This is a genomic window from Dactylosporangium sp. NPDC051485, assembly GCF_040682015.1.
Lineage (GTDB): Bacteria > Actinomycetota > Actinomycetes > Mycobacteriales > Micromonosporaceae > Dactylosporangium.
Genome location: NZ_JBFAZW010000020.1, coordinates 1 through 57,671, shown reverse-complemented (window position 1 = coordinate 57,671; position 57,671 = coordinate 1). Strand labels below are relative to the sequence as shown.

Sequence of the window (57,671 nt, the reverse complement as noted above, 5' to 3'; positions counted from 1 at the left end):
CGATCACCGAGGCCTACCAGCCCGACCTGTGGCTCCATCGGGATGGCACCTTCGAGACCGCAACGCCGAACAGTGCCACCGATGAACCGCGGCACCTCCTGCATCCGGATCTGGCGCTGCTGCTCAGCACGTCGGGCAGCACCGGCTCACCCAAGCTGGTTCGGCTCAGCCACAGCAACGTGCTCAGCAATGCCGAGGCGATCGCGGCCACGCTGGCCATCACACCGGCCGACCGTGCGGTCACCTCGCTACCCCTGCATTACTGCTTCGGGCTGTCGGTGCTGCATGCCCAACTCCGAGCCGGTGCCACCACAGTGCTGCGGCCCGGGTCGGTGACCGATCCCGGCTTCGCCGATGACCTGCGCCGCGACCGGGTGACCGTGGTTGCCGCCACCCCGCACGTGGTGGATCTGCTCGACGTACAAGGTGTGCTGGATCATCTGCCTTCGCTCCGGTTGCTCGCCCAGGCCGGCGGCGCGCTGCCGCCCGCGCGGGTGCGGGAACTCGCCGCTCGGGGCCGCGCGGCCGGCTGGGGAATGGCGGTGATGTACGGCCAGACCGAGGCCACCGCGCGGATGGCCGTGCTGCCACCCGAACTGTCGGAGCGATACCCCGATGCGGTGGGATGGCCGATCGCCGGGTCGGCGTTCCGGCTCGACCCGGCCGGAATCGACGAAGCGGCGGGTTCACCCGATGGCCCGGTTGGCGAGCTCGTGTTCACGGGTCCGGGCGTCATGCTCGGGTACGCCGAGCAGCCAGACGATTTGGCCCTGGGTCGGACGCACACTGAGCTTCGAACCGGCGACCTGGCGCGGATCGACGCGGACGGACTGGTCCGGATTGTCGGCCGGCGGTCCGACTTCGTGAAGATCATGGGAATCCGGATCGACCTCGGCCAGGTCGAGCGTTCCCTGCGCGGCCAGGGGCTGCAGGCCTGCGTCACCGGCCGCGACGACCAGCTTCAGGTCACCTACCGGCGCTGTGCGCAATCCCCCGACCAGGTTCGCGACCAGGCCGCCCAGGTCTGCGGTCTCGGCCGGTCGGTAATCTCGGTCCGCGCGGTCGACGACCTCCCGATGCTGCCCAACGGCAAACTCGACCGCCAGCGCAGCACCGACCTGCACGTCACGGAGGCCCCCGGCCAGAAGGCAGAGGCCGCCGCAGCGGTGCTCGCCGTACTGGAGCCGCTTGTCGGCCGCGGTGGCATCGACCCTGATCTGTCCTTCGTCGAGCTCGGCGGCGACTCCTTCAGCCACGTCGCGGCGTCCGTCGCCCTGACGCGGTTGCTCGGTGATCTGCCGTCCGACTGGCACCACCGCCCGGTGCGCGACCTGGTCGCACTCGCCGACCGGCGGCCACGTTCCCGGCGGTGGGGTCCGCTGGTGCGGCGGGTCGAGACGAGCGTCGTCCTGCGCGGCGTGGCCGTGGTGACGATCTGTGGCAGTCATGTCGGGTTGTTCCGGCTGCCCGGCGGAGCGCACCTCCTCCTTGCGGTCGCCGGCTTCCTGTTCGCCAGGTACGTACTCGCCTCGCCGACGACAGCCGAGCGCGTACTGCGGACCGCCCGGATCGCGGTCGGGGTCGTCGTCCCGGCGGTGACCGTCGCGGCGGTGATGCTGTTCGGGTTCGGAACGGTCCACTGGTCGAACGTTGCGCTCGTGCATTGGCTCGCCCGGCCGCAGGACGGCAACAACTTCTGGTTCGTCGAGGCCTACCTGGTGATCATGATCGCCATCGTCGCCGTGCTGGCTGTTCCGTGGCTGCGGGCCGCATACGCCGCCGACGCCTGGCGCACCGCGATGCTCGCCCTGGCGGTGCTGCTGGTGCCTCGCTATCTGGTGCTCGCGCTGTACGACGGTCCGCTGCGTGGCCTGCCGGGCACGGTGGCGTGGCTGTTCGTGGCGGGAGCCGCGATGGCGGCGGCCGACAGTCGCCGGCGCCGGCTGGTCACGACGGCGGTCGCCGTGGGCGCCACCTTCGGCTTCTTCGCCGGGGACGCCGCACGCAACCTGGCGATCATGGGCGGGCTCACGTTGCTGGCGCTCGTGCCCGCGCTACCGGTACCGCAGCTGCTCGTCCGTCCGCTTGGCGCACTGGCGGCCGCCTCGCTGCACATCTACCTCGTGCAGTTCCAGGTGTTCGCGTTCTTCGGCTCGCCGATCATCAAGTTCGCGGCCGCGATCGCCGCCGGCTTGGGGTTCTGCGCGGTCGGCAACTACGTCCTGCGCCGGTGGCTGCCGCCTCTGCCGGCGGTCGCAGTCATCCGTCGTCGCGTGGCGGCGAAGCAACTCGTGAGAGAGGACATGACATGCGTCGACGCACGTTCCTGACCGGCCTGGGGGCCTTCGGGGCGATGGGCCTGGTGGGGTGCGGGTCGAAATCCGAGAACGGGTACGTCGCCGACCCCGGTTCGCTGCAGGTCTACTCCGCTCAGCACGAGAACCTCACCAAAGCGTGGGTCGAGGCGTTCACCGCGGCGACCGGCATCAAGGTGCAGGTCCGCAAGGGCTCCGACGCCTCGATGGGTCATCAGATCGTGGCCGAGGGCTCCGCGTCGCCCGCCGACGTGTTCCTCACCGAGAACAGTCCGGCGATGACGCTGGTCGAGCGGAACAAGTTGCTCGCCCCGCTGGACGAGGAGACCCGGCGGCAGGTGCCGGCCAATCTGGCTCCGTCGTCGAACGCGTGGACCTCGATCGCCGCCCGGTCCACGGTGCTGGTCTACAACACCGCCAAACTCGACAAGGCTGACCTGCCGAAGTCGCTGATGGATCTCGCCGGGCCGCACTGGAAGGGCCGCTGGGGCTGTGCCCCCGGTGGTGCGGACTTCCAGGCCATCGTGGCGGGCATGCTCGCCGGTCAGGGCGAGCAGAAGACCAGTGATTGGCTTGACGGCCTGAAATCCAACGCCCGGGTACTGCAGAACAACATCGCCACGATGAAGTCGGTCAACGCCGGTGAGATCGCGTGCGGCGTGATCTACCACTACTACTGGTACCGGGACCAGGCTGGCACCAAGGAAGGCAGCGCCAATACGGCCCTGCACTACTTCCGCAACCAGGACCCGGGCGCGTTCGTGTCGCTGTCCGGAGGTGCCGTGCTGGCCCGGACGAAGAAGCCGGCCGAGGCCCAGAAGTTCCTGACCTTCATCACCAGCAAGGCCGGGCAGCAGGTGCTGGTCGACTCCCAGTCGATGGAGTACGCCGTGGGCAGCGGTGTCGCCTCGGCGCCCGCGCTGCCGCCGTTGGACAGCCTGCAGGCGCCGCCGGTCGACCCCTTCACGCTGAACTCCGACAAGGTGAATGAGCTGATGACCGATGCCGGCATCATCTGACCTTCGCGCGTCGCCCGCCACCGCGTACGACGAACCGGTGACGCCCCGGCCAGCCGTACGCGGCCGCCGGTACACCCGGAGGCCGTGGGTTGTTGTGACGGCCGCGGTCCTGGTCGCGGCCGTGATGGTCCTGCCGGTCCTGGTCGTCGTCGGTCAGGCTTCCGCCGCTGGCGACGAGGCGTCGAGGCTGCTGCTGCGGCCGAGGACGGCCGAACTGCTCGGCAACACGATGCTCCTGGTACTGCTGACCGTTCCGATCACCGTACTGCTGGGCTGTGGCGCAGCCTGGCTGGTGGAGCGAACGACGCTGCCGGGCGCCGGCATGTGGCGCACGCTGCTCCTGGCGCCGCTCGCCATCCCGGCGTTCGTCAGCAGCTACGCCTGGACGTCGGTGCTGCCGGCGGTGCAGGGGCTGGGTGGCGCGGTGTTCATCACGGCCCTGGCCTACTATCCGTTCGTCTTCCTGCCGGCCGCGGCGCTGCTGCGAGCGCTCGACCAGGGGCACCTGGACGCGGCACGGTCGCTCGGCACGTCCGGCCTGGGAGCGGTACTGCGGGTGGCGATGCCGCAGTTGCGTCCGGCCATCACCGGTGGCGCGTTGCTGGTGGCCCTGCACCTGCTGGCCGAGTTCGGCGTCCTGCAGATGATGCGGTTCCCCACATTCACCACGGCGATCCTGCAGCAGTTCGCGGTCGGGTTCAGCAATGCCGCCGGCAGTCTGCTGGCCGCGGTACTGGTGCTGCTCTGCATTGGTCTGCTGGCCCTCGAGGTGCCGCTGCGCGGCCGCGCACGGATCGCCCGGATGGGTGCCGGCGCCCGGCAGCGTCCGGTCGCGTACCGCCTGGGCGCGTGGACCATCCCGGCGTCCGCCGCACTCGTCGCGCTGGTCGGCGTGGCGCTGCTGGTTCCGCTGGTACTGGTGCTGCGTTGGCTGGTGCGGGCGATGACGTCCGGCGCGGTGGTCGTTGGCCCGCTGCTCGCGGCGACGGGTTCGACCGTCGGCCTGGCGGTGCTGGCGGGCCTGGCGGCATCGGTCGCCGCGCTGCCCGCTGCGTGGCTGCTGCATCGGTACCCGTCCCGGCTGGCGACCGCGCTGGAGCGGGTGACCTACCTCGCGAGCGCGCTTCCCGGGGTTGTGATCGGGCTGGCGCTGGTGACGCTGGCGGTGCAGTGGGCCCGCCCGGTCTACCAGACCGCCGCACTCGCGGTGCTGGCCTACACGGTGCTCTTCATGCCCCGCGCCATGGTCGCCTGGCGGTCCGGCTTGGCCGCGGCTCCGCCCGAGCTCCTCGAGGCATCGCGTTCGCTGGGGCTGTCCGGTCTCAGTACCCTCATCCGGGTGGTCCTCCCGCTGGTGTTGCCATCGGCGCTCACCGGATTCGTTCTGGTCTTCCTCGCGACGTCGACCGAACTCACCGCCACCCTGCTCCTCGCCCCGACCGGCACCGAAACGCTGGCCACCGCGTTCTGGTCGGCCAGCGACGAGTTGGACTACGTGGCGAGCGCCCCATACGCTGCGGCGATGATCGCCCTGTCCGCCCCGCTCACCATCCTGCTGCGCCGGCAGATCCTGGACCAGCGATGAGCGGCGCCGGCATTTCCATCACCGGGCTCACCGTCGGGTACGGCGGCCCGCCGGTGCTGGACCACGTCGATCTGCAGGTGCGCGCGGGCGGCATGACCGCGGTGCTCGGTCCCTCCGGCAGCGGCAAGACCACGCTGCTGCGGGCGATCGCCGGGTTCATCCGGCCCGACCACGGGCGAATCGAGGTACGCGGCGAGGTGCTGACCGACGGACCGGCATTGGTCGCTCCGGAGCGGCGCGGCATCGGTTACGTCCGACAGGACGGCGCACTCTTTCCGCACCTCGACGTGACCGGCAACATCACCTTCGGGCTGCCGCGGGCCGAACGGCGCCGAGCGGCGCAAGTCGAGCCGTTGCTCGAGCTCGTCGGCCTGTCACCGAGCCTGGCCCGCCGCCGGCCGGATGAGCTGTCCGGCGGGCAGCAGCAGCGCGTCGCACTCGCCCGGGCCCTGGCCCGCGAGCCTTCAGTGGTACTGCTCGACGAGCCGTTCTCATCGCTCGATACCGCGCTGCGCGCCGCAACCCGCGAGGCCACACGTGCCGCTCTCGCCGCGCGGGGCGCAACCACCGTGCTCGTGACACACGACCAGGCCGAGGCGCTGTCGTTCGCCGACCAGGTGGCCGTCATGTTCGACGGCCGGTTCGCCCAGATCGACAGCCCGGCCGGCGTGTACGGCGCACCGGCCACGCCCGAGGTCGGCCGGTTCCTGGGCGACGCGATGCTCCTGCGCGGACAGGCCGCCGGCCGGACCGTCCACTGCTGTCTGGGCCAGCTCGACCTGGCCGAACCGGCCACCGGCGACGTGCTCGTGATGGTTCGACCCGAGCAACTCGTCCTGCGCGAGCCGTCCGGTACCACGGCATCGGTCTTGTCGGTGACCTACCAAGGCGCCGACGCGATGGTCCGCCTGGACCTGGCCGACCAGACCCGCGTCGTGGCGCGTGTCCCCGGCGATCGGGTACCTCGCCCAGGCGACGAGGTAGGTATCGCAGTGCCCGCACCCGTCCGCTCATTCCCCCAACACTGACTCGTCCGACGACGATGACCAGCCTGGTCCCAACCGGGGCTCCACGTGTTCACCAGGGCCAGTGCAGGGCGAGGCCGGCGGCGGCGCTGAGCCCGACCAGGATCGGTTCCTTGATCTTCCAGGTGAGCAGCAGCCCGAGGCTCACCACGGCGATACTGACGGCGGGCCAGTCGGTGATGGTCTGCCGGGACAGCACCACCACGGCACCGGCGATCGCGCCGGCCGCGGCGGCGGTGGCGCCTTTGACGAAGGCTTGGATCTGCGGGTTGTCGCGGTGGCGGATGAACCACCGGCCAGGGAGCACCACGCCGAGGAAGATCGGGATGAAGATCGCCACGGTGGCCACGATGGCGCCCTGCCAGCCGGCGACGAGGTAGCCGATGAACGTGGCGGTGATGACCACCGGGCCGGGGGTGATCAGGCCCATCGCGACGGCGTCGAGGAACTGCCCGTCGGTCAGCCAGTGGTGCTGGTGGACCACGCCTTCGCGCAGGAACGGCACGATGGCCAGGCCGCTGCCGAAGATGAACGCGCCAGCCTTGAGGAAGAACCAGCCCAACGCCAGCAGCGTGCCGCCGCCGGCCGCTGCGGCCAGGGCCTTGGCCGCCAATCCCCCGCCGGCCAGCGGCCCGAGGCCGGGAACCGCGGCGTTGCGGGTGGGGTGGCGCAGCCAGTTGGGCCGGGCGTCGAGGACGATCATGAGCAGCCCGGCGGCGATGAACAGCAGCGCGATCTCCGTGCCGGTCAGCGCGGTGACCACCGCGAGGACGGCGCTGATCGCCCACAGCCGCAGGTCGCGGTGGTTGGTCAGCCGGGCCAGCTTGTAGGCGGCCACCGCGATGATGGCCATCACGGCGGGGGCGATGCCGTGGAACAGCGCCTGGACCACGGGCAGGCCCTGGTAGTGGGCGTAGACGACGGCCACGCTCAGCACGAGCGCGAACGACGGGGCGATGAACGCCGCCGCGGTCGCGAGGGCGCCGATGGTGCCCGCGCGCAGGTACCCCAGCCACATCACCACCTGCGCGGCGAGGGGGCCGGGCATGGTCTGGCCGAGGGCGACGCCGTCGAGGAAGTCCTGCCGTGACAGCCAGGCCCGGCGCTCGACCAGGTCGCGTTGCATGTAGCCGACGCTGGCGATCGGCCCGCCGAACCCCCACGTACCCAGGCCGAGGAAGTAGCCCAGGAACGTCCGCAGCCGCACGGTCCGCACGTCAGGACCAGCGGCCCGGGTGCCGGCCACCGTCTCAGGTTCCGGCGTCGGGACGCGCTCGGACGGTCCGGCATGGTTCGGTGGGTCGCGGTTGCTCATGCCGGCTCCCGGCCCAGCAGCAGGGCGCGGCGCTGGTACTCGTGCAGGCCGTCGAAGATCGGCCCGGTCAGCTCCAGCATCCGCTCGTCGTCGCAGACCATGGACAGGCCGCGCAGCACCACGTCCAACCCGGGGGCTTCGGGGGCGTCGTAGCGCTCGTCGTCCAGGTCGGCCTCGTGCACGATCTGCCCGATGCGCCACAGCACCGGGTCGGTCAGGTCGTGTCGGCGCAGGATCGTCTCGAAGCTGCACTCGGTCGACCCGTCCGGGCCGGCGTGGTGGGACAGGTCCACCCCGCGCATGTCGAACGCGGTCGCGTCCGCCGGCACGTCGGCGGGATCGGTGACGAAGACGAACTCGGCGTCTGGGTCGAGGAACCGGCGGATCAGCCAGGCGCAGGCGGCCCGGTCGATGTGGATCCCGGCGCGGGTGGCCCACCTCATGACGGTACCTCCTGCACATCTGTGTCTGTGTCTGTGTCCGGTGCCGTGGCGGCGGCCAGCAGCGCCTGGACCGCGGCGTGCGCGGCGTCCCGCTGCGGTGGCGGGAAGTAGTCGCGGCGGCCGATGCGGCGCAGTTCGCCGCGCAGCCGCTCGCCGGTCCGGCGGGCCTCGCGGGCCCCCGCGGCCGACGCAGTGCCAGCCTCGGCGATCACCGCCTCGTACTCGGCGGCGCGGGCAGCGGCCATCCGCGCCGCCAGGTCGCGCTCCTGCGCGGCGGAGGCGGGCTGCGCCAGCCAGATCGACGCCTCACCCCCGGCCTCGACGATCTCGTCGGCGATCCACTCCAGCTGCTCGCGGGTGCGGGCGTCGGCGGGCAGCGCGACGAGCCCGTCCGTCAGTTGCGCCACCCCGAGCCGTTTGACCTTGCGCCACACGGTGATCCGCGGCGTGGACGGCTCCCGGGGCAGCCGATAGCACAACATCACCCACGACCCAACCGCCCGATCACCGGCCACAGATCAAGTGTAACCGTGGTTGCAACCGCCTTGCCGAGCTTCGACTCGACGGGGACACTCCCCCCTTCCTGGAGGGCAGCCGGGCAGTTCGGGTGACGCAACCCACTCTCGCGGGCGAAGGTGGGTGGCTATACTGGGTGAGCTTTGAAGGGGAGTAGTCCTTCGCCGGTTGTCGACATGCTGGAACCTTGGTGGGTTCCCGGTAGCCGGGCCTCCGAATGGAGGTGGACGAGACCTTCGACCCATGGTGACGTGTGCGTTGCCGCGGGGTCGAGGTCTCCGGATCCCCTGGGAGTTCGATTCCCGCGTGTGACGCGGAGAGGAACACCGGCTCCCCGTGATCCATTTCGTATTGCTCATCGCCTGCGCCGCGGTGATCTACCTGGCCTGCGAGTGGTTCGTCAATGCCGTCGAGTGGCTCGGCCAGCGGCTGAAGGTCGGACCCCTCGCCGTCGGCACGATCCTGGCCGCATTCGGTACGGCGCTGCCCGAAAGCGTCGTCACGTTCGTGGCCGTCGTGTTCGGCACCAGCGGTGCGCAGCAGGACATCGGTGTCGGCGCCGCGATGGGCGGCCCCCTCGCACTGGCCACTGTCGCGTACGGCGTGACCGGCTGGATGATGCTTGCCCGTCGCCGCCGCCTGCGTGCCAGTACCGCCGTCCGGGCGACCATCGGCGGGCCCGGGGCGGCCACCGCGCAGCCGGAGGATGAGGTCGGTGACCTCGGCAAGCTCGCCCGCGACCAGCGCTGGTTCCTGGCGATCTTCGTGGTCAAGGTGGCGCTCGGCCTGGTGGCGTTCGCGGTCAAGCCGTGGCTCGGCCTGCTGTTCTTCGCCGCGTACGCCGTGTATTTCTGGCGCGAGATCCGCGGGGGCGGTGAGCACGGTGACGGCGAGGAGCTGGCACCACTGTTGCTGCAGCGCCGCCGGCCCGTCCCGGCGACCTGGGCCGTGATCACCCAGACCCTGGTGACCCTCGCGGTCATCTTCGTCGCGTCGCAGCTGTTCGTGCACCAGCTCGACGCCATCGGACCGATGCTCGGGCTGCCGGCCGCCGTGACCGCGCTGCTGCTGTCCCCGATCGCCACCGAGCTGCCCGAGATCATGAACGCCATCATCTGGGTCCGGCAGGGCAAGACGTCCCTGGCCCTGGCGAACATCTCCGGCGCGATGATGATCCAGGCCACCGTACCCAGCGGCCTCGGTCTGCTGTTCACCCCGTGGCGGTTCGACACCGCGCTGCTGATCTCCGGGATCGCCACCATGGCCGCGATCGTCTACCTGCTGCTGCTCCTGCGGGCCGGAAAATTCAACGCCAAGACCCTCACCGTCGCGGCCGTGTTCTATCTCGCCTTCGCGGCCTGCCTCATCCCGGTACTGGCCTGACAACGCCCCCGGGCCGGCCGCCTGACCGACGACGTTGTCCGTGACGGCGGCCGTACCGGGCCGTGACACCTTGGTCACCGGTGCGGCGTCCGGCGGATTGACTGGAGCAAAGGAGCGGCCTCGCCCTCTTTGTTCCAGTCAGCTTGCGCCGATGATCAGCGGCATGCCGGTTGGGGACGGCCGCTTCCCGCTGGCTGTGAGGCGTGGCAACCGGATCGTTACGTTACGATGTGCCGGTTCTGTCGACTGCTGTCACGTGGGGGCGGGTTGTCGGATACGCAGATTGACGCCGAGCTGTCCGCCGAGGCATATACGGTGCTCGGCCGGGACGACGTCAGTTTCACCCCGCTCGCGCACGGCCAGCGCATCGGCGTGACCTCCGGGGTCTTCCGGGCCCAGGCCGGAGACACGCGGGCGGTCGTCAAGGTCGTCGCGCCCGCCGCCGATGTCGAGGGCAAAGTCTGGCGCGGCTCGCACGACCCGGCCAACTATCGGTTCTGGGAGCGCGAGGCGCTGTTCTACGAGGCGGGCCAGCCGCAGGCGTACACCGACGCGGGGATCGCCCTGCCCGGCCTGCTCGGCGCGTTCCGGCGCGAGGGCGGCGAGATCAGCCTCTGGATGCAGGACGTGTCCGGCAACGGCGGCGCCTCCTGGACCGTACAGCGCACCGAGGAGCGCGCCCGGCAGCTCGGCCGCGCGCAGGGCACGTGCCGGCTCGACGACGGCTGGCGCAAGTCGTCCGTGCCGTTCAGCCGCAATGTCTTGCGCGACTACCTCGACAGCCCGGACGCAACGTCGCCGGACATCAACTGGGAGATGCTCGAGAACGCCGACGCCTGGGACACCCGCCTCATGCGGACCCACTTCGGCGGGCAGCTGCGCGAGGACGTGCTGCGGCTGTGCCGGGAGCGGTACGAGTTCGTGAGCTGGGGCGAGGCGCTGCCGCACACGCTGTGCCACCACGACCTGTGGCCCAACAACGTCTTCGAGCACGACGGGCGGCTGGTCCTGGTCGACTGGGCCTTCGCGGGCGAGGGGTGGATCGGGGGCGACATCGGCAACTTCGTGTCGGACACGGCCCTGGACCTGCTGCGCCCGTCCGAGGAGCTGCCCGCGCTCGACGAGGGTGTCTTCCGGGGTTACCTGCAGGGGCTGCGCGACGCCGGGTATGACGCCAACGAGAAGGCGGTCCGGCTCGGCATGTGCGTGATGGCGGCCAAGTGGACCTGGCTGATCCCGGTGATGCTGACCCGCGCCACCCGCGACAACCACGAGGTCTACGGCAGCCAGGCGGTCGACGCGGACCGTCTCTACGCCGAGCGGGCCAACGTGTTCCGCATGCTGGTGGCGTGGGCCGCGCAGGCCCGTGCGCTGGCCGCCGAGCTCTTCCCGGCCACGGCCCAGCCGTAGGCCCGTGCCTGCCGTCATCCACCGGTCCTGGGCGGCAGCAGGGCCGTCGTACCCGTGCAGCCGTTGAGCGGCAGCAACCACATCCAATCTCGCTCACGCGGGGAGCGGCGGGCGCGAAACGGCTGGCGGGCATAAGGTCGGCTCGACACGGCGACCTTCGCGAGACTAGGACGGGGCAGGACATGGACCAAGGCACCCGCGACGAGGTGCTCGGCCGCCTGGCTGAGGCAGTCGGGTCCGTCACCGTCCCACACCCGACGCGGGTTGCCATCGACGGACCGCCCGCCGCAGGCAAGACCACGCTCGCCGACGAGCTGGCCGTCGTCTTGCGCACCCAGGGCCGCGACGTCATCCGGGCGACGATCGACGATTTCCTCTTCCCCCGGGCACAGCGCTATCCGCGCGGCGAGTACTCCGCCGAAGGCTGCTACTTCGACACCCACGACTACGACGCGCTGAACCGGGTCCTGCTCGATCCGCTCGGCCCGGGCGGAGACCGACGCTTCCAACACGCGGTCTACGACCACACAGCGGATACCGCGCTGTCCCCGCCGGTCACGACCGCCCCTGCCGACGCCGTGCTGATCTTCGACGGCGTCTTCCTCATGCGCCCGGAACTGATTGACCGGTGGGACCTGCGCATCTTCGTGTCGACCGCGCTCGAGAAGACCGTGGATCGTGCCGTGATCCGAGAGCGCCGGGTGTCATCTCGGGCCGACATCGAACGACGCTGGCGCGAGCGGTACATCCCCTCCCAACAGCTCTACTTCGCTACGGTCCGCCCGACCGATCACGTCGACATCATTGTGCACAACGACGAGCCCCGGCAGCCCGTCTGGGAGACCCGAACACACTGACCGAGCCCAATGGGGACGAGCTACGAAACAGTGACGGCGCTCCGATGGGCGCCCCGCACGACCTGTCGAGGGCAAACCGGCCGTACACCTCGGTAGATGGTCACCCGACCAGCTGCCGCCGAACGACGACTGAGGTAACGGTAGACCGCACACCTGCGGTCAGCGCACTCAATGCTGCTTCACCGATCTCAGGTCCCTGGGGTGAGGCGGAACACCGGCCAGCCGATTTCGGTGCACCAGTCGGCGGGGGTCGGGGTGTCTCGGGGGCCGACCACGTAGGTCTCCTCGACCGGGCCGTCGACGGCCAAGGCGTGTTCCACCACCCATGATCCTAAGCGGCCGTAGGTCACGTCGATGTCGTCGTGCCTGCCGGAATGGACAGCGATGGCGAGGTCGACCGGTGGCAGCTCGATGATCTCGATGCGGCCGGTCGCGCGGGGTTCGCGGACCGGGCGGTACACCGTCATGGCCCCGGCGCCGGCGGTGAACAGCTCGTTGGCGTAGCGGCCGCCGGGTGGGCCGGTGCGCCCGGTCGGACCGAAGGCGGCGTCGAGCTCGGCCATGGCGGCGGCGTACCACTTGGTTGAGTCCTCCAGCGTGACGTGGCCGCGGACGGCGACGACGGTGCGCGCGGGCACGGAGCGCAGCTCGACGTGGAGGTCCTCCGGGTCCGGGCGCAGCAGCCGGCGCAGCGACACGACGGCGGCCCGGGTGCGGTCGAGCTCGTCCTCTAGCCGGTGCAGGTGCCCGGCGATGAGGTCCGCGCGCCGCTGCGGGTCGTCGGCGGTGAGGATGGACTTTACTTCGGCCAGCGGTACATCGAGCTCGCGCAACCGGTGGATGACCTGCGCGGACGGGATCTGCTCGGCGGAGTAGTAGCGGTAGCCGGTGAACGGGTCGACGGTGGCGGGCTCGAGCAGGCTGGCCTCGTGGTAGCGACGCAGCGTACGCACGCTCAGGTGGGTCAGCGTGGCGAACTCTCCGATGGTCAGTCCTTGGCGCATACCCCCAAGTCTTGACTCTCTCCCTGCGCGAGACTCCACATTGGCTTTATGAACATTCCACCAGCAATCGCAACATATCTGACCGCACACAACGCCCGAGACGTCGACAGCGCGATCGCGTCGTACGCGACCGACGCGGTCGTGCACGACGAAGGCCGCAGCTATCACGGTAGGGATGCGATCCGCGCCTGGCTGACCGGGGCGGCGGCCGAGTACACGTACACCACCGAACTCATCTCCGCCACGCGGCTCGACGAGGAGCGGTACGACCTAGTGCAGCATCTGGAGGGCGACTTTCCGGGTGGGGTGGTCGACCTGCACTTCCGGTTCACCCTGCGCGGCTCCTCCATCGTCCTGCTAGCGATCGAGCCATGAGGACGTGGTTCATCACCGGCGGGACGCCGGGCGGCTTCGGGAAGGCGTTCGCCGACGCCGCGCTCGAAACGGGTGACCGGGTGGTGCTGACCGCGCGGCGCCCCGAGCAGCTGCGGGAATGGGCGCGGCCGCACGGCGACCGCGTGCTGGTCCTGCCGCTGGACGTCACCGACGCGGAGCAGGTCCGCACCGCGGTGGCCGCGGCCGAGCAGCGCTTCGACGGGATCGATGTGCTGGTCAACAATGCCGGGCGCGGATGGTACGGCTCGATCGAAGGCATGGCCGATGATGCGGTACGCCGGACGTTCGAACTGAACTTCTTCGCGCTGCTCTCGGTGACCCGTGCGGTGCTGCCCGGCATGCGCGAGCGGCGCCGCGGCTGGATCGTCAACATGTCCTCGGCCGCCGGCCTGCACGGCGTGACCGGGTTCGGCTACTACAGCGCCGCGAAGCACGCGGTCGAGGCGGCGACGGTGGTACTGCGCGAGGAGGTCGCCCCGCTGGGCATCCGCGTCCTGGCGGTCGAACCGGGAGCGTTCCGCACACGCGCGTACGCCGGGTTCGCCGACGAGCCGCTCACCGAGACCATTCCGGCGTACCACCGGATGCTGGAAGGCGTGCGGGCCGCGATGATCGAGCAGGACGGCAAGCAGCCCGGCGACCCGCTGCGCGGCGCCCGCGCGGTCATCGCCGCGATGGCCGAGAACCCGCCGCCGCAGCGGCTGGTGCTGGGCAGCGACGCATACGACGCGGTGATGTCGACGCTGCGCGAGACGATGACCGACATCACCCGGTCCGAGTCCGCCTCCCGCGCCGCCGACTTCCCGCCGGGCGAGTGAGGCGGGGCCCGGCACCACGTCTTCGGTAGCGAAGTCGATCGCGGTCGGTGAGCGGTGGCCGGTGCGGTCGCATAGTGTCACCGTGGCGAGTCGTGCCGGCGAAGGAGTTGATGATGACCACTGATCCGACCATGGTTCGTATCGGCGAGGGGGTGGCGTGGGCGCGCTCGGCGATGACGAGTACGGACAGCTGATCAAGAGCGGCCTGGAACAGCTGACGCAGCGGCTGGCTCCCCAGTAGCCGCGCCCGGCGACGGGGTCAGGGGGTGGCCGGCCAGGAAATGTCGGTCTCGACCGGCAGGCTGTAGTCGACGTCGGGCACGTCGAAGCCGTACAGGCGGCGCACCTCACCGGCGAACCAGTCCAGGTCGGCCAGGTCGGCGATGGTGTCGGAGGTGGCGTCGCGCCAGCGTTCGCCGACGGCGGCCTGCACCGCGGGCTCCAGCTCCCACGTGTCCAGCCGGACGCGGCCGGCGTCGTCGGTGGCCAGCTCGGCCGCGCCGACCAGCTGGTCCCACAGCTGCACCAGCTGCGCGGTCGGGGACACCATGGCCTCGCCGAGCACGGCGCGCAGCATTCCGACGTACAGGGCGATGCCGGGGATGGCGGTCGATGACTGGGTGACCGCGGCACCGTTGACGCTGGTGACCGCCCGACCGCCTCGCCCGGCGAGCTGCGTGTGCAGTTCGCGGGCGGTGGCCTCCAGGTCGGCCTTGGCCGCGCCGATGGTGCCGGCCCGGTAGATCCCGGAGGTCAGCGGCGAGCCGATGTAGCTCAGCGCCACGGTGGTGACCCCGTCGGCGAGCAGGTCGGCAGCGCTCAAGTGACGGATCCACCGGCGCCAGTCGGCTCCGCCCATGACCGCGACGGTCTGCGCGGTCTCCTGCTCGGTGGCCGGCTCGGTGGTGACGGTCTTGACCACCGGGTTTCCGTCGTCGAACACGAGGGTCTTCGTGGTGTGCGCCGCGCCGAGTGGCTTGAGGACCGAGGCGTACGTCTGGCCGGTGTCCGGGTCGGTCCGCCGCGGGGCGGCCACCGAGTAGATCAGGTGGTCGACGGGGCCGAACCGTTCGGCCAGCAGCTTGGCCACCTGATCCTTGGTCTGGTCGCTGAACGCGTCGCCGTTGACGAACACGAAGTCGTCTCCGGCCAGCTTGGCGGTGGTGGCGATGCGGTACCAGCCGGCGCTGCCGGTCCGCCGCGATGTGGGCGGCTTCTCCAGGCACACCCCGACGCCGCGGATGCCGTGGCGGGCCAGGCCGGCGATGGTGGCGGCCAGGCCGTACCCGGCTGAGCAGCCCACGATCAGGGCGGTCGGCCGGCGCGCGGCCGGCACCTGGGTGGCGGGAACGTCGCGCCACATCCGTTCCACCGTGGCCTCGCAGCCGCCCGGGTGGGCGTCCAGGAACACGAACCCCTTGCCGGTGGGGGTGACGACACGTGCGTTCATCAGGCGCGACCCATTTCGACTCGTCGATCGGTGGACAGTACCCAGCTCGGCCCGGACCAGCCCGCTCGCGCAGGCGCCGAGCACCGCGGTGGCGCACCGGGCCAGGCCCAGCGACGCCGACAGCGCGCCCGTTGACCCTACCGCGCCGCCGTCCAGCCACAGGGCGCTCGCCGCCGACTGCCGCGGATCAGCCGATGACCAGCCTGCCGATGACTCCGGTGGCGGAGAGCAGGCCGACGACCGTCAGCGCGCCGGTTGCCGCCAGGGCACTGCCGATCCAGACTCGCCGCGCTCGCCCCGGCCCCAGCCCGATCCAGGCGAGCGCGGCGACACGATTCGTGGCGTGACATACGGAAGGCACGCCGCGCGATGAGTGCGCAGGCAGGTCCTTGACACCCACTATTCATCGGGTGAATAGTGGCCTACGTGTCCATGAGCTATACGGCAAGACCCACGCCCTGCGCGGCGCCACCGTCAATGCCGCCGCCGGGGAGATCGTCGCGGTGACCGGACCAGGCTTGGTGACCAACAAGCCGGCCGAGGCGGGGGCGGCGACGTGACGCCGGCGACGCTGCTGCGGTTGGCGGTCGCGGGTACCCGCGCCGACACCTTGCGCATCGCGCTGACCGCGTGCGGCGCGCTGCTCGGCACGCTCGCGCTGCTCGCGGCGGCCACAGTGCTGGCCATCCCGACCTTGCACGACCCCGCGAACCCCTACGGCGTCGGGATGGCGCCGTACACCAACGGCCTGCTACGCGAGCCAGGACTGCGCCCAGGACTGGCGTTCGCACTGGTCATGCTGAGCATCCCGGTGCTGCTGTTCGTCGGGCAGTGCGCCCGGCTCGGCGCACCGGCCCGGGACCGGCGGCTGGCCGCCATCCGGCTGGCCGGAGCCACACCCCGGCAGGGTTTGGCGGTCGCCGCAGCCGAGTCCGGGGTGGCCACGTTGGTGGGTACCGCGTTGGGCCTGCTCGTCTACCTCGTGGGCCGGCGACTGCTCGACGCGCCGGACGCGCAGAATCTGCGACCATTGCCCACCGACGTGTTGCCGCACTGGGCGGCGCTCGCCGGCGTCGTACTGGGCCTGCCGATGATCGCAACACTGGCCACCACGCTGCTGCTGCGCCGGGTCACCGTCACTCCGCTCGGGGTGGTGCGCCGGGTACGGACCGGATCACCTCGCCCCTGGCCCGGCATGCTGATTGTCCTCGGTATCGCGGCGTATGCCCTGCTCGCTCCGGCCCAGCTCGATGCCGAGCGGCATGGCAGCCCACTGCCGGCCCCCGTCGTGGCCATGGTCCTGTTCCTCGGTGGACTCGGTGCCGCCATCGGCGTGGTCGGCGGCACGGGTTGGATCTCATATGCGGTCGGCGGGCTCCTGTCCCGGTACGCCCGCCGCCCGGCTGCGCTCATCGCCGGCCGACGGCTGCAGGCCGATCCCTGGTCGGGCAGCCGGGCGCTGGCCGCGCTCCTGGCCGCCGTACTCTTCGCCGGCGGCGCGGCCTGGGTCAGCTCATGGTTCCGCACCCGGCAGCGGGTCGAGGCGAAGTCTCAGCACCTGGTCGACCTGGCCGCCGGGCAGCAGGACATCGTGCACCCGCCCAACGACTTCTACCTGCGCACGATGCAGCTGGTCGGGTATGCCGTACTGGTCGCCGGGCTGATCGCGGCGGCCGGCCTCGCGGTGACCGTGGCCAGCTCGGTCGTCGAGCGCCGCCGGACACTGGCCAGCCTGACCGCGAGCGGCGTACCCCGCTCCGTGCTCGGCCGGGCGATCCTGTGGCAGACCCTCTCGGTGGCCGCACCCGCGCTCGTCTTGGCAGTCGGCACCGGCGTAGCGCTGGGCCGCGGCTTACTACAACCCACCGTGGTCAACGACAGCAGTTCGATCACGACGTGTGCGCCGCCGCCGGACAAGGCGGACGTGTGCGACTCGACGGATCCGGCGGAGCGCGACCCGTACACGCGCATCGTCACGGCACCGAAGGTCTCCGAGCAGGTCCGGATTCCCTGGGCCGATCTGGTTGTCATCGGCGGCTGGGCGACGGGCGCGACAACGCTTGTCGCCGGCCTCGGCCTGGTGTTCCTGCGGGCCAGTACAGCACCGGAGGAACTGCGAACAACCTGAAACAGCCGCCGCCCGATGCTATTCAGCCCACGGGACCGGGACGCGGCAGGGCAGCGCCGCCGGCCGTGACGCCCGCTACCCGAGCCGGCCGACGCCGGCCAGGCAGGAGCTCGTCGGTGGCGCGGCGGTGAAGTCCGTCGGGTCCTCGGGGATCGGCCGCCACTGCGGCAGCCACACCAGGCCCGGCTCGACGATGTCCAGGCCGGTGAAGAATCGCTCGACCTGGGCGCGGGTGCGGGGCCGGAACGGCGTGGTGGTCTTCTGCCGGTAGGTGTTCTGCACGAAGTTGAGGTCGTTGTGGTCGACCTCCTGGCCGTCGACCGAGACGTGAGACACCACCAGGTGACTGCCCGGCGCCAGCGCCGCGAGCAGCCGGCTGACGGCGCCGTCGGCCTCGGCGTCGTCGGGGACGAAGTGCAGCACCGCGTTGAGCAGCAGGCCGATCGGGCGGCCGAAGTCGAGCAGGCCACGCACCTTGGGGTGGGCCAGGATCTGCTCCGGGTCGCGCAGGTCGCCGAGGACCGCGGTCGTCCGGGGGCTGTTGTCGAGGATCTCCAGGCTCTCGGCCACGGCGACCGGGTCGATGTCGACGTACACCACCCGGGCCTGCGCGGCGACGCCGGCGACGACCTCGTGGACGTTGCCCTCGGTGGGGATGCCGGAGCCGATGTCCAGGAACTGGGTCACCCCGACGCTGGCGAGGTATCGCACGGCACGGCGCACGAACGCCCGGTTGTTGCGGGCCAGCGCCGCGGTGAGCGGGAACCGGAGGGCCATCGCCTGGGCGGCCTCCCGGTCGGCCGGGAAGTTGTGGGTGCCGCCCAGGTAGTAGTCATAGATCCTGGCCGAGGTCGCGGGCTTCGCCGACCCACCGTTCGCCACACCTGCCACCGACACCATCCTTGGGGGAGAGCGCCAATCGTACAGGTCGCATCCCACCGCGACGAGACGGCTCCGACAGCTCCCCGAGCCCGCCGCCGCCGACCGGCTATCCAAGACCGCCGTTGCTCTGCAGAAGCTGGGCGTTGACCCACCCGCCCTGCGCCGAGCAGAGGAACGTGACCAGATTCGCGCAGTCCTGTGGCGCACCGAGCCGTCCCAGCGGCGTGACGCGGGTCAGGTCCGTCTTCTGGTCCTCGGTCATCCACCCGGTGTCGGTCGGCCCGGGGTTGATCGCGTTACAGGTCACGCCCAGATGGGCCAGCTCGCGGGCGGCGGCCAGCGTGATCCGGTCCATCGCCCCCTTACTCGCGCCATACGGAAGGTTCCCGGCGGTGTGGTCACTGGTCAGGCTCACGATCCGCCCGCTCCCGTGCCGGCCGCGGAACCGCAGCCCGTACTCCCGAATCAACAGCCACGTCGCCCGCGCATTGACCGCGAAGTGCCGGTCGAAGCTTTCCACCGTCGTGTCCAACAGGCCGGAGCCGACCGACTCGCAGTGGCACAGCACCAACGCAGTGACGTTTCCCAGCTCGCGCTCGACGTCGTCGAACAGCTGCGCCGGCACCGCCGGGTCGCTCAGGTCCGCCTCGGCCGCAAATGTTCTCGCCCCGAACGACGCCACCATCTTCCGCAACGCTCCGGGCGCCCCCGGCTCCACGCCCCACCGCATCCGCTCGTCATACGCGGTCCAGTACGTGAAGGCCACGTCCCAGCCGGCCCGGGCCAGGCTCAGCACCACGGACGCCGCGATGCCCGCCGAACGTCCCGCCCCCGTGACCAAGGCGAGCGGACGCTCCGGCTCTGCCGCGTCCTGCCGACTCCCCGCCCGCGTCTCTGCATTCATGACAGTCATCCTGGCGGGCCGCCGATGAGGATGCAGACCGGGAGCCTGCATCCAGCGCGTGGAAGGGTTATGCCGAGTGCCGCCGGCCGTCCGAAGACCAATCGCCATGAAGGGAACTCGCCGTGCCCGCAGAGTACGAGGCCAAAGTGCTCGACATCGCCCCCGCCGCGATGGCCGAGCTGATCCGTTCGAAAGGCGGCGAAGCGGTCGGTGGGCCAACGCTCCAGCGACGCTACGTGTACGACATCAGCCCTGACGATCAGCGTAAGTGGATCCGCCTGCGCGACAACGGCACCAAGACGACCCTGGCGGTCAAGCAGATCATCCACGATGGCATCGACGGGACCCATGAGGTTGAGGTGACCGTCGATGGCCTCGACGCGACGAACGAACTGCTCGGCTTCCTGGGCTTCCACCCGAAGTCATACCAGGAGAACCGCCGAACGAGCTTCGTCCTCCAGGGCGCGCGACTGGAGATCGACGAGTGGCCGATGATTCCGCCGTACTTGGAGATCGAGGCCGACTCACCCGAAGAAGTCCGGCGGATCGCGACCGTGCTCGGCTACGACGAGCAGCACCTCACCAGCGAGAACACCACGAAGGTGTACCAGCGGTACGGCATCGAGCTCAGCGAACATCAGCTCGTGAGCTTCACCTGACCGCTCCGCGAGCGTCTGGAGGACTGAGCCGCGCTACCCCGCCGCGGGGGCGTGCAGCAGCGGCAGCAGGACCTCGTCGACGACGGCGCCGACCGTCGCCTGGTCGGGGACCGTGCCGTCGATGGCCCGGCCGCGCAGCAGGGCCGGGCCGATGTCGGCGACGAGGTCCGTGGCGCGCTGCGGGCGGATCTCGCCGCGCTCGGCGGCGGCGTGCAGGGTCGCCAGGATCGCGCGGTGGGCCGGGGCGAAGAGGCGCTCGTCGGCGAGGCGGCGGCAGTCCTGACCGGCCTCGGCGGCGATGACGTGGAAGGCGGTGCCCTTGGTGACGGCGAAGGCGGCGCGCAGGGCGTGCAGGATGGCCAGGAGGTCCTCGCGCAGGCCGCGGCCGGGAGGGGTGTCCGCGATCACGGGCAGGCTCTCCCGCAGCGCGTCGAGGACGAGGGCCTCCTTGCTGTCCCACCGCCGGTAGAGCACGGGCTTGCTGGTGCCGGCCGCGGTGGCGACCCGGTCCATGGTCAGCCGGGCGTAGCCGACGGCGCCGATCTGCTCGAACACCGCGTCGAAGATCGCCTGTTGCAGTTCGCTGCCGTGGCGTCGGGTCACCCGGCCATCCTCCCATTCGGCCGGAGCCGGGAATTGAGAAACGGATTGGTTTCTTATCGGACGCTCCGGTGGTACCGTCAGCCAAGATACCAATCCGTTTCCTATCCGTGCCAGCATCCGCCGGAGGCCAGGTGTCCACGTCCACAACCACGCCGGCCCGGGACCGCCCCGGGCTCGTCCTCACCGCGATCGCGGTGAGTCAGCTCATGGTGGTCCTCGACGCCAGCGTGGTGAACATCGCGCTGCCGGCCATCCGCGACGAGCTCGGCTTCTCCCCCACCGGGCTGTCCTGGGTCCTCAACGCCTACACGCTGACGTTCGGCGGCCTGCTACTGCTCGGCGGGCGGGCCGGCGACATCCTCGGCCGGCGCGGGGTCTTCCTCGCCGGGATCTGGATCTTCACCCTGTCCTCACTGCTGGCCGGGCTCGCCCCCAACGCCTGGACGCTGGTCGCGACCCGGGCGCTGCAGGGGGTCGGCGCCGCCATCGCCTCACCGACCGCGCTCGCGCTCATCGCCACCAACTTCACCGGCCCGGCCCGGGTCAAGGCGATCGGCGTCTACGGATCGGTCTCCGGCGCCGGCGGCGTGGCGGGCATGATCCTCGGCGGCGTGCTCACCCAGTGGACGTCGTGGCGCTGGACGATGTTCGTCAACGTGCCCATCGGGGTGTTCGTCGCGATCCTCGCCGCCCGCCACATCACACCGTCGGACCGGGCCACCGGCCGGTTCGACATCGCCGGCGCGCTGCTGTCCACCGTTGGCGTCACCGCGCTCACGTACGGCCTGATCCGCACGCCCACGAACGGCTGGGACGACCCGCAGGCCCTCATCACGCTCGCCGCGGGCGTCGCCCTGCTGGCCGTCTTCGTGCTCGTCGAGGCCCGCCACAGCGCCCCGCTGATGCCGCTGCGGCTCTTCGCACACCGCAACCGGGTCAGCGCCAACCTGCTGCTGTTGCTGCTCGGCGGCACCATCTTCGGCGTCTTCTTCTTCGTCACCCAGTTCCTGCAGAACATCCTGCACCTGGACGCGTTCACGGCCGGGCTCGCGTTCGTGCCGTGGGGGGTCGGCATCTTCGCGTTCTCCCAGCTGATCAAGCCGCTGTCGCAGCGCTTCGGGGTGAAGCCGGTGCTCATCGCCGGCGCACTGTGCACCGCGGCGGCGACCATCTGGCTGAGCCGGATCACCGAGCACAGCGGCTACTGGACAGCGGTGTTCGGGCCGATGACCCTGTTCGGTATCGGCATCGGCCTGCAGTTCGCCTTGATCACCCGCGTCGCGCTGAGCGACGTGCCACCGCAGATCGCCGGGGCCGCATCCGGCGTGCTGAACGTGTCGCAGCGGCTCGGCGGCTCCTTCGGACTCGCGGTACTGGTGGCCGTCTTCGGCAGCGTCGTCGCGAACGCGGATCACCACCCGGCCGACATCACGCACGGCTACCGGGTGGCGTTCCTCGTCGGCATCGGCTACACGGTGGCCGCGCTGCTCCTGGCCGTCTTCGGCCTCACCACCGCACCGAAGCCGGCCGGCCAGCCGGCACCGAGCCCCGCCAAGGCCCCCGCGTAGCCAACCCGAAACGGCGCGTCGGATCACGCCAGCGTCAGGGCCAGGGCCAAGGCACCGACGAGCGGGGCGTCGTCGACGAAGGTGGCGGTGGTCAGCTGCGGGGGGAAGGGCACCGAGCGGGTGAGGGCCGCCGCCACCCGCGGGAGGATGTGCGCGGCGGCACCCATCAAGCCGCCACCGATGACGACGCGTTGCGGGTCGAGGGTGATGCAGAGGTTGGCGATCGTCCGGGACAGGGTGTCCAGTGCCTCGTCCAGCAGTTCGCCGACGCCGGGTTCGGCGTGCAGGTCGAACAGTTCGGCGGCGGTCACCTCCCGGCCGAGCAGGGCTGAGCCGCGGCGGGCCAGGGCGCTGCCGGAGACCGCCTCCTCCAGTGGGGCGTGGCCGTCGGCGAAGGCCGGGGCGGAGGCGGAGTCGCGCAGGTAGCCGATCTCGCCCGCGGCGCCGTGGGCGCCGGGCAGGACCCTGCCGCCGGCCACCAGTGCGGCGGCCAAGCCGGTGCCCAGATTGACGTACAGGCCGATGTCGACGCCGCGGAGGGCTCCCCAGCGCAGTTCGGCGGCGGCACCGGCGTTGACGTCGTTGTCGATCGCGACCGGGGTGTCGCCGAACTCGGCACGCAGGAGCCGGGGAAGGGCCATGCCGTCCCATCCGGGCACGTTCGGGGCCAGGCGGATCACGTCGTCGCGGACCACGCCGAAGGTCGACACCCCCACCGCCGCCGGGGAGCTGAGCAGTCCCCGCGCGGCCGTCAGGGTGCGCTCGACGACCTGCAGCGCTCCCCCGGCGCCCTGGGTGCGCAGGCGCATCGTGGTGTGCGGGCGGCCGTCGGGCGCGTCGACGGCCGCCGTTCCCAGCGCGACCTTGGTGCCGCCGAAGTCGATCGCCAGTACGTGCCGCGTCACCTGGGCTGTCCCCGTCGGGCGAGCGAGTCGATCGCCACGGCGATGGCGAGTACCGCGGCGGTGACCATGTACCGCACCGAGGAGTCGACGCTGAGCAGCAGCATGCCGTTGGTGATCGACTGGATCACCAGGATCCCCAGCAGCGCGGCGTAGGCCCGGCCCCGGCCGCCGAACAGCGACGTGCCGCCGATGACCGCCGCGGCGATCGCCATGAGCAGGGTGTCGCTGCCGCCGGAGCTCTGGTTGACCGCGGCGAGCCGGCTGGCCGCGAGGATCCCGCCGAACGCGGCCAGGGTGGACCCGGCAACGAACGCGAGGACACGGATCCGGGTGATGTTGATACCGGCCCGGCGCGCCGCCTCGGCGTTGCCGCCGACCGCGTACATGTGGCGGCCGAAGACGGTGTGCCGCAGCATCAGGTCGAGGCACACGACCAGGGTGCCGAAGATGACGAGCAGCAGCGGCACCCCGCGGTCGGCCGACAGCACCAGTACCACCACCGCGAGGACGCCGGCCAGGCCGGCCAGACGCAGGGTCAGCCAGAGGCCGGAGGTGACCGGCAGGTCGGCGCCGCGCCGTAGCCGCCGGTTGACCAGTGAGCCGGCGCTCCAGCCGGCGACGATGAGCGCGGCCACCAGCCAGCCGGCCCACAAGGGCAGCCAGGTGTCGCTCAGCCCGGCGAGGAGCCCCTCGAACGGCAGGTTGATCGTCCCGCCGCGGCCCAGCAGGTACAGCATCAGGCCCTGCCAGCCGATCAGCCCGGCGAGCGTGACGACGAACGAGGGCATCCGCAGCTTGGTGAACATCCAGCCGTGCAGCAGGCCGACCAGCACGGCGCAGCCGAGCGCCGCCGCGACCGCGACCAGCGGGTTCCAGCCGTGGTGGACGTACAGGATCGTCATGACCACCGCGCACAGGCCGCTGACCGAGCCGGCCGACAGGTCGATCTCGCCCAGCAGGATCACCATGATGATGCCGAGTGAGATGGTGCCGGTGGCCGCCATCTGCAGGGCCAGGTTGGTGAGGTTCTCCGCCGACAGGAAGTGCTCGTTGAGGGACCCGAACACCACCGCGATGAGGATCAGGCCGCCGATGACCGGCCACGCGCCGGCGTCGGTGCGGCCCGCCGCGCGCAGCGGTTCGAGGGGCTTGTGCAGCAGGCCGGTGATGCGCTGGTTCACGGTGGTCATACGGTGCCTCCGGTGATGGCGGCGACGACGGCCTCCGGGGAGGATTGCGCGGTATCGAACTCGCCGGCGTTACGGCCCAGCCGGAGCACCACGATCCGGTCGCTCACCGCTCGGACGTCGGCCAGGTTGTGGGAGATGACGAGCACCGCCAGCCCCCGATCGCGCAGGCGGCGGATCAGATCGAGTACCTGTGCGGTCTGTTCGACGCCGAGCGCGGCGGTCGGCTCGTCGAGGATCACGACCCGCGGCTCGCCGATGAGCGCCCGGGCGATGGCGACGGACTGCCGCTGGCCGCCGGAGAGCATCGCGACGGGCACCCGGATGTCACGGATCCGCACGTCCAGCGAGGACAGCAGGTCCCGTGCCGAGCGCTCCATCCGGATGTGGTTGAGCACCGTCCAGCGACGGCGTTCGGCGCCGAGGAACAGGTTGCCGACGACGTCGAGGTTCTCGCAGAGCGCGAGGTCCTGGTGGACGGTCGACACGCCGAGATGCTGTGCCTCGTGCGGGCTCGCGATCCGGACCGGGCGGCCGTCCTGCTCGATCACCCCGTCGTCCGCGGTGACGACGCCGGACAGGACCTTGACGAGGGTCGACTTGCCGGCGCCGTTGTCGCCCACCAGGGCGACCACCTCGCCGTCCGGCAGGTCCAGGCTCACCCCGTCGAGAGCCTGGACCGCGCCGTAGCGTTTGCTGATGTTCGAGGCGGCGAGCATTACTGGAGTCCCGCCTTGGTGCACGCCGGGACGACCGGGCCGGTGCAGATCTCGGACGCCTTGTAGAAGCCGTCCTTGACGATGGTGTCCTTGATCCGGTCGGCGGTGACGGCGATCGGGTCGAGCAGGAACGCGGGGATGTCCGCGGTGCCGTTGGCGACCTTCGTCGGCGCGGCCGGCTTCTCGCCCTTGGCCAGTGCGACGGCCAGTTCCGCGGATTTCTCCGCCTCCTGACGGATGTCGAGGTAGATGGTCATGTACTGCTCTCCGGTCAGGATCCGTTGTACCGCCGCAAGTTCCGCGTCCTGGCCGGTGATCGGGGGCAGGGTCGGGTAGCCGGCGCGCTTCATCGCCGCGATCGCACCGCCGGCCATGCCGTCGTTGGCGGACAGCACCCCGACGATGGTGTCCCGGCCGAGCGCGGTGATGGCCTGCTCCATCTCCTGCTGGGCCTTGTCCGGGCTCCAGTCGGGCGTGTCGAACTCGCGGCCGATCTGGACCTTGCCGTCGAGGACCTTGTGCGCACCGGTCTTGTAGTCGGCCGAGCTGGGGTCGGTCGAGGCGCCGTTGAGCATGACGATCTTGCCCTTGTCGGTCGTCCCGGCCTTGGTCAGCGCGTCGAGCAGGGCCTGGCCCTGCATCTCGCCGACCCGGACGTTGTTGAAGGAGACGTAGTACTCGTAGGTGATCTCGGAGATCAACCGGTCGTAGGCGATCACCGGTACCTTCTTCTGCTTGGCCTGGTTCACCAGCGACGCGACCGCGCTGGCGTCGACGGCGTCGAGCACCAGCACGTCGGCGCCCTGGGCCAGGGCGGCCTCCACCTGCTGCTGTTGCTTGGCGGCGTCCTGGTCGGCGTTGGCGTACAGCAGCTTGCAGTCGGCGCACAGCGCCCTCACCTTGGCCTCGAACAGCGGCCGGTCGAACGCCTCGTATCGGGTCGTCTTGGACTCCGGCAGGAACAACGCGATCGTCGGCGCGTCCTTGCCGGCCGGCTTGTCCTTGACGCTGCTGCCACACCCGCTGACAACGGTGGCCGCGACGGCCACGACTGCGACGAACCATCTGGCGCTCACGGAGGGACACCTTTCCTCGGAGGGGTTCTGCAAGCAGATTGAGCCACCCGGCCAGACCTTGGCAAGGTCCTTTACAAAATTGATAAAGGACCTTTTCTAACCGATGTGGCACGCTGTTCCTGTGCAGACAACCGGCACCGCAAGCACGACCAGCGTGCTGCGGGTGATGAACGAGCGCGCCGTCTTCGCTGAGACCTTCCGGCTGGGCACGGTGTCGCGCCCCGAGCTGGCCCAGCACACCGGCCTGTCCAAACCCACCGTGGCCGTGGCGCTCACCAACCTCGAACGCGCCGGGCTGCTGCGCCAGGTCGGGATGCGCGCGGGCGCGGCCGGACGCTCCGCGGTGCTGTACGAGGTGCGCCCCGAAGCGGGCTGGGTGTTCGCGGTCGACGTCGGCCGCTCGTACGTCCGCGTCGGCCTCGCCGACCTGGTGGGCACGATCGTTGCGCGCAAGGACGAGTCGTCGCGGGGTACCCGTGCCCGCGACCTCGTCGCGCAGCTCACCCGCCTCGCCGAGGAACTGGTCGCCACCGCCGGAATCACGCGCGAAGACATCACGCTGGCTGTCTTCGGTACCCCCGGCATCCACGACAAGGCGACCGGCGCACTGCATCTGGCGCCGAACCTGCCCGGTTGGGATCGGCGCGGGAGCGTCGAGCGGCTGGCGGGCATCGCCGGCTCGGCGTATGTGGTGGAGAACGACGTCGACCTTGCGGCCGTCGGTGAGGCGACCTACGGGCTCGGCCGCGGCGTCCGGCACTTCGTCTACGTCTCCATCGGCACCGGCACCGGCATGGGCATCATGATCGACGGCAAGCTGTACCGCGGGTTCCGGGGCGCGGCCGGCGAGATCGGCTATCTGCCGGTCGGTGAGGGCGACCCCCTGCTGAACGAGCCCGCCGCGCGACGCCGCGGCATGTTCGAGTCGGTGGCCTCGGCCGACGGCGTGGTCGCGTTGGCGCAGCGGCTGGGCCTGCACGACGCGGCAACCGCGAAGGACGTCTTCGACGCCGCCCGCGCCGGCGACCCGACCGCGCGGCAGGCCGTGTCCAGCGTGGTGGACCATGTCAGCCACGCGCTCGCCGGGATCACCGCGGTGCTCGACCCGGAGCTCGTCGTCCTCGGCGGCGGCGTCGGCAGCCAGCCCGGCGACCTGCTCACCGGCCCGGTCGCCGAGCGGCTGCGCAACCTCGTCGCGCTGCACCCGCCCCGCATCGAGGTCTCCACCCTCGGTAAGGACGCCGTCCTGCTCGGCGCGCTCGCCGTCGGCCTGACCGATGCACGCGACCTGGTCCTCGACCGCACGGCACCCGCCCGCTGACACCGCCGACGCCGACGCGGGCGTGCTCGTCCATGCTCGGGGCGAGGGCCTCGCCGGGCGGCACCCCGATCCGCGGCCGGCGTCTGCCGAACCTCAGTTCTGACCGGAGGACCGCCGATGAGCAGTGTGCAGCACTCTCACACATGATCGGAGCGGAGCCGTCGTGCAGACCGAGACAGCATCCCGGGCAGAGCGGCCCGGCACCAGCATCTGGCACAGCCTGGGCGCTCGCATCGTAGGGCTGGTGACGCTGGCGCTGCTGGCGGCGGTCCTGATCGGGGTGGTCGGCGTGGTGACGGTCGGCGCGGTGAACGCCCGCACTGACCGCATGTACCACAGCAACGTCGTGCCGGCCCAGCAGCTGGACCAGGTCCGGGCGGACATGAAGGACGCCCGGATCGCGCAGCTGAACTACGTCGTGGCGAATACCGCCGAGGGGATGGCGACGCAGCTCGCCGCCTTCAACGAGGCCGTCACCGCGTTTGACGCCGACGTGGCCGCGTACCGCGCCACCACCGCCGACCCGGCCACGCTCGACAAGCTGGTGACGGCGTGGCACGGCTACCTCGAGGTGGCCCGGATCCTGATGCCCTACGGGATCAACAACGACTGGGACTCCTACCACCGCGAGCGGGTCAAGGCCGTGCCGTTCGCCGACGAGGCCGACCGGATGCTTGTCAAGCTGCTCGACACCGAGCGGGCGGACGCCGCACACGGCCTCGCGGCCGCGGACCAGCTCTACCGCCAGCGCCGGGTCTGGATGGTGGCGACGATCGTGGTCGCCATCGGCTTGACGGCGGTGCTGAGCACGCTGCTGATCCGGGGGATCATCCGGCGGCTGCGCCGCGTGGTGACGGCGATGGGTGCGGTCGCCGCGGGCGACCTGACCACCGTCAGCAGCGTCGGCGGCTCGGATGAGATCGCCAAGCTGGGCAACGCGCTGGACGCCACGGTGGCATCGTTGCGCCAGACCGTCGCCGGGGTGACACGCACGGCCGGTGGCGTGGCGGGCGCGGCGCGGGAGTTGCACGGCACGACCCAGCAGCTGGCGCAGATCGCCGAGCGCTCCGCCTCCGACGCGACGACGGTGTCCACCGCGTCGGACGAGGTAGCCCGCTCGATCCAGACCCTGGCCGCCGCGGCGGAGCAGATGAACGCCTCGATCGCGGACATCGCCCGCAGCGCGCACGAGGCGGCCGGGGTCGCCTCCGGCGCGGTGCATACCGCGCAAACCACCCAGGGCACCATGTCGGCGCTGGGCGAGTCGGGACAGCAGATCGGGCAGGTCCTGGCCGTGATCCGCTCCATCGCGGAGCAGACCAACCTGCTGGCGCTCAACGCCACGATCGAGGCGGCCCGGGCCGGCGACGCCGGGAAGGGCTTCGCCGTGGTCGCCGGGGAGGTCAAGGAGCTGGCGCTGGAGACAGCCAACGCGACCACCGACATCTCGGGCCGAGTGGAGACGATCCAGATCGACACCGGCAACGCGCTGTCGGCGATCGGTGCGATCAGCCAGGTGATCGGGAAGATCAACGAGTATCAGATGACGATCGCGTCGGCGGTGGAGGAGCAGACCGCCACGACCGGCCAGATGACCCGCAGCGTGTCCTCCGCGGCGGAGGGGGTCGACGGCATCTCCACCCGGGTGGCGACCGTGGCCGAGTCGGCGGAGGCAACCGCGGGCGCGGTCGTCGACGCGCAGGCCCGGGTCGACCAGCTCAACGGCATGGCCGCCGAACTGCACTCCCTGGTAGCCCAGTTCCGCACCTGAGGTGCCTTCGACCGGCATGCCGGGGCGGGCCACCACCGGGGCTAACGCCGGTGGAGCGCGCGGTGCACGAAGGCGGGCGGGAAGTTCGCCCACACCAGCGGCGTGCGCTCCAGCGTCTGGAACCGCGCCCCGAGCTCGGCGGCGAAGTCCCGCGCCGGCGGGGTCCACGCGGCGTGGACGTACGCGAACGTGGTGAACCCACCGTCCGGGGCGAGCACCGCGCCGATCGCGTCGAGGATCCTCGTGCGCACCGGGCGCGGCAGGACCGTCCATGGCAGGCCGGACACCACCGCGTCGACCGGGCCGTCGACGATGTCGGCGAGCCGTTCGGCGGAATCGTGGATGACCTCGACCGGTCGGAGCCGATACCGCCGGCCCAGCGCCGCGGCCAGCCGCCCGTTGGCCTCCACCGCGACGAACCGCGCGCCGGGCGCCATGCGCCGCAGGATGGCCGCCGTCACCGGGCCCGTCCCCGGGCCGAGCTCGACGACGGTGCGGGCGTGCTGCAGGCGCAGGCCGTCGGTGAGCGCGCGGGCGAGGGCGGGCGAGCTCGCCGCGACAGCGCCGGTCGTGCGCGGGTGCAGGAGGAACTCCTGGAAGATCGACATGTGGGCGACGCTATGGAGGGCCGCCGTAACCGGGCGTCGTGCTGCGGGCTCGCGAAGGTCCTCCCGCAGGAGGAACCGGGCCGTATCCTGGGTCGGATGTACGGGCCGGTGTGGACGCGCGACGCGGTACTCGCCACGGCGCTGACGGGGGTGTCAGTGGCCGCCCTGCCCGACGGGCGGCCCCGCTGGGTCCAGGTGACGCTGCTCGTCGTGCTCGCCTCGGCGCTGCTGTGGCGCCGGCGGCGACCGCTCACCGCGGCCGCGGTGGTGCTCGGCGCGGCCTGGCTGGGGTTGCTCGGCACCGTCTGGCGCGAGCACCTGCCGCTGGGCCATCTCGCCGTCGAGGTCGTGGTGTACACCGTGGTGCAGGAGGGCCGGCGCGCGGCGGCGGCGGTGGTCTCCGCGGTCGGTGCCGGGTTCTTCATCGCCTGGGCCGTGCGCTGGTACCCCGGGACCGACGCGTTCTGGGGCTCCGCCGGGTTCTGCCTGTCCCTCGCCGTGGCCTGGCTGCTCGGCGAGTACCTGCGCGCACGGCAGGCCCGGGCGGCGGCCGAGCGCCGGGCCCTTGCCGCCGCGGCCGCCGCCGGCGAGCGCGCCCGGATCGCCCGCGAGCTGCACGACGTGCTCGCCCACAGCGTCGGCGTCATGGTGGTCAACGCCGAGGGCGCCCGGCTGATGCGCCACGCCGACCCGGCCGTCGTCGACCGGACGCTCGAGCTGATCAGCACCACCGGGCGGGGCGCGCTGGAGGAGCTGCGCCGGCTGCTGGCGGCACTGGACGAGCACGCGTACACGGCGGCCGACCTCGAGGACCTGGTCCGCCGCACCGGCGCCGGGCTGCGCGTCTCAGGGACCGCGGACGGGGTGCCACCGGAGGTGCTTGCCCAGGCGTACCGCATCGTCCAGGAGGCCCTGACCAACGTCACCAAGCACGCCGGAGCGGGTGCCCGGGCCGACGTCGTGCTTGGATTCGGTACTCCAGGACACCGCACGTTGCGCATCGAGGTGCTCGACACCGGGGGAACGGGCGCCGCCGCGGGCCTGCCGTCGTCCGGGCGGGGCCTGGCCGGCATGCGGGAGCGGGCCGGCCTCGTCGGCGGCACGCTGAGCGCCGAGCCGGTCGAGGGCGGCGGATTCCGCGTGGTCGCGACGCTGCCGTACGACTCCACAGCCGGCTCTCAGCCGCGCACAGCGGGCGCACAGGGGCGCGCTGACAGGATCGGCATGTGGCGGCACGGGTACTGATCTGCGATGACCAGGAGCTCATGCGGGTCGGGCTTCGGATGGTGGTGGACAGCCAGCCCGACCTGACCGTGGTGGGCGAGGCCGCCGACGGGGCCGCCGCGGTGAGCCTGGCCGAGCAGACGTTGCCCGACGTGGTGCTGCTCGACGTACGGATGCCGGCCCTCGACGGGGTGACCGCGGCGGCACGGATCGCCGCGGCCCTACCCGGGACCCGGCTGCTCATGATCACCGCGTTCGACCTGGACGAGTACGTCTACGCCGCGTTGCGGGCCGGCGCGCACGGGTTCGTGCTCAAGGACGCGCCCGCCGCGGAGCTGCTGGTCGCGATCCGCGGCGTGCTGCGCGGCAACGCGATGGTGGCGCCGTCGGTGACCCGGCGGCTGCTGGAGCGGTACCTGACCGGGGCCGCCGCGCCCGAGCCCGATCCACGCTCCGATCTGCTGACCGAGCGGGAGCGGGAGGTCCTCGGCCTGGTCGCGCTCGGGCTGAGCAACGCCGAGATCGCCGGCCGGCTGTTCCTCAGCGAGACGACCGTGAAGACGCATATCGGCCGGATCCTCGCCAAGCTGCGGCTGCGGGACCGCATCGGCGCCGTGGTGTTCGCGTACGAGTCGGGCCTGGCCCGCCCGGGAACCCGCCCGGTCGGGTAGGCCCGCGCTGCACCCCCGAGGCCGCCGAGGTCGCCGAGCGACTGCGCGCCGGCGGCTACCACTTGGCCATGCTCGCCACGCCGCACAGCTCAGCTGTCTGGCAGGTCTGTCTTCACTTCAGCGCTTGGCCGGGGGGCGAACGGGTCGGTGTGCGAGGTCGGAATGGCGGCCGACAATGATGTCCCGCCGCCCGCAGGACTCGATATGGTCATGCGCCCACCGAGCGCCACCACTCGGTCGACCAGGCCGGTGAGTCCGGATCCCTTGTCAGGGTTGGCTCCCCCGATTCCGTCGTCGCGGATGGAGAGCTGCAGCATCCCGCCTTGCAGCTGCGCGACGATGTGCACGAGGGACGCGCGTGCGTGCTTTGCCGCGTTCGTCAGCGATTCCGACACGATGTAATAGGCGGCCACTTCGACGCTCGAAGACAATCGCCGGTCGAGACGAATGTCAAGATCTACCGGGACCGCAGAACGGCGGGCGAGCGATCTGAGTGCCAGCTCCAGTCCGCCCGTGGTCAGAATCGTGGGGTGAATGCCCCGCGAGATTTCCCGCAGATTCTCATGTATGCTCTTGATTTCTGTCGCGACTTCCGACACCTGCACTTTGACTTGCTCGAGCGATGTGCAATCCCCGGCCGCGCGCAACTCGAGCCCGACCGAGATGAGCCGTTGCTGGGCTCCATCGTGCAGATCGCGTTCAATGCGCCGGCGTGCCTCGTCGGCGGCAGCGACAATACGGGCGCGGGACGCGATGAGCTCCTCGCGGCTGCCGGCGTTCGCGATGGCGGTGGCGGCAAGGTCCGTGAAGTCCTTGATGCGTTCCTCCGCGTCGGGCGGCAAGGGCCCATCTTGCGTCGACGAGACGACGATAACGCCCCACAGCCGGTCCTCGACGAAGATCGGCAAACCGACCGCCGCACCGATGCCCAGTTCACGTTCGGGAGTGCCGGGGCGGTCCGTGTCGTCCTCGTTGTCGATCCGGGCGGCGCGACCGGTTCGGCGCACCAGGGCTGCGATGTTGCTGCCGGTGGCCGGCCATTTACTGTGGACCAGCGACATCAGTGCGGGCTGACTGGTCGCGACAATCGTGACCGTGGCGCCGGGCTCGTAGCGCAGCAGCATCGTGTTACGCGCGCCCAGCAACTGGCTGACCTCTGTCGTCACCGCGGAGAAGACCTCGGTCGGACTGACGCCCCGCGCGACATACGTCGCCACCCGCCGCAACGCGGCCTGCTGATCGGCAAGCAGCCTCAGCTCGTCGCGCCCTTCGCGGAGGGAGTCGAGGATGGCCGCACGTTCACGCGCCGCGCGCAGCAGCGACTCGATCGACGGGACGACCTTCTCCTGCAGACGCCGGGTCAACACCTCAGGAATGTCGGCGGGGACCTGCAGGGTCCCGAGCAAGGTCGCGCCGTCGCGCAGCGGAAATACCGAATGATCCCCGACGCCGGGCATGGCTTTGAGCTTGATCGCCACATCCGGCAGCTCGAGCGCGTGCGCGATCCGTTGCGCGGTCGCGGGCAGCGCGGCGGCAACATCGTCCGTGTTGAGCAGCAGGCCGGCCATCTCAGCCGTGAGGTCGGATTCCTGAGCCTGCACGGCTCGCAATCGGGACAGGTCCGCCAGCGCGCCGATCACCGCAGCGACTACGGCGAAGACGGCGAGCATGGCCCAGTCCCGGGTATCGGCAACCGCCAACCCTAGAGCGGGAGGGACATAGAAGAAGTCGTATGCCAGGATGCTCGCCAGTGCCGTGGCGAATCCAAGCATCATTCCCCACACCATCGATATGATGACGACACCGAGGAGGTAGATCTGGGCCAATGACTGCGCCCTTGTGATCGTCCTGAGTGGATAGATCAAGAGAGTCTCCGCGGCGACCAGGGCAACAGCCACCGCGATCCCCACGCCAATTGGTGGGGGCGTCGGACGCACCATTCGCAACAGGAACTCCGAACGCATAGTTCAAGGGTACCCAGGTCGGCTCACTCGGCGGCAGGTCACAGCGAGTGCTGTGGCCCGAGATGTTGGCCGGCCTGGCACAGCCGCTGCGCGCCATAGCCGCGCCGGGCTCGGCGACGAACTGGAAGCGGTTCACCGGCGCGTCCCCCCGGCGAAATACCGGACGGCCTTCCGCAGGATGTCGCGTTCCTCCTCCAGTTTCGGCGCCCGGCGCGACTCGCCATGCTCCGCCTCCACCGGCCCGGCAGCCGCCACACCCCCGACCGCGAGGGATTTGAGCTACGCAGCGTCTCCAAGTTTATCCCGGGATCGTCCTCGACCTGCGCAATCGTCGCGCCCGGCCGCGCGCGGTGCTCCATCGCCATCGTGTTCCAGGACGCTTATCCACCCGGACCCATGCCGCGTCCGCCGGCAAGCCGCGGCCAATGGCAGCACGCCGGAGGGCGCGGGGTGTGCGATGCTGTGTCGTCGCCATAGCGGCCCGCTACGGGACGGCGCAGCGCGGTTCGGAGGATGCGTGGCACGGCGAGGGTGGGGACTCCTTGTCGTGATGGCCGCCGCTCTCGTCGTGTATCTCGTGATGCCGGACCAGATCAACGCGACCGAAGTCATGCATGCTGCCACCCCCGGGCTCGTGGGCACGTCAATCTCCGATCTCGCACACGATGACTCCGGGCAGCTCGTCCTATGCTCCGACCAGGTGACGACGCCGCCACGAGACACCGGCCAGAACCTTTCCGCGGCCGCGGATCGGCACATCCTCCGGGCGTCGAGCGCCGCTACCCCAACCTCGGCGGCGACCAGCCGCCCGATTGGCAGCTGGCGGACACGAGAGCTCTCGCCGCCCTCCGGCCCACGCTCACCGCCCTGCAGGTCCTTCGCTGCTGATGCGGCGCCCTGTGCAGTCGCCGGCACGTTGGCCGGCCAACCTGCACACGCTGCGCCCTTGACCACTCGCAGTAGCCGAAAGTTGATCATGCAGCCATCCCGTGCGTACCCCCATGCCCGCTTCGGCGGCATCCTCGGCCGTCCCGACGGTAGATACCACGCGGCCGGACCGGCGGCCCGGTCGTGAATCTCGGCATTATCGGACAGGCGGTGGGCCTCTTCGCCGTCACCAACATCGACGACGTGCTCGTCCTGGCGTTGTTCTTCGCCCAGGGCGCCGGGCGCAAGGGGTCCACGCGCACGATCTGCATGGGCCAGTACCTCGGGTTCGCGGCGATCCTGGCCGTGGCCGGCGCGGCGGCGTTCGGCGCCACGTTCCTGCCCGGGTACGCCATCCCCTACCTCGGTTTGCTGCCGCTCGCGCTCGGCATCAAGGCCGCCGTCCAGGCGTGGCAGCACCGCAACGATCCCGAGGAGGAACGGGCGGCGAAAGCGGGCGGCCCGAAAGTCCTCGAGGTCGCCATGGTCACCTTCGCCAATGGCGGCGACAACATCGGCGTCTACGTACCGGTCTTCGCCACCGCGGGCATTGGTGGCATGACCGTCTACGCGATCGTCTTCCTGGCCCTGGTCGGCGTGTGGATCGCGGCCGGCCGCCACCTCGCCACCCATCCCGTCATCACCAGGACGCTCAGCCGATGGGGACACATCCTGCTGCCCGTCGTCCTGATCGGCATCGGCCTGCTGATCCTGATCAGAGGCGGAGCCTTCGGCCTGTAGCGACAGGGAACCTGACAGGCTTCCGGGCGACGCGAAAGCGGCCGCCCGCGAGGCCGCCCCACCACCCGGCTAAGGCGCGTCGAGCGCCGGCGGCATGGCGTCACGAAAATGTCATGGTCGCGCGCTGCCTCGGCATTTCGTCGCTGCCGGGGCCCGCATGATCGTTTGGGCTGGAGGATCCCGCGGCCGGGTCTTTAGGCTGGCCACGACGGTATGCCGGGGCGTCGACGCGGAGGACATGTGAGCACCCGCCAGGCGGCTGATCTGCCGCAACAGCCGATCACGATGGCCGAGGAGCGGATCGGTGTCAACGGCGCCATCGCGGCCGCCCTGACCCGGTGGATCGGCTCCATGCCCGCCCTCTACATCGCGCTGGTCGTCGTCGGCGGGTGGATGGCCCTGGCGACCTGGGGACCGCTGCACCAGGCCGATCCGTACCCGTTCGCGTTCCTGCTGTTCCTGAACAATGTGATGCAGCTCGTCCTGTGCTCGGTGATCCTGGTCGGCCAGCGGGTTCTCGGCATGGCGGCCGACCGCAGGGCGATCCAGACCTACGAGAACGCCGAGGCGATCTTCGCGCGGGTCGCGGACCTCCAGGCCCACCTCGACCAGCACGACCGGGCACTCAGCCGCGGGGTGAGCCTGCTGCACTCCAGCCCGCACCCCTGGATCGAACGGCACCGCGTGCAACCACCGCCGCAGGCCATCGACCAGGCCGTGGGCGTCAACGGCCGGATCGCCGCCTGGCTCACGCAACGGCTGGGCAGCATGTGGGCCTTCTACGCGGCCGCCGGCACCCAGGTGCTGTGGATCGGGCTGGCCGTGCTGGGCGCGCAACGGGTCGACCCGTACCCGTTCGCCTTCATGTCGTTCCTGTCCACGCTGGCTCAGCTCATCTTCATGATTGTGATCATGGTCGGTCAGGACGTCCTGGACCGGTCCGCCGACCGCCGCTCCGAGCAGACCTTCCTGGACGCCGAGGCCATCTTGCACGAATGCCAGCGGATGAAGGCACGGCTGAGCGCACAGGACCGCATCATCGACAGCCTTGCCAGCTACACCGCCGCCCAGGTCACCGAGCACCTGGCGAAGACCATCCACCACATCCATCTCCAGGCCACGACCGACAGCCACCAGCCCCCGAGCGGCGGCCCCGCGCTCCAGCCGTGGGAGCAGTTGCCGGAGGAAGCGCAGGAGGCAACCCGCGCCCAGGCCCGGCGCATCGGCGAGCGGCTGGCCGCGGTCGGCTGCCTGATGGTCCCGACGTTTGACCCGACTCGCACCTTCGCCTTCAGCGACCACGAGGTGGAACTGCTGGCCCGGCTGGAGCACGAACACGAGATGGCCCAAGCGTCCGTGCCCGGGCCGGGCCCGACGCCCCTGCTGGCGCCCTGGGAGCAACTGTCCGACACTGCGCGGGCCAAGCACGTGGAGGCGGTACGACGCATTCCCGCCATGCTGGCCGCCGTGGGATTCCAGGTGCTGCGCGACGGCAAGGGCGACACCCCCGGGGAAGCGGACTTCACCGCCGACGAGTGGGCAGCCCTGCAGCAGTCGATGATGGCGTCCGGCGTCCTCGTGTCGATCGCCGAGGGCGTCATGGATCCCGAGGAGATCTTCGCCCTGATCAAGGTCCTGCGGGAGGCCAGCATCTCGCATCCCAACCGGTTCATCCGCGAACTGACGGCCGCGTCCACCTTCACCACCGGCTTACCGCCCGGCGCCGGGTACGCCGACTACGAAGGTCCCGCGCTCGAGCTGATCCGCTCGGCGACCACCATCATCGCCGGCAAGGCACCAGCGGCGTTGGCCGACTTCCGGGCGCTGCTCGTCGAGATCGCCTCGGTCGTCGCCGACGCGAACAACGAGGGCGGATTCTTCGGCCTCGGCGCCCGGCCCCGCACGCCTCGGGAGGCGACGGCCATCGAGGCCGTCAGGCGCGCGACAGACCTCGCCGCCGACGGCGTCGGGCTACCCGCCGACGGCCGCGCCGGCCAGCCCATGCCGAGCGGCCATTGACCGATCGCACGGGTACTGCCACGTCAGCCCACGTTCGCCCGGTCGCCAACGCGGCGCAGGCGCGCGTTGTCGATCCTCGCGCACGCGTTGGCGGCGATGGCGGCCAAGCCCGAGCCGGACGCCACGTCGAGCGCCCGCCAGCCAGCCGCCGTAGGCCCGAGGTCCAACCGGCACACGGCGCGGTCGGAACTGTGAACGGCCGAGTGCGTCGGCGGCTGCCAGCGCACCACACCGGCGACTGCAGAAAACCCACCCGGCGCGTCACTCACGTCGGGTTCGCGCCGACGACCTCGGCAGGATGGTGAAAATCAGGACGGCCGGCCGCGGACCGGGCCGCTTGCCTGCGTCGGTGGATGGGGTGACCTTCCCGCCAGCCGCTCGGGTGACGGGCCGACGCGGACGGCCCACAGCGCGCAGGTCACGGGCGAGGAGCGACCGCGGGCGAGCGACTTCAGGCCGGGACAAGCACGTCCCGCCCGCCGTTCGTGCGCTGGCGCGGTGACCGGCCCTCCGCAGTACCGTGGAAGCGGCATTTGCCAGAGGCTGCCAGTCGAGCAGTCGCCGAGAGGGCAGCAGGAACCAGACCAATCACCACTGACGGCGAGAGGAGTCTGCCGTGAGCAAGATTGTGGACAAGGCGAAGGAATTCCTCGGCAAGCACGACGACAAGGTCGACGAGGGGCTCGACAAGGCCGGCGAGCAGGTTGACCGGCGCACGGACCAGAAGCACACCGAGCAGGTGGACAAGGGCGTCCAGGCGGCGAAGGAACACACCGGAGAAGGCGACACGACGAAGTAGGGCATCAGCCATCCGCAGCGTTTCGGATCTCACGCGGCCGGCGAGCGGAGGGGGGTTCCGGCCCGCCGCCGGCGGGCCGTACTACCCGGGCACGTACGCCGCCGGCTGCTACAACCGCCTGCGGGACTCCACCGCGGGCGGGACCGTCGAGAACGGAGCCTGGTACATCTGCCGAACTGGCTGCCGCTGACGTTCCGGGCCGAATATCCGCATCGCGGACGTCTGCCCGGTCGAACCGGGTGAGGAATCGGCCGGTCCGCAGGTGATTGGCGCACCGTGCTCGGGGTAGTCCGCCGCACATGACGCCGCGCGCCCGGGCCGGCGCAACACGATGTGGTGCCGCGACCACCCAGCAGGAGCCTGCAGTGTGGAATCATCAGGAAACGAGCGGGCTCAGCGGTCACCTGGTCGAGGTGGCCGAGCGCTCGCGAATCGCGTTGGAGCACGTCACCGAAGCTCTGTGCGGCTCCGGTCCCGCAGCCTCGGACGCCCTGCCTGCCGCCGAGAAGGCGCTGTATGCACTGCGCCAGGCCGTCGACGACCACGCGTTGGCGATCGAGGAGACCCGGGGCGCGTCGCCCGCCGCCGCTGTGCGGGCGATCGTCGCCGCGGCGCAGGTCAACGCCGATGCGGAGTGCGTCGAAGGACTCGCGAGGCGGCTGGCCGAGATCGCCGGGTCGCGGCCGGCACGGCCCGCGATACCGGCCGATGTGCACGCCGTCGTGTGCCGCATGGGCCGGGTCTGCGTCGACTTGATGGTCACGGCGGTCAGCGCCGGGACGTCGCCGCCGCCCGACCCGGAGGCGCGCATCGAAGCGGCCGATGCCGAGGTACGCCGGCTGCGCCAACGGCTCTACGCCCTGCTGCTGCAGGACCCGGCTCCGGTCGATGCGGACGCCGCGCTGGACGCCTCATTGGCCTGCCGGTACTACGCGCACTGCACTGCACTCGCGGCTTCCATGGCGCGGCACGCGATCCTGGGCGCGCACCCATCAGGGCACGCCCGCCAGTGAGATCTCGTCCAGGATCCGCCGCCACACCGTGTCGTTGAGGACGTCCCGATGGTGTGTCACCACCACCTCGGCCTGGGTGGGATCGGTGCGGTCGATCGACAGCCGACCGCCGCGGACAAGCGTCGTGAGCAGGGCTGCGATGCTCGTCGCGTAGGCCTTCGACGCGCCGGTGGGTGTCTTGGAGGCCAGGTTGTCGTCGCCGACGACCGTGACGCCGGGCTCCACCACCCGTGTGACGCCGGCCTGGGCGAGCTCGACAGCTCGGCCGAACACGCTGGCCGTGGTGTCGAGCACGACGGATCCCGGGCGCATGGTCCGGATGCTTCGCGCGGACACGAGTACAGGCGGCGGCCGCCCCGGAATCTCGGCTGTGACGATGACGATGTCGCTGCCCCGGACGCTCGCCGTGATGTACGCGCACGATCGTGGATGTGCCTCGCAGACGTGGACGCTCGCGCCCAACCGGCAGGCGGTGGCGGCGGCCTGGTGGCCCGCCGGGCCGCGGCCGACGACGAGGACCCTTGCGGGTCGACCGGTGCCGCCACCGGGAGCGGGTTCGGAAAGGCAGCGGCCGAAGGTGTCGGCGGCGGTCAGCACCGCTTGGTAGCCGGCGACCCGCTCCTGCGCGCCCAGGAAGTCCATCGGCCCGGCGCGGCCACGGGTGGGCGGCATCAGGTCGGCGGCGATCATGGTGAGGCCCTGCCCAGCCCAGCGGCGGATCAGATCCGGCACGTACAGCGGTTGCAGGAGGCAGATGAGCGCCTGCCCGGCACGGAATCGGTGTGTTGCGGCGATATTCGGTGGCCGGACACCGATGAGGATGTCGGCCGCGTCGAACACCTCGGCACGAGGCACCAACGTGGCCCCGGCCCGGGTGTAGGCGGTGTCGGGGAACCATGCCTCGCGCCCGGCCCCGGCTTCGACGACGACCGCGAGCCCGAGGTCAAGGATGGAACGGACGGCCGCAGGCACGAGCGCCACGCGCCGTTCGCCCGGCGCGGTCTCGCTGTAGACGCCGACCGTCTGGTGTGCCATCTGGATTTCGCCTCGCCGCGGACACAGCGAACGGTACTCCGTCCGTGGACCCGCGGCGATGCGTCACCGGCGCCGAAGGAGGGGATCCGCAGTGGTAGGTGGGCGGTGGCAGTTCTGGATCGACCGTGGCGGCACGTTCACCGACATCGTCGCCAGGAGGCCCGGTGACGGCCGGCTGGTGACACGCAAGCTGTTGTCGAACAACCCGGCACGCTACGCCGACGCGGCGGTCGCCGGGATTCGGGCACTGCTCGGTGTTGCCGATGCGGCGCCGATCCCGGTGGATCGGATCGAGGCGGTGCGGATGGGGACCACGGTCGCCACGAACGCACTGCTGGAGCGCAGGGGCGAACGCACCGTGCTGGTCATCACCGCAGGCTTCGGCGACGCGTTGCGCATCGGCTACCAGAACCGGCCGCGGATCTTCGAGCGGCACATCGTGGCACCGGAGGCGCTGTACGAGCGCGTGATCGAGGTGGACGAACGGATGTCGGCCGACGGCACCGTGCTGCGCTCGCCGGATCTCGACCGGCTGGCCGGCGACCTGCGGCGTGCGCACGACAGCGGCATCCACGCGGCCGCGGTGGTCTGCCTGCACAGCCACCTGTACCCGGCCCACGAACGGGAGATCGGGAGGCTGGCGGAGCGGATCGGCTTCGGCCAGGTCTCGTGCTCCAGCGAGGTGAGCCCGTTGATGAAGCTGGTGCCGCGTGGCGACACCACCGTCGTCGACGCGTACCTGTCGCCGGTGCTGCGCCGGTACGTCGAAGCGGTGGCAGAGCAGCTGCACGGCGTACGGCTGATGTTCATGCAGTCCAACGGCGGCCTGGCCGAGGCCGGGCACTTCCGCGGCAAGGACGCGATTCTGTCCGGTCCGGCCGGTGGCATCGTCGGCATGGCGCGTATGTCGCAGCTGGCCGGCTTCGACAAGGTGATCGGTTTCGACATGGGCGGCACCTCTACGGACGTTTCGCACTACGCCGGCCAGTACGAGCGGGTCTTCCACACCCAGATCGCCGGGGTACGGCTGCGCGCCCCCATGATCGACATTCACACGGTCGCGGCGGGAGGCGGGTCAGTCCTGCACTTCGACGGCGCCCGCTACCGCGTCGGCCCGGACTCCGCGGGTGCCGACCCCGGACCTGCCTGCTACCGCAACGGCGGCCCGCTCACCATCACCGACGCCAACGTGATGCTCGGCCGGATCCAGCCAGCGACGTTCCCCCAGGTCTTCGGTCCGCACGGCGATCAGCCGCTGGATGCCGACGTGGTGCGACGGCGGTTCACCGACCTGACCGCGGCCATCGCAGGACTGACCGGCGACGAGCGCACGCCGGAGCAGGTGGCGGAGGGGTACCGGCAGATCGCGGTCGCGAACATGGCCAACGCGGTGAAACGGATCTCGGTACAGCAAGGCCGTGACGTCACCAGGTACGTGCTCACGACGTTCGGCGGCGCCGGCGGGCAACACGCGTGCTCGGTGGCTGACTCGCTGGGTATCCGCACCGTGCTCGTGCCGCCGATGGCCGGCGTGCTGTCCGCGCTCGGCATCGGCCTCGCCGACACCACCGCGATGCGCGAACAGTCGGTGGAGAGCCGCCTGGAGCCCGCGGCGATGCGACGGCTGACCGACGTCGCGGACGTCCTGGAGGCGGCGGCCCGCTCGCAGCTGCTGGACGAGGACGTGCCGGCCGGGCGGATCCGGGTGCACCGGCGCGTGCACCTGCGCTTCGAGGGCACCGACACCGCACTGCCGGTCGAGCTCGCCGACCTGGACACGATGGTGGCGTCGTTCCGGATGGCATACCGGCGCATGTACGCGTTCCTCATGGACCGGCCGCTGATCGTCGAGGCGGTCTCGGTCGAGGCTGTCGGGCTGACCGAACCCCCGGACCTCTCCCGACTGGGTGAGCCCGCCGGCGCGCCGCAACGCGCCGCCGCACAGCCGCTCACCACCCGCCTGTACACCGGCGGAGCCTGGCGGGAGGTGCCGCTGTACGAGCGGGAACGCCTGCGCCCCGGCGACACCGTCGGCGGCCCGGCCATCGTGGCCGAGGCGGACGCGACCACGGTCGTCGACGACGGCTGGCGGGCGGCGGTGACGAAGCTCGGCCACCTGCTGCTGGAACGGATGCGGCCGGGCGACAAGGCATCCGAGGTGACCACCCAGGTCGATCCGGTACTGCTGGAGATCTTCAACAACCTCTTCATGTCGATCGCCGAGCAGATGGGCGCCCGGCTGGAGTCGACCGCGCAGTCGGTGAACATCCGGGAGCGGCTGGACTTCTCGTGCGCGCTGTTCGACCCGGACGGCAATCTCATCGCCAACGCGCCGCACATCCCCGTACACCTCGGCTCGATGGGCGCCAGCGTCAAGGAGGTCATCCGTCGGCGCCGCCCCGACATGCGGCCCGGCGCCGTGTACGCGATCAACGACCCGTACCACGGCGGCACCCATCTGCCCGACATCACCGTCGTCACCCCGGTCTTCGGCGCCGACCGGCCCGAGGTGCTGTTCTACGTGGCCTCCCGGGGCCACCACGCGGAGATCGGCGGGCTCACGCCCGGCTCCATGCCCGCGACCAGCCGCGACGTCCACGAGGAGGGCGTGCTGTTCGACACCTGGCCGCTGGTCGAGGACGGCCGCTTCCGCGAGGAGGAGACGCTCCGGCTGCTCACGGAGGCGCCGTACCCGTCCCGGAACCCGGCGACCAACCTGGCCGACCTGCGCGCCCAGATCGCCGCGAACGCCAAGGGAGTCGAAGAGGTGCGGCGGATGATCGGCCATTTCGGCCTCGACGTGGTGCAGGCGTACATGCGGCACGTCCAGGACAACGCCGAGGAGGCGGTACGGCGCGTCATCGACGCCCTCGGCGACGGCGAGTACCGCTACGAGATGGACTCGGGGGCGACGATCGCGGTACGGATCACGGTGGACCGCGCCGGCCGCGGCGCGACGATCGACTTCAGCGGCACGTCACCGCAGCTGGCGACGAACTTCAACGCACCCTCGTCGGTCGTCACCGCGGCGGTGTTGTACGTCTTCCGGACGCTGGTCACCGACGAGATCCCGCTCAACGACGGCTGCCTGCGCCCGCTGCGCATCGTGGTGCCCGCCGGTTCGATGCTCGCGCCCACCTATCCTGCGGCCGTGGTCGCCGGAAACGTGGAGACGTCACAGGCGATCGTCGGCGCGCTCTACGCCGCGCTCGGCATCCAGGCCGAAGGCTCCGGGACGATGAACAACATCAGCTTCGGCAACGACCGGCACCAGTACTACGAGACCGTCGCCTCCGGCTCAGGCGCCGGTGACGGGTTCGACGGGGCCGCGGTGGTGCAGACCCACATGACGAACTCCCGGCTGACCGACCCCGAGGTCCTCGAATGGCGCTTCCCGGTGCTCGTGGACGAGTTCGCCGTCCGCCACGACAGCGGCGGCGACGGCCGGTGGCGGGGCGGCGACGGCGCGGTGCGCCGCATCCGGTTCCGCGAGCCGATGACCGTCAGCACCCTGTCGGGCCACCGGCGTGTGCCGCCGTACGGCCTCGCCGGCGGCTCGCCCGGCGCGCTCGGCGCCAACCGGGTGGAACGCGCCGATGGCAGTGTCATCCCCCTCGCCGGCTGCGGCACCATCGATGTCCAGCCAGGCGACGTGCTGGTCGTCGAGACACCCGGCGGTGGCGGATACGGCAGCTCGTGAGCGCGCCCGGGTACACCCCGGCGAACAGCACCGCCGTGCCGCAACACGTCCAGGTCGTCGATACTGTCCGCGCCAGCAGCCATACCGGCACCGACCGGGATGGTGGCGGTGAGAGTGGTGGTGGTGGTGCTGATGACCGAGACGGTGTTGTTGTCGACGCTGGTGATGTAGAGGGCGGCGCCGTTGGGGCTGAGCGCGAGCCGTTGTGCGTTCCTGCCGAGGGGGACGGTGGCGGTGACCGTGTTCGTGGTGGTGTTGATGACCGAAACGGTGTTGTCCGGCGAGGATTGGGCGACGTAGGCGGTGCTGCCGTTGGAGCTGACCGCGATGGCGGACGCTGTGTTGGGGCTGAGCGGGATGGTGCCGGTGACCGTGTTGGTGGCGGTGTCGATCACCGAGACAGCCAGGCGCAGAAGGCAGCGGTGTCGCCGTAGGCCTCGTCCACGGCGACCCACCGGGCCGGGACGGCCGCCCCGACCGCGGCGGTGATCATGTCAGCGGCGAGTTTGGAAGAGACAGCCCTTGGAAATTGATCTTCTTCCCTCGACAGGAAGAAGGATCAGCCAAGGGCTGTCTCCACGACCGACCGGGGTCACCACCGACCGCCGCAGGTTCACGACAAGCTTAGGCAGGGACTTTGAGGGCGCGCCGTGCGGCGGCGACGACGAGCGAAATCAGCAGCGAGGTCACGACCTCTACCGCAATGGTGACAAAAACCTCGGCCATCACGGATTCTCCTAGCAGACAGATGGGAAATCGGCAGCACTGAGTCGGTGCCGGGTGGCGGACACGCCGGTAATTGACGCTGAATAATGAAGGCAGCGCCGACCGGCATTGCCGAGCGGGATATACGGGCACGCGCCGGATACCTCCGCCGCACCGGCGGTCTGGTCAGCAAGCCGGCCGAGTTAGCGGGTGCCCGGCATCGAGAGGGCCTTCGGCGAGGATCGCCGACTGCGGCCCGGACTATCGCTGTCCATCACTCGCCTCCCTCCGGTCACGACGCCACCGCGTCTGCATCCGACACCAACGAGAGGCAAGTCAGCCCCGGGATTGATATCCCGGCCAACACCTCTCTCGCTAGAGCTTTGGCACTCCACGGCGTAGCACGGCCGTCAGGTCGCCGACGCAGCCACTTGGCCTGTCCCCTTAAGCCGGGAAGAGGTGTCCTGATCCGTAGCGTCTCTCGACGGGTGGGATCAGTGGCCTGTGTCCGTGGAGACGCCTCACCGAACGAGGTGTCCCATCTGCCCCAAATTGTAGCGCCTATTCTTGCAGCGCCTACTCTCTGAAACCCCCGGTTCACGACGGCGACGGCTCGCTTCCCGCCGTGCCGGCGTCGGCCTCCTGGCTGTCTTCCGGAGCAGGTCAGGGAGCGGCCGGTTCCCAGAGCAGGAGTTGGCGGTGGTGGCTGAAGCCGTTGCGCAGGTAGAAGTCGACCGCGCGGCGGCCGGAGTGGACGGTCACGTGCAACAGGTCCCGGGCCCGGGCCTCGGCCAGGATCGCGGCCATCAGCGCGGCGCCGATGCCCTGGTTGCGGTATTCCTCACGGACCATGACCGACTGGACGTCGCCGTAGCGCCGGCCCAGCGAGCCGTTGCGGGGCACCCGTTCCGCGACGAGCAGCCAGGCGGCGCCGACCACGTGCCCATCGACCTCGGCGACGAACGGCAGATGCGTCTGCGCATGGGCGGCCACCCAGTCGGCGTACGCCCCGAGCATGTCCGGTTCGATGTCTTGCAGCTCCGCGAGCGACGCCAGATCCGCCACGTCCGCCATCCGCACGATCACCCGGCGGAGTATAGGCGAGTACGAGACCGCCACGGTCCCGCCAGAATCCGTTTGATCGCCGACCAGGCTGCTTGAGAGGCTTTGCGCCGTGTCACAAGCGATCTTGCGTACTGAACGGATCCAGCTGATCCCGCTGTCTGGTGAGCATCTTGAATATCAGGTCGAGCTTGATGCCGACCCCGAGGTGATGCGCCATCTCGGCGGCGCGAGCTCCCGCGGCCAGGCGGAAGCGGACTTCCGCGTGAGTCTGGCGGAAGCCGATCCGGAGCGCGGCCTGGGCTATTGGGCCGGCTTCGTCGCGGCAGCCTTCGCCGGCTACTGGATCCTGCGACCGCTGGAGCCAATCGACCAGGAGCAGGGTGATGCCTCCAACGAGGGCGAACTCGGTTACCGGCTGATGCGGCGCTACTGGCGTCAAGGACTCGGCGGCGAAGGTGCCCGCGAGCTGGTCCGGCACGGGTTCGAGGACCTCGGGCTGACCCGGATCGTCGCCAGGACGGGACCGGACAACACCGCGTCGCGGGCGACGATGACCGCGGCCGGACTGCGGTACCGTCGCGCATTCGAGGTCGAAGCCGAGGACTGGCCGCCGGACCTCGGCAGGAGCGGCGTCGAGTATGCGATCTCCCGGGAGCAATGGAGTGGCGGCCGAGGCGCGTCATAGACGTCCGGGTGCTCAGGCCCGCACCAGGAAGTCCACGACGCGGGCCATCGCCTCCACGCACTCGGCCCGTCGGGTGTACTCGGCGACCGAGCGGGCCACGACGAGGCCGTCGCCGTCGGCCAGCACCCAGCCCCAGCGGCCGCCGGCGTGCCGCTGTGCGAAGGGCGGGTGGGTGCCGGCCAGCGCCGTGGCCAGCTCGACGTGGCGCAGGCAGGACGGCCGGTCGGCGAACTCGGCCGCCGAGGCGGCGAGCATCCGGTAGTTGCCGGCCCGCAGGCACCACCGGTAGTTCCCGTCGGCGGTCGCCAGGATCTCCAGGCGTGCCATGCGATCAGCCGAACCTGCCGTGCACGTAATCGGCGGTTCGGGAGTCGGCTGGATCGTTGAAGATCTGCTGCGTCGGCCCGGCCTCCACGATCCGCCCCGGCGTGTCGTGGGTGGCGAGGAAGAACGCACAGGACTGCGAGACGCGCAGCGCCTGCTGCATGTTGTGGGTGACGATGACGATGGTGATCTGCCCGCGCAGCTCCTCGATCGTGTCCTCAACGTGCCGGGTCGAGGTCGGGTCGAGCGCGGAGCAGGGCTCGTCCATGAGCAGCACGTCCGGCGCCACGGCTAGCGACCGGGCGATGCACAGCCGCTGCTGCTGCCCGCCGGACAGGGCGCCGCCGGGCGCCCGGAGCCGCCAGCGCACCTCCTCCCACAGGCCGGCCCGGCGCAGGCTGCTCTCGACCACCTCGTCCTTGTCGGCGACCTTGATGCCGGCGAGCTTCAGCCCGGAGGCCACGTTGTCGTAGATCGACATCGCCGGGAACGGGTTGGGCTTCTGGAACACCATGCCGATGCGCCGGCGCACGTCCATCGACCGGCGGCCCGGCTGGTAGATGTTCTCGCCGCCGAGCAGGACCTGGCCGGCCAGCGACGCGCCGCGGACCATCTCGTGCAGGCGGTTCAGGATGCGCAGGAAGGTCGACTTGCCGCAGCCGGACGGCCCGATCAGCGCGGTCACCTCGCCCGCGACCATGGTCAGGCTCACCCGCTCGAGCACCTTGTGGTCGCCGAACCAGGCCGAGACGTCGCGCGCCTGCAGCTCGGTGAGCGGCCGTTCCGGCTGTGCGTAGTCTTCGAACAGCAGCTCTGGGATGCCGCTCATTGCGCCTCCTCAGTACACATTGGGTAGCAGCCCCGCGAGGTTCTCGTACACGTTCCAGGCGGTGGCGAGCACGATCGGGGTGAAGCACAGGTAGGTGGGCAGGCGGGCCCAGCGGCTCCCGGCGACCGTGGCCCCCACGATCGCGAGCAGGAACACCTGGGTCCACAGCAGCAGCGGCACCAGCGAGTCGGTGTCCTGCGCGAGGCCCTGCTCGGCCGCGGTGATCCCGGGCCGGCCGGAGACCGCCGGCTGCGGCGGGCCGACCAGGTCGGCGTTGACGCTCACCGTCATGCGCGGGATGTAGCCGGAGTCGGCGGTGGTGAGCACGAGGCGGTTCGGCGAGTCCGCCGGCGCCGGGTGGTAGCCGTCGCCGAACGAGGACACCACGTAGGTGGCCAGGCCGGCGCCGGTGGTCACGGTGAACCGGTCGCCCTGGCGCAGGTCCATGAGCCGGGCGAACGGCGCGCCGAAGGTGGCCGCCCGCCCGTAGATGACGCTGACCCCGGCCTGGCCCGGCAGCACCGTGTCGGCGCGGTGGCCCGGCCCCTTGACCAGCTGCGGGCCGGCCGTGCCCTCGACGACCACCACGTCGGGCAGGCCGATGCCGGGCAGGTGCAGGATGGCCACCGGCCGGCCGGCCTCGGTCGGCCCGTCCGGGGCGACCGCGTCCTTGAGCTGGGCGCCGAACTCGCCGCGCAGGGTGCGCTGGCCGCTGTGCTCGGCCACGCCCGACAGCCCGTACAGGTAGGCCACGAGACCGACGAGGAACAGCGCCGTCAGGCTGACGCTGGCGCCCACCGCGCGCAGCACGCCGGCCGAGCGGGTCATGCCGTGCCCCCGCTCTGCTCGGGCCAGGCCCGGCGCCGCCGCAGCCGCGCCCCGATCAGGACCGGCGCGACCATCGCGGCGAGCAGTTCGGCGACGGTCAGCGCGACGAGCGCCGAGTTGCCCGTCCGGCGGCTGTCGGCCAGCCGTTGCGCGGCCGCGTCGCCGCCCCCGCCGGGCCCGGAGTCGCCCGTGAGCACCTGGCCGGTGTCGGGGTCGACGCCCGCGGCCGCGGCCGACGGGTTGGTGCCGGCAGCCGCGGTCCCGCCGTTGGTCCCGCCGTTGGTCCCGCCGCCGGTCGAGCCGTTGGCCTGCCCGCCGGCGTTGGTGCCGGCGGCGACCGGCTGCCCGTTGCTGACGACGCAGTTGAGCGGCGCGGTGTGGAAGTCGCAGGGCGAGGGCTGGGGCGCGCCGGCGATGAGGTGGTTGACGCCGTCGGAGTACGTCGGGTTGTTGCACCCGGTGAGCTGCGCGGTGTCGGGCACCGGCACGCTGCCCGGCACGTGCCCCATCTGGTTGAACCCGCCGACCACGAGGTTCTTCGGCAGGGGCGAGTAGCCCAGCCGGCCCGCGCTCTGCTGCGCCCCGCACAGCACGTACTTGATCCAGGTGGTGAGCGTCTTGCCCTTGTCGGTGTTGAAGGCGGGCGGCGGCCCCTGCGGCACCCCGCGCGGGTCCAGCCGCGAGTCGCGGGGCACGACCAGGTAGCTGTAGCTGGAGATCGGATAGGTTCTCGGGTCGTCGTAGCTGTACACCTGGTCCAGATTCTGCATCAGGAACGTCACCGAGGTCGGGTCCTCGTCGATGACCGCCTTCTGCAGCGCGATCGCGACGTTGGAGGGGGTCGGCAGGGCGTAGTAGCCCTTGGCGTTGAGCACCTTGACGACCGGGATGCCGTTGTTGAGGGCGTAGGCGTACTCGTCGTAGCCGATCGAGCCGACCCCGTACGACGGCGAGGCGATGTAGTTGGCGACCTGATCCGACCCCTGGCGCTGCACCGAGCCCGAGAACTTGGGGTAGAACTCGGTCGGGGGGCAGGGCGCCCCGACGCCGAAGCCGGAGCAGAAGGCGTTCCACTGCGAGGTGTACTGCTTGGACATCCAGCGGGTGAACTGGTAGCTGGCGCCGGACCCGTCGGAGCGGGTCACCACGGTGATCTTCTGGCTGGGCAGCTGCGCGCCGTAGTCGCGGGTGATGGCCGGGTCGGACCAGTTGGTGATCTTCCCGGTGAAGATCTTCGTGATCGTGTCGCCCGACAGCCGGAGGTTCGTGATCTTCTGGTTGCCGAGCTTGAGGTTGTACATCAGTGCGGTGCCGCCGGCGACGATCGGGATGTACGAGTACGCATAACTGCTGTTCTCGATCCCGCCGCCGAACGGGTCTCCCTGGGTGAGGAAGGCGATGTCGGTGGCGGCAAAGTCCACCTCGTTCAGCGTGTAGGCCTGGCGACCGGCCGCCGAGCCGCTGGCCGTGAAGTTGATGACGATCCCCTGCGGGTGCACGTCGGTCGACCAGGCGTCGATGGCCGGGGCGGCCCAGGACGAGCCGGCCCCCTTGATGGCGACGAAGCTCTCGGCACTGGCCGGCGACGGCACCGCGACCAGCGTGAGCAACACCAGCGTGGCCAGCGCGGCCGACCAGCGCCGCGGCAACGGACTCATGACGACTCCCCCGGCTCGGCGCGCCGCTGGACCGCCTTGTCGCGGGCCACCCGGCGCTGCTGGCGACGCGACAGCTCGCCCGGCGTGCCGCCGCCGATGATCCGGGCGAGGACGAACAGCGCCAGCACCGCGATCATCAGCGCGAGGCCGGCCCCGAACGCGCGCGCCACCATGTCCGGCTGGGGGTAGCGCACGTAGTTCCAGATGTACAGCGGCAGGCTCAGCTGCGGCCCGGCGAACGGATCGGGGTTGAGCTCCTTGGTGAAGCCCGACGCCAGCAGCACCGGCGCGGTCTCCCCGACCGCCCGGGCCATCGCCAGCACCACCGCGGTGCCCAGGCCCGAGCGGGCGGTGGGCAGCACGACGTTCCACACCGTGCGCCACTGGCTCGCGCCCAGCGCGTAGGAGGCCTCGCGCAGCCCGCCCGGCACCAGCCGCAGCATCACCTCGGACGCGCGGGTCACGATCGGGATCATCATGACCGTCAGCGCCAGCGACGCGGCGAAGCCGGACTGCTCCAGGCCCAGGGTGAGGATGACGACGGCGTAGATGAACAGGCCCGCGATGATCTCCGGCAGGGCGGTCATCGCCTCGACGATCACCCGGACCGGGCGGGCCAGCGGGCCGCCCATCTCGGCCAGGAACAGCGCGGCGAGCACGCCGAGCGGCACCGAGAACAGCGTGGCCAGGCCGAGCTGCTCCAGCGAGCCGATCAGCGCGTGCAGCACGCCGCCGCTGGTGAGCGGGTCGAGCGGCCCGGTGACGCCCATCGTCTCGGTGAAGAAGTTGCCGTGGCGCAGCGCCGGGATGCCGCGGTAGACCGTGTAGCCGATCTGGTTGGCCACCACGACCAGCACGAGGAGCCCGCCGGTGGCCAGCGCGACGCCGGCCACCCGGTCGGCGAGCACCCGCCGGCCCCACTGCAGGCCCGAGACCAGGCCGTACAGCAGCAGGAACACGACGTACCAGCACAGCCAGAAGCCGACGATCCCGGAGAAGGGCGCCAGCCGCTCGTAGACGAGCCAGACCAGGGCCAGCGCCCCGGCGGCCGAGCAGAGCAGGGACAGCACGGCGTCGACGGTGAGCCGGTGCAGCTGCAGCGGCACGTCTGTGACGGTCGGTTCAGTCATCGTCAGTCCGTCGTCTGCAGGCCGGAGCGGGACCGGCTGATGATGATCGAGCCGAGGGTGTTCACGGCGATCGTGATGGCGAACAGGGCGAGGCCGGCGGCCATGAGTGAGGACAGCATCTCCGGGGTGGACTCCTGGTAGCGCAGGGCAATCAGCGCGGCGATGGACATGCCGCTGTTCTCGAAGATCCGGTAGGCGATCTCGAAGGTCGGCGAGATGATCAGCGCGATCGCGATGGTCTCGCCCATGGCCCGGCCGAAGGCCAGCATGACGGCGCCGATGACGCCGCCACGGCCGTAGGGCAGCACGACTGCGCGGATCATGCCCCAGCGGGTGGAGCCCAGCGCGTAGGCGGCCTCCCGCTCGGACTGCGGGGCCTGCGAGAAGACCTGCCGCGAGATCGACGCGACGATCGGGATGAGCATCAGGGACACGACCACGCCGGCCAGGAAGGTCGATGTGGTGAACGACGAGGGCGTGTGCTCGCCGCGCACCTCGAAGATCGGGATGAAGCCGAGGTGCTCCGACATCCACCGGACGGTGCCGATGACCCGCGGCTGCAGGAAGAACACACCCCAGAGGCCGTAGATGATGCTGGGGATCGCGGCCATCAGGTCGACCAGCGCGATCAGCGGGCGGCGCAGCCACCCCGGCGCCACCTCGCTCATGAACAGCGCCGCGGCCAGGGCCACCGGCACCGCGATGACGAGCGAGATGACGGCGATGATGGTGCCGTCGGGCAGCAGCGCGCCGATGCCGAACCGCCCGCTGGAGGGGATCCACTGGCGGGTGGTCAGGAACCGCCAGCCGACCCGGGCCAGCACCCCGCCGCCCCGCACGAGGAGGAAGAACGCGATCAGGCCGGTGACCGCGAGCACGGCCAGGCCGCCGGCGCGCAGCACCACGCGGAAGATCACGTCACCGGGCGAGTAGGCCGGTGCGATGACCAGCCGCTGCTCGGTGTCCGCGGCCGGCTCCTCGCGGTGTTGCGCGTCGTACTCGTGGGTGAGGCTCAGCTCCTGGCTCATCAGCGCATCCAGCCGAAGAGCCACTCGAACGCGGCGCGGGCGCCGGCCGCGAGCCCCGGCCCGGCCCCGACCCGGCCCAGCAGGTAGGTCACCGGCCCGGCCACGGCGAGGAAGCCGCCCACGACGAGCAGGACCGGCAAGGTGTACTGCATGAGCCCGACCGCGTCGGGGTGCACGTCCCCGGCGGCCCGGGTCGAGGGGTTCGCGAACGCCGACGTGGACGCGGACGCGGAGCCCGACGGCCGCGAGCCCGAGTTGGGCGTCGCCGTCGCCGTGCCGGCCGGGGTGGTGGTCGACGTCGTGTTGGTGTGCCCGCCGGCGGTGCTCGTCGGGTTCGACGTGGGCGGCGGGGCGCTCACGCAGTCCCCGGTGCCGACCTTGGCCGCCGCCGTGGTCGTCTGGGTCTTCTGCGCCGAGGTCAGCGGCAGGTAACCCACGCCGAGCTGGCCGGCCCCGGTGCCGGGCACCTGGCGGGAGGAGGCGACGTCGTTGAGCATCCGCGTGACGGCGGCGGCGTGGTCGGCCGGGAGCCCGCAGGTCGGCACGACGGCGTAGGAGGTCACCGTCAGCGGGTAGGCCTTGGGGTCGGTGCCGGTCACGTTGGCGTGCTGCGTGATGCCGTCGTCGTTGGTCTGGTAGGCGTTGACGGCCGCGCCCATCGACTCCGGCGTCGGCGCCACGAACTGACCGCCGGCGTTCTTCAGCTGCGCGGTCGGGAAGTCGAAGGCGGCCGCGTCGGCCCCGCTCACCACCGCGAACAGGGCCCGGAACCCGGGGCCGGCGACCGGCATCGCCGCGTGGACGTACGACCCGCCGGTCGGCGGCGGGTAGCCGGTGTAGTTCACCGCGGTGCTCTTGCCCTGGACCAGCGTGCTGGCCACGTTGTTGAGCCCGGCCTTGGGGAACCAGGTCGACTGCATGCCCCACAGCTCCGAGGGCACCCCGCCGGGGTTCGGGAACTCCTGGGTGGCCCCCGGGTCCAGCGCCTGGAACTGGTCCAGCGGGTACGCGACGCCGCGGTAGTTGGTGTTGACGTGCATGCCGTGGCCGTCGTCGGCGCCGCCCAGGAACCCGGCCGCCTCCGGGTCGGCGGCGATCCAGCGGGTGAGCTCATAGGTCAGGTCGCTGTTGCCCGCGACCACGGTCGGCAGCAGGCCGCCGGTGATCGAATAGGTGAAGTCCAGCCCGGCGACCTGGGGGTTGAGGGCGAGGAACTCCGGATCGGCGAGGATGTTCTTCGGGTTGCCGGCCACCGCCGGGTCGCAGAACGGCGCGGGGGTGAGCGCCGCGTCGCACTTGCTGGTGAAGCCCATCGTGTACGACTGGGTGAGCATCTTGGCCATCAGCCGGGCGTTGAGCTTGATCCCGGTGATCGGCTTGTAGGTGTTCGGGTCGTCGATGTAGTACGCGACCGCGATGGACGAGTTGGCCAGCGGCGCATAGGTGAACTTGCGCTTGCTGTCGCCGATGGCGTCGGCCGCCACCGGGCGGGTCACCATCGCCAGGTCCAGGGTCGAGGTCAGCGCGCCGGCACCGTGCAGGAATGCGTCGCGGGCCTGGTACTCGTTGAGGCTGCCGTCGTAGTTGAAGTGCAGCCCGTTGCTGCCTTCGCACCAACCGGTGCGCCACTGCGCCATGGCCCGGGCCAGCAGCGGCGAGCCTTCCGAGGCGAACGCGTCCGGCGCGGTCGGGCACTCCGACGGCGTCTCGGAGAAGCCCACCGGCACCATGATCCGGTCGTTCCAGGAGCAGAACTTGCCGATGGACTCGTTGCCGGCCGTGTCGGAGACGAAGTCGGTGTCGAGGTTGTGGTCGGCGCAGTTGGGCGTCGGCCTGCCCTGGGGGTCGTAGTTCTCCAGGCCGATGTGGTCGCCGCCCCAGTTCGGCATCACGACCAGCCAGCACGGGTGGGTGCGGTCGCAGCCGAGCCACTTGTTCTCGAACGTGGTCTCCAGCGCGATGTTGGCCTGGCCGGTGCCGTCCGCCACCGTCTGGTACCACCCGGCGTTGGCCGCGCCGGACCACGCCTGCACGTCGTCGCGGGCGGTGTAGCAGGAGCCCTTGCCCGTGTTGCCGACGCCGCCCCGGTAGACGTCGTCGGGCAGGAGCAGGCCCTGGGAGTCGAACCAGCTCAGGTTGGGCGCCTCGGTCGGCACCACCGCGCCGGCGTCGTTGACCGCGCCGCGGCACTCGTAGATGCCGACGCCGTAGTCGCTGGTGTCGCCGGGCGTGAAGTTGGTCCACGAAACGCGCACGCTCTGGTACGTCAGCTCGGACGTCTGGTTCACCGTCACCGTCGGCGGCGCGGAGATCGGCACCATGTTGACCGGGTCCCAGGCGGTGTCGCCGCTAAACGTGCCGGTGCAGGTCATGCCGTTGGTACCGCTCGGGGCGCAGGTGGTGTGCCCGGTCCCGGTGACGGCGGCCTGCGCGCTCGGCCACGGCAGGCCCGGCGCGACGGCGACGAACGCCACCGCCACCACGACGATCGCCGCCGCGAACAGGCGGCGGTGCGAGCGCAGCGTCCTAACCATCTCTTACCGCTCCAGAGGTCGTGTTTCGGGGGCTGCCGGGAACCGAGGTTCCCGGCAGTGCGAGGCAGGGTGGATCAGTTCTCGGTCCAGTTGGAGGCGAAGCTGCCCACCGGCTGGCCCGCGGTGAAGAAGGTGGTGCCGAGCGCGCTGTCGAGGTAGCTCGCGCCGGCCGCGTCGACGGCCAGGCCGGCCGCGGTGAAGCTGGCGGCGGTGCCGGTCTCGGTGGTGGTGGTCGGCGGGACCAGGTCGAACAGGATGACCTTGGTGGTGCTGCCCTTCGGCTGCATGGTGAGCACCGTGGCCGACACGTCGAACTCGAGGTTGGTGAGCGTCACCGACTTGCCGTTGGTGGCGTTGACGAAGCACAGCGTGCCGCTGTGCTGGACATAGCCGGTGAACAGGGTGAGGTCGGCGTCGCCGCCGGTCACCGGGAAGCCGACGTCCAGGGTGCCCTTGGTCGAGTTGTAGTTGGTCGTCGCGGGCTTGGCGGGGACCGGCACGATCCCCGCGTTGGCGGCCTGGACGACGAACGACAGCGGCACGCTCAGGGTCGTGTTGCCGCTGACCACGTTGGCCGCCGCCGGACCGGCGGAGGCGACCAGCGAGGAGCCCGTCAGCGCGAGCGCGAGTGCGGGCAGGGCCAGGAACTTGGCGATACGCACAGGAGACCACCTCATGTCGGGAATCGAGTACCTACCTGTCGAAGAGGTCCGCCCGCGGGTGCGGGCGAACCTCCCACTGCGTGGCCGGGCTGGGCGGTTCCGGCACGGGGGAGCGCGCCGGAACCGCCTGTCTGCGGTGTTACGGAAGGGTCGGGAACACGGTCAGGCGCGGATCAGGTCTGCGCGGCGACCGCGCCGCACTGCGCGCCGAGGCTCGCGAAGCCGTAGCTGAGCAGCTCCTGCTCCGGCGTCGGGAACGGCGCGCTGGTCGAGTACTGGCACTCGTAGCCACCGGTGTGGGTGCTGATGTTGTACGGGGCGGCCAGGTCGGCGTACACCGAGCCGTCCTTGGTGCCGGTCGTGTTCAGGGCCGTGGTGCGGATGACCTTGTACACGATGCGGAGGAACTTGTTCTTGTCCGCCGCCGGCGTGGGCGTGGTGAAGTTCGGGTTGATCGTGCGCGGCGTGCCGGAGGCGTTGACCGGGCTCTGACCGTCGATGTCGCGGATGGTCAGGGTGCCCTCGTCGCCGGCGCCGTGGCTGTTGAAGTGCTGGGCGGCGTACACCGCGCCCGAGTACGGGAAGATCACGTTGGCCTTGTGCGCGCCGGTGAAGATCGCGTTGGTGCCCTCGTTCTCCTCCGGGTTGGTGGTCGTGTCGACGCAGCTGCCCGCGGCCACACCCAGCGCGGAGAGCCAGAACGACCGGGTGCCCGAGCCCGGCTGCGGCAGGACCGGGTAGATCGTGTCCGAGCTGGTGCCGCCGATGGCCGGGTCGTTCCAGTGCGTGTAGCCCGGCGTGCAGGCGAAGATGTTCGCCAACTGCGCGCGGGTGAGGTTCGACGGCGCGTTGCCGCTGGCGTCGGCCGCCCACGAGACGTCGTCCTTGGCCAGGTTCAGCCAGGTCAAACCGGTCGGGTCGCCCGCCTGCGGGCCACGCGAGGACCGGGCGATGTTGATGCAGTAGTGCGCGCCCGCGTCGCCCGCGCCGGTCACGGCGTTGGCGGCGAGGTTGGTGATGCCGGAGCCCGAGCCGTTCGGCCGGGTGATCGAGGCGCAGGCGCTGGTGCCGGTGCCCTTCGGGACGATGCTTCCCCCGCCGGTGGCGTTCCAGCTCACGTACTTGTGCGCGGGCGAGGTCGCGTTCCAGTCGGCCTGGATGGCGTTCTCGAGGCCCTGGAGCGTGTCGGAGCCGACGGACGTGTAGTCCAGTACTCCCGGGGTGGGCGGGGGCTCGGCGGCGGCGTTGCCCGCCATGGCGAACAGCAGCCCGGCGGCGAAGCCGCCGGCCACGATCGCCTTGATGGCTGAGCGCACGATTTCCTCCTGTAGATCGATCGGTGCGCTTGCGGGGCACCCGGTTTCGGGGCCCCGCACCGGCCTGTCTGGCCGGCCATCGAAGACCCTATCGATGAGATCGCGTGCTGTAAGGAAGCTTGGATGACGCTCGTAGACACTTTGCGTGAACGCGCCGTCCCGCCGCGTGCCGTGAATCCATAGTGGACAGTTGATTGGCACAAGTCCAGTTCAGAGGCGCTTTTGTGCGAGTCGTTCGCTCGGGCTGAATACCTAGCTGCTATTCCCGCAGATAGATTGCCATGGGGTATTCAGGAAGACCGCTACGGCCGCGCCAACGAACGGTGAACAGTCCTGCCACAAGGCCCACACCCGGCGAACCTACACATAGCAACTATGTATGCGGGCCCTCAGGACTCGGATGAGAGGAGCCCGGTGACGTCCGGGCGGCCCGCCAGCCACAGCGGGACCAGGGTGGCCAGCACCGTGAGCGCGGTGCCGCCCACGACCGCCACCGCCCCGACCACCACCAGAGCCGGGGGCACCGCGCCGGAGAGCGTGGCGGCCAGGCCGAGCCCGGCGGCGGTGCCGGCGAGGGAGCCGCCCAGCCCGAGCAGCGCCGCCTCGATCGCGAACAGCCGCAGCAGCGTGCCGGTGCGCCAGCCGACCGCGACGGCGACGGCGATCTCGGGGCGGCGGTCGGCGAGGTTGAGGTACCCGACGTCGGCCACCGCGACCGCGGACATGAGCAGCGTGGCGAGCACGGCGACGTAGTCGACGGCCCGGGCCTGTACCGACACCGCCTCGCCCAGCACCGAGCCGACCAGGGCCCCGTGGAAGGCCCAGCGGACCGACAGCGCCACGGTCAGCGGATGACCGTACGGTCCTCGAGAGCGTCGACAGGGAGGAGCGCGCGATGCGTTTCCTCCCTGTGTCGCGTCCGGGATCGGGTTATTCGGTCAAGTGGA

50 protein-coding genes, 1 pseudogene and 1 riboswitch (1 of these 52 running past the window's edge) are annotated in these 57,671 nt (G+C 70.9%); of the genes and pseudogenes, 23 read left to right on the top strand and 28 right to left on the bottom strand.

Going from position 1 to position 57,671, the window contains the following annotated elements; genetic code table 11:
- The 4 genes from AB0M46_RS14175 to AB0M46_RS14160 form a co-directional block, all read left to right on the top strand.
- Positions 1-2,330: the 3' portion of an AMP-binding protein gene (locus tag AB0M46_RS14175; protein WP_363335865.1), read on the top strand. It extends 322 nt beyond the left edge of the window; 2,330 of the gene's 2,652 nt are visible here — the last part of the coding sequence; the start codon falls outside the window, past its left edge; it ends in the stop codon at positions 2,328-2,330.
- Positions 2,231-3,334: an iron ABC transporter substrate-binding protein gene (locus tag AB0M46_RS14170; protein WP_363335863.1), complete on the top strand. Its 1,104-nt coding sequence runs from the start codon at positions 2,231-2,233 to the stop codon at positions 3,332-3,334. The genes AB0M46_RS14175 and AB0M46_RS14170 overlap by 100 nt, the downstream gene beginning before the upstream one ends.
- 94 nt (positions 3,335-3,428) lie before the next feature.
- On the top strand, positions 3,429-4,919 hold the full coding sequence (locus tag AB0M46_RS14165; RefSeq protein ID WP_363335861.1) for an iron ABC transporter permease: 1,491 nt from the start codon (positions 3,429-3,431) through the stop codon (positions 4,917-4,919).
- Positions 4,916-5,947, top strand: a complete 1,032-nt coding sequence (locus AB0M46_RS14160; protein ID WP_363335859.1) for an ABC transporter ATP-binding protein — start codon at positions 4,916-4,918, stop codon at positions 5,945-5,947. Before AB0M46_RS14165 ends, AB0M46_RS14160 begins: the two co-directional genes overlap by 4 nt.
- A gap of 49 nt (positions 5,948-5,996) precedes the next feature.
- Here the strand turns inward: AB0M46_RS14160 and chrA are convergent, their stop codons facing one another.
- The 3 genes from chrA to AB0M46_RS14145 are packed head-to-tail and all read right to left on the bottom strand — an operon-like array spanning position 5,997 to position 8,217.
- Entirely contained in the window at positions 5,997-7,259 is a 1,263-nt protein-coding gene (chrA, locus tag AB0M46_RS14155) for a chromate efflux transporter (protein WP_363335857.1), read from the bottom strand.
- On the bottom strand, positions 7,256-7,702 hold the full coding sequence (locus AB0M46_RS14150; protein WP_363335855.1) for a chromate resistance protein ChrB domain-containing protein: 447 nt from the start codon (positions 7,700-7,702) through the stop codon (positions 7,256-7,258). Before AB0M46_RS14150 ends, chrA begins: the two co-directional genes overlap by 4 nt.
- Complete coding sequence (locus AB0M46_RS14145; protein ID WP_363335853.1) at positions 7,699-8,217, bottom strand: Chromate resistance protein ChrB; 519 nt, start codon at positions 8,215-8,217, stop codon at positions 7,699-7,701. Before AB0M46_RS14145 ends, AB0M46_RS14150 begins: the two co-directional genes overlap by 4 nt.
- A gap of 337 nt (positions 8,218-8,554) precedes the next feature.
- On the opposite strand from AB0M46_RS14145, the gene AB0M46_RS14140 reads away from it, so the two are divergent.
- From AB0M46_RS14140 to AB0M46_RS14130, 3 genes are all read left to right on the top strand, one after another.
- Complete coding sequence (locus AB0M46_RS14140) at positions 8,555-9,601, top strand: sodium:calcium antiporter (RefSeq protein ID WP_363335851.1); 1,047 nt, start codon at positions 8,555-8,557, stop codon at positions 9,599-9,601.
- Between the two features lie 267 nt (positions 9,602-9,868).
- The gene (locus tag AB0M46_RS14135; protein WP_363335849.1) at positions 9,869-11,011 is read left to right on the top strand and encodes a phosphotransferase; all 1,143 of its coding nucleotides are present in this window, start codon (positions 9,869-9,871) and stop codon (positions 11,009-11,011) included.
- 182 nt (positions 11,012-11,193) lie between these two features.
- Positions 11,194-11,868 carry a uridylate kinase gene (locus AB0M46_RS14130; RefSeq protein WP_363335847.1) on the top strand — a complete coding sequence of 225 codons (675 nt, stop codon included), beginning with the start codon at positions 11,194-11,196 and terminating at the stop codon, positions 11,866-11,868.
- Positions 11,869-12,056: 188 nt separating this feature from the next.
- Here AB0M46_RS14130 and AB0M46_RS14125 read toward each other — a convergent pair whose 3' ends face one another.
- Positions 12,057-12,872 (bottom strand): MerR family transcriptional regulator, encoded by an 816-nt coding sequence (locus AB0M46_RS14125; protein WP_363335845.1) that lies wholly within the window; start codon positions 12,870-12,872, stop codon positions 12,057-12,059.
- 48 nt (positions 12,873-12,920) lie between these two features.
- On the opposite strand from AB0M46_RS14125, the gene AB0M46_RS14120 reads away from it, so the two are divergent.
- Together AB0M46_RS14120 and AB0M46_RS14115 are read left to right on the top strand one after the other, a co-directional pair.
- Positions 12,921-13,247 carry a nuclear transport factor 2 family protein gene (locus AB0M46_RS14120; RefSeq protein WP_363335843.1) on the top strand — a complete coding sequence of 109 codons (327 nt, stop codon included), beginning with the start codon at positions 12,921-12,923 and terminating at the stop codon, positions 13,245-13,247.
- Positions 13,244-14,086: an SDR family NAD(P)-dependent oxidoreductase gene (locus AB0M46_RS14115; protein WP_363335841.1), complete on the top strand. Its 843-nt coding sequence runs from the start codon at positions 13,244-13,246 to the stop codon at positions 14,084-14,086. Before AB0M46_RS14120 ends, AB0M46_RS14115 begins: the two co-directional genes overlap by 4 nt.
- Before the next feature lie 259 nt (positions 14,087-14,345).
- On the opposite strand, the gene fabV is transcribed toward AB0M46_RS14115, so the two are convergent.
- Both fabV and AB0M46_RS14105 read right to left on the bottom strand, forming a co-directional pair.
- Complete coding sequence (gene fabV, locus AB0M46_RS14110; RefSeq protein ID WP_363335839.1) at positions 14,346-15,536, bottom strand: enoyl-[acyl-carrier-protein] reductase FabV; 1,191 nt, start codon at positions 15,534-15,536, stop codon at positions 14,346-14,348.
- 187 nt (positions 15,537-15,723) lie between these two features.
- Positions 15,724-15,936 (bottom strand): hypothetical protein, encoded by a 213-nt coding sequence (locus tag AB0M46_RS14105; protein ID WP_363335837.1) that lies wholly within the window; start codon positions 15,934-15,936, stop codon positions 15,724-15,726.
- Positions 15,937-15,946: 10 nt separating this feature from the next.
- Here AB0M46_RS14105 and AB0M46_RS14100 point away from each other — a divergent pair, with 10 nt between their 5' ends.
- Entirely contained in the window at positions 15,947-16,096 is a 150-nt protein-coding gene (locus AB0M46_RS14100; protein ID WP_363335835.1) for a hypothetical protein, read from the top strand.
- The gene (locus AB0M46_RS14095) at positions 16,093-17,664 is read left to right on the top strand and encodes an FtsX-like permease family protein (protein WP_363335833.1); all 1,572 of its coding nucleotides are present in this window, start codon (positions 16,093-16,095) and stop codon (positions 17,662-17,664) included. The genes AB0M46_RS14100 and AB0M46_RS14095 overlap by 4 nt, the downstream gene beginning before the upstream one ends.
- Positions 17,665-17,739: 75 nt before the next feature.
- Here the strand turns inward: AB0M46_RS14095 and AB0M46_RS14090 are convergent, their stop codons facing one another.
- Together AB0M46_RS14090 and AB0M46_RS14085 are read right to left on the bottom strand one after the other, a co-directional pair.
- Entirely contained in the window at positions 17,740-18,555 is an 816-nt protein-coding gene (locus AB0M46_RS14090) for an SAM-dependent methyltransferase (protein WP_363335831.1), read from the bottom strand.
- Between the two features lie 97 nt (positions 18,556-18,652).
- Positions 18,653-19,450, bottom strand: a complete 798-nt coding sequence (locus tag AB0M46_RS14085) for an SDR family oxidoreductase (RefSeq protein WP_363335830.1) — start codon at positions 19,448-19,450, stop codon at positions 18,653-18,655.
- A 122-nt stretch (positions 19,451-19,572) separates the two neighbouring features.
- On the opposite strand from AB0M46_RS14085, the gene AB0M46_RS14080 reads away from it, so the two are divergent.
- Entirely contained in the window at positions 19,573-20,109 is a 537-nt protein-coding gene (locus tag AB0M46_RS14080; RefSeq protein ID WP_363335828.1) for a CYTH domain-containing protein, read from the top strand.
- 33 nt (positions 20,110-20,142) lie between these two features.
- On the opposite strand, the gene AB0M46_RS14075 is transcribed toward AB0M46_RS14080, so the two are convergent.
- Positions 20,143-20,712: a TetR/AcrR family transcriptional regulator gene (locus AB0M46_RS14075; RefSeq protein ID WP_363335827.1), complete on the bottom strand. Its 570-nt coding sequence runs from the start codon at positions 20,710-20,712 to the stop codon at positions 20,143-20,145.
- 131 nt (positions 20,713-20,843) lie between these two features.
- Between AB0M46_RS14075 and AB0M46_RS14070 the strand changes: the two genes are divergently transcribed.
- The gene (locus tag AB0M46_RS14070; protein ID WP_363335825.1) at positions 20,844-22,280 is read left to right on the top strand and encodes an MFS transporter; all 1,437 of its coding nucleotides are present in this window, start codon (positions 20,844-20,846) and stop codon (positions 22,278-22,280) included.
- A 23-nt stretch (positions 22,281-22,303) separates the two neighbouring features.
- Here the strand turns inward: AB0M46_RS14070 and AB0M46_RS14065 are convergent, their stop codons facing one another.
- Genes AB0M46_RS14065 through AB0M46_RS14050 form a run of 4 tightly spaced genes read right to left on the bottom strand, consistent with a single transcriptional unit; the run spans position 22,304 to position 26,167 of the window.
- The gene (locus AB0M46_RS14065) at positions 22,304-23,185 is read right to left on the bottom strand and encodes an ROK family protein (RefSeq protein WP_363335823.1); all 882 of its coding nucleotides are present in this window, start codon (positions 23,183-23,185) and stop codon (positions 22,304-22,306) included.
- Positions 23,182-24,375, bottom strand: coding sequence for a sugar ABC transporter permease (locus AB0M46_RS14060; RefSeq protein WP_363335821.1), 1,194 nt, complete (start codon positions 24,373-24,375; stop codon positions 23,182-23,184). The genes AB0M46_RS14065 and AB0M46_RS14060 overlap by 4 nt, the downstream gene beginning before the upstream one ends.
- Complete coding sequence (locus AB0M46_RS14055) at positions 24,372-25,091, bottom strand: ATP-binding cassette domain-containing protein (RefSeq protein WP_363335819.1); 720 nt, start codon at positions 25,089-25,091, stop codon at positions 24,372-24,374. The genes AB0M46_RS14060 and AB0M46_RS14055 overlap by 4 nt, the downstream gene beginning before the upstream one ends.
- Positions 25,091-26,167: a sugar ABC transporter substrate-binding protein gene (locus AB0M46_RS14050; protein ID WP_363335817.1), complete on the bottom strand. Its 1,077-nt coding sequence runs from the start codon at positions 26,165-26,167 to the stop codon at positions 25,091-25,093. Before AB0M46_RS14050 ends, AB0M46_RS14055 begins: the two co-directional genes overlap by 1 nt.
- A gap of 121 nt (positions 26,168-26,288) precedes the next feature.
- Between AB0M46_RS14050 and AB0M46_RS14045 the strand changes: the two genes are divergently transcribed.
- The gene (locus AB0M46_RS14045; RefSeq protein WP_363335815.1) at positions 26,289-27,488 is read left to right on the top strand and encodes an ROK family transcriptional regulator; all 1,200 of its coding nucleotides are present in this window, start codon (positions 26,289-26,291) and stop codon (positions 27,486-27,488) included.
- Positions 27,489-27,651: 163 nt separating this feature from the next.
- The gene (locus AB0M46_RS14040) at positions 27,652-29,259 is read left to right on the top strand and encodes a methyl-accepting chemotaxis protein (RefSeq protein WP_363335813.1); all 1,608 of its coding nucleotides are present in this window, start codon (positions 27,652-27,654) and stop codon (positions 29,257-29,259) included.
- A gap of 41 nt (positions 29,260-29,300) precedes the next feature.
- Here AB0M46_RS14040 and AB0M46_RS14035 read toward each other — a convergent pair whose 3' ends face one another.
- A complete protein-coding gene (locus tag AB0M46_RS14035) occupies positions 29,301-29,867 on the bottom strand; it encodes a methyltransferase domain-containing protein (RefSeq protein ID WP_363335811.1) in 567 nt (188 codons plus the stop codon).
- A 96-nt stretch (positions 29,868-29,963) separates the two neighbouring features.
- Between AB0M46_RS14035 and AB0M46_RS14030 the strand changes: the two genes are divergently transcribed.
- Positions 29,964-31,112, top strand: coding sequence for a histidine kinase (locus tag AB0M46_RS14030; RefSeq protein ID WP_363335809.1), 1,149 nt, complete (start codon positions 29,964-29,966; stop codon positions 31,110-31,112).
- Positions 31,094-31,762, top strand: a complete 669-nt coding sequence (locus AB0M46_RS14025; RefSeq protein ID WP_363335807.1) for a response regulator transcription factor — start codon at positions 31,094-31,096, stop codon at positions 31,760-31,762. Before AB0M46_RS14030 ends, AB0M46_RS14025 begins: the two co-directional genes overlap by 19 nt.
- An 89-nt stretch (positions 31,763-31,851) precedes the next feature.
- On the opposite strand, the gene AB0M46_RS14020 is transcribed toward AB0M46_RS14025, so the two are convergent.
- Positions 31,852-33,726, bottom strand: a complete 1,875-nt coding sequence (locus AB0M46_RS14020; protein ID WP_363335806.1) for a DUF4118 domain-containing protein — start codon at positions 33,724-33,726, stop codon at positions 31,852-31,854.
- 1,071 nt (positions 33,727-34,797) lie between these two features.
- Here AB0M46_RS14020 and AB0M46_RS14015 point away from each other — a divergent pair.
- From AB0M46_RS14015 to AB0M46_RS14000, 4 genes are all read left to right on the top strand, one after another.
- The gene (locus tag AB0M46_RS14015) at positions 34,798-35,394 is read left to right on the top strand and encodes a cadmium resistance transporter (protein ID WP_363335804.1); all 597 of its coding nucleotides are present in this window, start codon (positions 34,798-34,800) and stop codon (positions 35,392-35,394) included.
- Between the two features lie 240 nt (positions 35,395-35,634).
- Positions 35,635-37,413: a DUF1003 domain-containing protein gene (locus tag AB0M46_RS14010; RefSeq protein ID WP_363335802.1), complete on the top strand. Its 1,779-nt coding sequence runs from the start codon at positions 35,635-35,637 to the stop codon at positions 37,411-37,413.
- A gap of 616 nt (positions 37,414-38,029) precedes the next feature.
- Positions 38,030-38,212, top strand: coding sequence for an antitoxin (locus AB0M46_RS14005; protein WP_363335800.1), 183 nt, complete (start codon positions 38,030-38,032; stop codon positions 38,210-38,212).
- 365 nt (positions 38,213-38,577) lie between these two features.
- Complete coding sequence (locus AB0M46_RS14000) at positions 38,578-39,225, top strand: hypothetical protein (RefSeq protein ID WP_363335798.1); 648 nt, start codon at positions 38,578-38,580, stop codon at positions 39,223-39,225.
- Here AB0M46_RS14000 and AB0M46_RS13995 read toward each other — a convergent pair.
- On the bottom strand, positions 39,205-40,260 hold the full coding sequence (locus tag AB0M46_RS13995; RefSeq protein WP_363335796.1) for an NAD(P) transhydrogenase subunit alpha: 1,056 nt from the start codon (positions 40,258-40,260) through the stop codon (positions 39,205-39,207). The genes AB0M46_RS14000 and AB0M46_RS13995 overlap by 21 nt on opposite strands.
- Before the next feature lie 91 nt (positions 40,261-40,351).
- Between AB0M46_RS13995 and AB0M46_RS13990 the strand changes: the two genes are divergently transcribed.
- Positions 40,352-43,960: a hydantoinase B/oxoprolinase family protein gene (locus tag AB0M46_RS13990; protein WP_363335794.1), complete on the top strand. Its 3,609-nt coding sequence runs from the start codon at positions 40,352-40,354 to the stop codon at positions 43,958-43,960.
- 98 nt (positions 43,961-44,058) lie between these two features.
- Here the strand turns inward: AB0M46_RS13990 and AB0M46_RS13985 are convergent.
- Positions 44,059-44,355, bottom strand: a pseudogene (locus tag AB0M46_RS13985) (hypothetical protein); the annotation flags it as partial.
- Positions 44,356-45,025: 670 nt separating this feature from the next.
- Positions 45,026-45,205: riboswitch (M-box (ykoK) riboswitch) on the bottom strand.
- A gap of 123 nt (positions 45,206-45,328) precedes the next feature.
- Positions 45,329-45,751 carry a GNAT family N-acetyltransferase gene (locus AB0M46_RS13980; RefSeq protein ID WP_363335792.1) on the bottom strand — a complete coding sequence of 141 codons (423 nt, stop codon included), beginning with the start codon at positions 45,749-45,751 and terminating at the stop codon, positions 45,329-45,331.
- 88 nt (positions 45,752-45,839) lie between these two features.
- Here AB0M46_RS13980 and AB0M46_RS13975 point away from each other — a divergent pair, with 88 nt between their 5' ends.
- Complete coding sequence (locus AB0M46_RS13975) at positions 45,840-46,415, top strand: GNAT family N-acetyltransferase (protein ID WP_363335790.1); 576 nt, start codon at positions 45,840-45,842, stop codon at positions 46,413-46,415.
- Between the two features lie 12 nt (positions 46,416-46,427).
- Here AB0M46_RS13975 and AB0M46_RS13970 read toward each other — a convergent pair whose 3' ends face one another.
- From AB0M46_RS13970 to AB0M46_RS13925, 10 genes are all read right to left on the bottom strand, one after another.
- On the bottom strand, positions 46,428-46,742 hold the full coding sequence (locus AB0M46_RS13970; protein ID WP_363335788.1) for a hypothetical protein: 315 nt from the start codon (positions 46,740-46,742) through the stop codon (positions 46,428-46,430).
- Between the two features lie 4 nt (positions 46,743-46,746).
- Entirely contained in the window at positions 46,747-47,568 is an 822-nt protein-coding gene (locus tag AB0M46_RS13965) for a phosphate ABC transporter ATP-binding protein (protein WP_363335786.1), read from the bottom strand.
- A 9-nt stretch (positions 47,569-47,577) separates the two neighbouring features.
- The gene (locus AB0M46_RS13960) at positions 47,578-48,396 is read right to left on the bottom strand and encodes a sortase (protein ID WP_363335785.1); all 819 of its coding nucleotides are present in this window, start codon (positions 48,394-48,396) and stop codon (positions 47,578-47,580) included.
- Positions 48,393-50,054, bottom strand: coding sequence for a substrate-binding domain-containing protein (locus tag AB0M46_RS13955; protein WP_363335783.1), 1,662 nt, complete (start codon positions 50,052-50,054; stop codon positions 48,393-48,395). The genes AB0M46_RS13960 and AB0M46_RS13955 overlap by 4 nt, the downstream gene beginning before the upstream one ends.
- Complete coding sequence (gene pstA / locus AB0M46_RS13950; protein ID WP_363335781.1) at positions 50,051-51,184, bottom strand: phosphate ABC transporter permease PstA; 1,134 nt, start codon at positions 51,182-51,184, stop codon at positions 50,051-50,053. The genes AB0M46_RS13955 and pstA overlap by 4 nt, the downstream gene beginning before the upstream one ends.
- Before the next feature lie 2 nt (positions 51,185-51,186).
- Positions 51,187-52,212 (bottom strand): phosphate ABC transporter permease subunit PstC, encoded by a 1,026-nt coding sequence (gene pstC / locus AB0M46_RS13945; RefSeq protein ID WP_363335779.1) that lies wholly within the window; start codon positions 52,210-52,212, stop codon positions 51,187-51,189.
- Positions 52,212-54,746: a hypothetical protein gene (locus AB0M46_RS13940; RefSeq protein WP_363335777.1), complete on the bottom strand. Its 2,535-nt coding sequence runs from the start codon at positions 54,744-54,746 to the stop codon at positions 52,212-52,214. The genes pstC and AB0M46_RS13940 overlap by 1 nt, the downstream gene beginning before the upstream one ends.
- Before the next feature lie 74 nt (positions 54,747-54,820).
- Positions 54,821-55,408: a hypothetical protein gene (locus tag AB0M46_RS13935; RefSeq protein ID WP_363335775.1), complete on the bottom strand. Its 588-nt coding sequence runs from the start codon at positions 55,406-55,408 to the stop codon at positions 54,821-54,823.
- A gap of 173 nt (positions 55,409-55,581) precedes the next feature.
- Positions 55,582-56,724 (bottom strand): hypothetical protein, encoded by a 1,143-nt coding sequence (locus tag AB0M46_RS13930; protein ID WP_363335773.1) that lies wholly within the window; start codon positions 56,722-56,724, stop codon positions 55,582-55,584.
- A gap of 389 nt (positions 56,725-57,113) precedes the next feature.
- Complete coding sequence (locus AB0M46_RS13925) at positions 57,114-57,566, bottom strand: FtsX-like permease family protein (RefSeq protein ID WP_363335771.1); 453 nt, start codon at positions 57,564-57,566, stop codon at positions 57,114-57,116.
- Positions 57,567-57,671: the final 105 nt, after the last annotated feature.

Bases quoted from the DNA above. Each gene is read 5' to 3' on its own strand.
- fabV (WP_363335839.1), bottom strand. From the start codon at position 15,536: ATGAACGCACGTGTCGTCACCCCCACCGGCAAGGGGTTCGTGTTCCTG.
- AB0M46_RS14160 (WP_363335859.1), top strand. From the start codon at position 4,916: ATGAGCGGCGCCGGCATTTCCATCACCGGGCTCACCGTCGGGTACGGC.
- AB0M46_RS14055 (WP_363335819.1), bottom strand. From the start codon at position 25,091: ATGCTCGCCGCCTCGAACATCAGCAAACGCTACGGCGCGGTCCAGGCT.
- AB0M46_RS14060 (WP_363335821.1), bottom strand. From the start codon at position 24,375: ATGACCACCGTGAACCAGCGCATCACCGGCCTGCTGCACAAGCCCCTC.
- chrA (WP_363335857.1), bottom strand. From the start codon at position 7,259: ATGAGCAACCGCGACCCACCGAACCATGCCGGACCGTCCGAGCGCGTC.
- AB0M46_RS13955 (WP_363335783.1), bottom strand. From the start codon at position 50,054: ATGAGTCCGTTGCCGCGGCGCTGGTCGGCCGCGCTGGCCACGCTGGTG.
- AB0M46_RS14120 (WP_363335843.1), top strand. From the start codon at position 12,921: ATGAACATTCCACCAGCAATCGCAACATATCTGACCGCACACAACGCC.
- AB0M46_RS14085 (WP_363335830.1), bottom strand. From the start codon at position 19,450: ATGAATGCAGAGACGCGGGCGGGGAGTCGGCAGGACGCGGCAGAGCCG.
- AB0M46_RS14150 (WP_363335855.1), bottom strand. From the start codon at position 7,702: ATGAGGTGGGCCACCCGCGCCGGGATCCACATCGACCGGGCCGCCTGC.
- AB0M46_RS13960 (WP_363335785.1), bottom strand. From the start codon at position 48,396: ATGACCCGCTCGGCCGGCGTGCTGCGCGCGGTGGGCGCCAGCGTCAGC.
- AB0M46_RS14035 (WP_363335811.1), bottom strand. From the start codon at position 29,867: ATGTCGATCTTCCAGGAGTTCCTCCTGCACCCGCGCACGACCGGCGCT.
- AB0M46_RS13940 (WP_363335777.1), bottom strand. From the start codon at position 54,746: ATGGTTAGGACGCTGCGCTCGCACCGCCGCCTGTTCGCGGCGGCGATC.
- AB0M46_RS14115 (WP_363335841.1), top strand. From the start codon at position 13,244: ATGAGGACGTGGTTCATCACCGGCGGGACGCCGGGCGGCTTCGGGAAG.
- pstA (WP_363335781.1), bottom strand. From the start codon at position 51,184: ATGACTGAACCGACCGTCACAGACGTGCCGCTGCAGCTGCACCGGCTC.
- AB0M46_RS14125 (WP_363335845.1), bottom strand. From the start codon at position 12,872: ATGCGCCAAGGACTGACCATCGGAGAGTTCGCCACGCTGACCCACCTG.
- AB0M46_RS13970 (WP_363335788.1), bottom strand. From the start codon at position 46,742: ATGGCACGCCTGGAGATCCTGGCGACCGCCGACGGGAACTACCGGTGG.
- pstC (WP_363335779.1), bottom strand. From the start codon at position 52,212: ATGAGCCAGGAGCTGAGCCTCACCCACGAGTACGACGCGCAACACCGC.
- AB0M46_RS14030 (WP_363335809.1), top strand. From the start codon at position 29,964: ATGTACGGGCCGGTGTGGACGCGCGACGCGGTACTCGCCACGGCGCTG.
- AB0M46_RS14130 (WP_363335847.1), top strand. From the start codon at position 11,194: ATGGACCAAGGCACCCGCGACGAGGTGCTCGGCCGCCTGGCTGAGGCA.
- AB0M46_RS13995 (WP_363335796.1), bottom strand. From the start codon at position 40,260: ATGGCACACCAGACGGTCGGCGTCTACAGCGAGACCGCGCCGGGCGAA.
- AB0M46_RS13965 (WP_363335786.1), bottom strand. From the start codon at position 47,568: ATGAGCGGCATCCCAGAGCTGCTGTTCGAAGACTACGCACAGCCGGAA.
- AB0M46_RS14020 (WP_363335806.1), bottom strand. From the start codon at position 33,726: ATGCGTTCGGAGTTCCTGTTGCGAATGGTGCGTCCGACGCCCCCACCA.